Annotated in this window: 56 protein-coding genes and 2 pseudogenes (2 of these 58 only partly in view); 24 read left to right on the plus strand and 34 right to left on the minus strand. The window is 71.5% G+C overall.

All coding sequences use genetic code 11. The features are described 5' to 3' along the window. From ACFFXY_RS14915 to ACFFXY_RS14930, 4 genes are all read left to right on the plus strand, one after another. Window positions 1–153: the final stretch of a sporulation protein gene (locus tag ACFFXY_RS14915; protein WP_382351838.1), read on the plus strand. 618 nt of this gene lie to the left of the window's left edge; the window shows 153 of its 771 coding nt (coding positions 619–771); its start codon lies off the left edge, out of view; the stop codon is at window positions 151–153. Between the two features lie 163 nt (window positions 154–316). Next, window positions 317–835: an EXLDI protein gene (locus ACFFXY_RS14920; protein ID WP_382351841.1), complete on the plus strand. Its 519-nt coding sequence runs from the start codon at window positions 317–319 to the stop codon at window positions 833–835. Window positions 836–1,066: 231 nt separating this feature from the next. Further along, window positions 1,067–2,011, plus strand: coding sequence for an ATP-binding cassette domain-containing protein (locus ACFFXY_RS14925; protein WP_382351844.1), 945 nt, complete (start codon window positions 1,067–1,069; stop codon window positions 2,009–2,011). Between the two features lie 38 nt (window positions 2,012–2,049). Further along, window positions 2,050–2,835 (plus strand): ABC transporter permease, encoded by a 786-nt coding sequence (locus ACFFXY_RS14930; RefSeq protein ID WP_382351847.1) that lies wholly within the window; start codon window positions 2,050–2,052, stop codon window positions 2,833–2,835. A 71-nt stretch (window positions 2,836–2,906) separates the two neighbouring features. On the opposite strand, the gene ACFFXY_RS14935 is transcribed toward ACFFXY_RS14930, so the two are convergent. The 6 genes from ACFFXY_RS14935 to ACFFXY_RS14960 form a co-directional block, all read right to left on the minus strand. After that, on the minus strand, window positions 2,907–4,046 hold the full coding sequence (locus tag ACFFXY_RS14935; protein WP_382351850.1) for a hypothetical protein: 1,140 nt from the start codon (window positions 4,044–4,046) through the stop codon (window positions 2,907–2,909). Window positions 4,047–4,139: 93 nt separating this feature from the next. Then, window positions 4,140–4,760 carry a helix-turn-helix transcriptional regulator gene (locus ACFFXY_RS14940; RefSeq protein ID WP_382351853.1) on the minus strand — a complete coding sequence of 207 codons (621 nt, stop codon included), beginning with the start codon at window positions 4,758–4,760 and terminating at the stop codon, window positions 4,140–4,142. Window positions 4,761–5,088: 328 nt separating this feature from the next. Further along, window positions 5,089–5,667 (minus strand): DUF1707 SHOCT-like domain-containing protein, encoded by a 579-nt coding sequence (locus ACFFXY_RS14945; RefSeq protein WP_382351856.1) that lies wholly within the window; start codon window positions 5,665–5,667, stop codon window positions 5,089–5,091. A 125-nt stretch (window positions 5,668–5,792) separates the two neighbouring features. Further along, the gene (locus ACFFXY_RS14950; RefSeq protein ID WP_382351859.1) at window positions 5,793–6,245 is read right to left on the minus strand and encodes a VOC family protein; all 453 of its coding nucleotides are present in this window, start codon (window positions 6,243–6,245) and stop codon (window positions 5,793–5,795) included. 53 nt (window positions 6,246–6,298) lie between these two features. Beyond that, window positions 6,299–7,420, minus strand: a complete 1,122-nt coding sequence (locus ACFFXY_RS14955) for a hypothetical protein (protein WP_382351862.1) — start codon at window positions 7,418–7,420, stop codon at window positions 6,299–6,301. Between the two features lie 69 nt (window positions 7,421–7,489). After that, the gene (locus tag ACFFXY_RS14960; protein WP_382351865.1) at window positions 7,490–8,356 is read right to left on the minus strand and encodes an NAD-dependent epimerase/dehydratase family protein; all 867 of its coding nucleotides are present in this window, start codon (window positions 8,354–8,356) and stop codon (window positions 7,490–7,492) included. A gap of 54 nt (window positions 8,357–8,410) precedes the next feature. Between ACFFXY_RS14960 and ACFFXY_RS14965 the strand changes: the two genes are divergently transcribed. Then, the gene (locus ACFFXY_RS14965) at window positions 8,411–9,211 is read left to right on the plus strand and encodes an MBL fold metallo-hydrolase (RefSeq protein WP_382351868.1); all 801 of its coding nucleotides are present in this window, start codon (window positions 8,411–8,413) and stop codon (window positions 9,209–9,211) included. A 79-nt stretch (window positions 9,212–9,290) separates the two neighbouring features. Here ACFFXY_RS14965 and ACFFXY_RS14970 read toward each other — a convergent pair whose 3' ends face one another. Next, complete coding sequence (locus ACFFXY_RS14970) at window positions 9,291–9,938, minus strand: nucleoside/nucleotide kinase family protein (protein WP_382351871.1); 648 nt, start codon at window positions 9,936–9,938, stop codon at window positions 9,291–9,293. A gap of 160 nt (window positions 9,939–10,098) precedes the next feature. On the opposite strand from ACFFXY_RS14970, the gene ACFFXY_RS14975 reads away from it, so the two are divergent. The 3 genes from ACFFXY_RS14975 (at window position 10,099) to ACFFXY_RS14985 (ending at window position 12,985) form a co-directional block, all read left to right on the plus strand. Beyond that, window positions 10,099–11,139 carry an NAD(P)-dependent alcohol dehydrogenase gene (locus tag ACFFXY_RS14975; protein WP_382351873.1) on the plus strand — a complete coding sequence of 347 codons (1,041 nt, stop codon included), beginning with the start codon at window positions 10,099–10,101 and terminating at the stop codon, window positions 11,137–11,139. Between the two features lie 120 nt (window positions 11,140–11,259). Further along, window positions 11,260–11,625, plus strand: coding sequence for a PadR family transcriptional regulator (locus ACFFXY_RS14980; protein WP_359944753.1), 366 nt, complete (start codon window positions 11,260–11,262; stop codon window positions 11,623–11,625). A 1-nt stretch (window position 11,626) separates the two neighbouring features. Continuing rightward, window positions 11,627–12,985 carry a permease prefix domain 1-containing protein gene (locus tag ACFFXY_RS14985; protein ID WP_382351876.1) on the plus strand — a complete coding sequence of 453 codons (1,359 nt, stop codon included), beginning with the start codon at window positions 11,627–11,629 and terminating at the stop codon, window positions 12,983–12,985. An 84-nt stretch (window positions 12,986–13,069) separates the two neighbouring features. On the opposite strand, the gene ACFFXY_RS14990 is transcribed toward ACFFXY_RS14985, so the two are convergent. Genes ACFFXY_RS14990 through ACFFXY_RS15020 form a run of 7 tightly spaced genes read right to left on the minus strand, consistent with a single transcriptional unit; the run spans window position 13,070 to window position 20,685 of the window. Next, window positions 13,070–14,071, minus strand: coding sequence for a sugar phosphate isomerase/epimerase family protein (locus ACFFXY_RS14990; protein WP_382351879.1), 1,002 nt, complete (start codon window positions 14,069–14,071; stop codon window positions 13,070–13,072). Next, window positions 14,064–14,903 carry a sugar phosphate isomerase/epimerase family protein gene (locus ACFFXY_RS14995; protein ID WP_382351882.1) on the minus strand — a complete coding sequence of 280 codons (840 nt, stop codon included), beginning with the start codon at window positions 14,901–14,903 and terminating at the stop codon, window positions 14,064–14,066. The genes ACFFXY_RS14990 and ACFFXY_RS14995 overlap by 8 nt, the downstream gene beginning before the upstream one ends. Continuing rightward, window positions 14,900–16,102, minus strand: a complete 1,203-nt coding sequence (locus ACFFXY_RS15000) for a substrate-binding domain-containing protein (protein ID WP_382351885.1) — start codon at window positions 16,100–16,102, stop codon at window positions 14,900–14,902. Before ACFFXY_RS15000 ends, ACFFXY_RS14995 begins: the two co-directional genes overlap by 4 nt. 17 nt (window positions 16,103–16,119) lie before the next feature. Beyond that, window positions 16,120–17,121 carry an ABC transporter permease gene (locus ACFFXY_RS15005; protein WP_382351888.1) on the minus strand — a complete coding sequence of 334 codons (1,002 nt, stop codon included), beginning with the start codon at window positions 17,119–17,121 and terminating at the stop codon, window positions 16,120–16,122. Beyond that, window positions 17,118–18,110 (minus strand): ABC transporter permease, encoded by a 993-nt coding sequence (locus ACFFXY_RS15010; RefSeq protein ID WP_382351891.1) that lies wholly within the window; start codon window positions 18,108–18,110, stop codon window positions 17,118–17,120. Before ACFFXY_RS15010 ends, ACFFXY_RS15005 begins: the two co-directional genes overlap by 4 nt. Further along, complete coding sequence (locus ACFFXY_RS15015) at window positions 18,107–19,570, minus strand: sugar ABC transporter ATP-binding protein (RefSeq protein WP_382352029.1); 1,464 nt, start codon at window positions 19,568–19,570, stop codon at window positions 18,107–18,109. The genes ACFFXY_RS15010 and ACFFXY_RS15015 overlap by 4 nt, the downstream gene beginning before the upstream one ends. 17 nt (window positions 19,571–19,587) lie before the next feature. Further along, window positions 19,588–20,685 carry a Gfo/Idh/MocA family protein gene (locus ACFFXY_RS15020; protein ID WP_382351894.1) on the minus strand — a complete coding sequence of 366 codons (1,098 nt, stop codon included), beginning with the start codon at window positions 20,683–20,685 and terminating at the stop codon, window positions 19,588–19,590. A gap of 106 nt (window positions 20,686–20,791) precedes the next feature. On the opposite strand from ACFFXY_RS15020, the gene ACFFXY_RS15025 reads away from it, so the two are divergent. Further along, a complete protein-coding gene (locus ACFFXY_RS15025) occupies window positions 20,792–22,003 on the plus strand; it encodes an ROK family transcriptional regulator (protein ID WP_382351897.1) in 1,212 nt (403 codons plus the stop codon). 2 nt (window positions 22,004–22,005) lie between these two features. After that, window positions 22,006–22,935, plus strand: a complete 930-nt coding sequence (locus ACFFXY_RS15030; RefSeq protein WP_382351900.1) for an aldo/keto reductase — start codon at window positions 22,006–22,008, stop codon at window positions 22,933–22,935. A 244-nt stretch (window positions 22,936–23,179) separates the two neighbouring features. Here ACFFXY_RS15030 and ACFFXY_RS15035 read toward each other — a convergent pair whose 3' ends face one another. Beyond that, window positions 23,180–26,488, minus strand: coding sequence for a DUF4132 domain-containing protein (locus ACFFXY_RS15035; RefSeq protein ID WP_382351904.1), 3,309 nt, complete (start codon window positions 26,486–26,488; stop codon window positions 23,180–23,182). 55 nt (window positions 26,489–26,543) lie between these two features. Continuing rightward, window positions 26,544–27,116 carry a dihydrofolate reductase family protein gene (locus tag ACFFXY_RS15040; protein ID WP_382351907.1) on the minus strand — a complete coding sequence of 191 codons (573 nt, stop codon included), beginning with the start codon at window positions 27,114–27,116 and terminating at the stop codon, window positions 26,544–26,546. A gap of 86 nt (window positions 27,117–27,202) precedes the next feature. Here ACFFXY_RS15040 and ACFFXY_RS15045 point away from each other — a divergent pair, with 86 nt between their 5' ends. Beyond that, the gene (locus tag ACFFXY_RS15045; protein ID WP_382351910.1) at window positions 27,203–27,775 is read left to right on the plus strand and encodes a TetR/AcrR family transcriptional regulator; all 573 of its coding nucleotides are present in this window, start codon (window positions 27,203–27,205) and stop codon (window positions 27,773–27,775) included. Here ACFFXY_RS15045 and ACFFXY_RS15050 read toward each other — a convergent pair. Next, window positions 27,741–28,334, minus strand: coding sequence for a GNAT family N-acetyltransferase (locus ACFFXY_RS15050; protein ID WP_382351913.1), 594 nt, complete (start codon window positions 28,332–28,334; stop codon window positions 27,741–27,743). The two genes, ACFFXY_RS15045 and ACFFXY_RS15050, sit on opposite strands and share 35 nt — an antisense overlap. Before the next feature lie 73 nt (window positions 28,335–28,407). On the opposite strand from ACFFXY_RS15050, the gene ACFFXY_RS15055 reads away from it, so the two are divergent. Continuing rightward, complete coding sequence (locus ACFFXY_RS15055; protein ID WP_382351916.1) at window positions 28,408–28,827, plus strand: VOC family protein; 420 nt, start codon at window positions 28,408–28,410, stop codon at window positions 28,825–28,827. On the opposite strand, the gene ACFFXY_RS15060 is transcribed toward ACFFXY_RS15055, so the two are convergent. Next, on the minus strand, window positions 28,782–29,138 hold the full coding sequence (locus tag ACFFXY_RS15060; protein WP_382351919.1) for a YciI family protein: 357 nt from the start codon (window positions 29,136–29,138) through the stop codon (window positions 28,782–28,784). The genes ACFFXY_RS15055 and ACFFXY_RS15060 overlap by 46 nt on opposite strands. A 29-nt stretch (window positions 29,139–29,167) precedes the next feature. Further along, on the minus strand, window positions 29,168–30,037 hold the full coding sequence (locus tag ACFFXY_RS15065) for a CPBP family intramembrane glutamic endopeptidase (protein WP_382351922.1): 870 nt from the start codon (window positions 30,035–30,037) through the stop codon (window positions 29,168–29,170). Window positions 30,038–30,208: 171 nt separating this feature from the next. On the opposite strand from ACFFXY_RS15065, the gene ACFFXY_RS15070 reads away from it, so the two are divergent. Then, window positions 30,209–31,225 carry a sensor histidine kinase gene (locus ACFFXY_RS15070; protein ID WP_382351924.1) on the plus strand — a complete coding sequence of 339 codons (1,017 nt, stop codon included), beginning with the start codon at window positions 30,209–30,211 and terminating at the stop codon, window positions 31,223–31,225. Beyond that, on the plus strand, window positions 31,222–31,872 hold the full coding sequence (locus ACFFXY_RS15075) for a response regulator (RefSeq protein ID WP_382351927.1): 651 nt from the start codon (window positions 31,222–31,224) through the stop codon (window positions 31,870–31,872). Before ACFFXY_RS15070 ends, ACFFXY_RS15075 begins: the two co-directional genes overlap by 4 nt. 18 nt (window positions 31,873–31,890) lie before the next feature. Here ACFFXY_RS15075 and ACFFXY_RS15080 read toward each other — a convergent pair whose 3' ends face one another. Genes ACFFXY_RS15080 through ACFFXY_RS15100 form a run of 5 tightly spaced genes read right to left on the minus strand, consistent with a single transcriptional unit; the run spans window position 31,891 to window position 34,347 of the window. Then, window positions 31,891–32,361 (minus strand): hypothetical protein, encoded by a 471-nt coding sequence (locus ACFFXY_RS15080; protein WP_382351929.1) that lies wholly within the window; start codon window positions 32,359–32,361, stop codon window positions 31,891–31,893. Continuing rightward, the gene (locus ACFFXY_RS15085) at window positions 32,358–33,098 is read right to left on the minus strand and encodes a hypothetical protein (RefSeq protein ID WP_382351932.1); all 741 of its coding nucleotides are present in this window, start codon (window positions 33,096–33,098) and stop codon (window positions 32,358–32,360) included. The genes ACFFXY_RS15080 and ACFFXY_RS15085 overlap by 4 nt, the downstream gene beginning before the upstream one ends. Next, on the minus strand, window positions 33,088–33,585 hold the full coding sequence (locus tag ACFFXY_RS15090; protein WP_382351935.1) for a WXG100-like domain-containing protein: 498 nt from the start codon (window positions 33,583–33,585) through the stop codon (window positions 33,088–33,090). Before ACFFXY_RS15090 ends, ACFFXY_RS15085 begins: the two co-directional genes overlap by 11 nt. A 34-nt stretch (window positions 33,586–33,619) precedes the next feature. After that, window positions 33,620–33,952: a WXG100 family type VII secretion target gene (locus ACFFXY_RS15095; protein WP_382351938.1), complete on the minus strand. Its 333-nt coding sequence runs from the start codon at window positions 33,950–33,952 to the stop codon at window positions 33,620–33,622. Then, the gene (locus ACFFXY_RS15100) at window positions 33,949–34,347 is read right to left on the minus strand and encodes a hypothetical protein (RefSeq protein WP_382351941.1); all 399 of its coding nucleotides are present in this window, start codon (window positions 34,345–34,347) and stop codon (window positions 33,949–33,951) included. The genes ACFFXY_RS15095 and ACFFXY_RS15100 overlap by 4 nt, the downstream gene beginning before the upstream one ends. Before the next feature lie 130 nt (window positions 34,348–34,477). Here ACFFXY_RS15100 and nucS point away from each other — a divergent pair, with 130 nt between their 5' ends. After that, window positions 34,478–35,143, plus strand: coding sequence for an endonuclease NucS (gene nucS / locus ACFFXY_RS15105; protein ID WP_382351943.1), 666 nt, complete (start codon window positions 34,478–34,480; stop codon window positions 35,141–35,143). A gap of 55 nt (window positions 35,144–35,198) precedes the next feature. Here the strand turns inward: nucS and ACFFXY_RS15110 are convergent, their stop codons facing one another. Together ACFFXY_RS15110 and ACFFXY_RS15115 are read right to left on the minus strand one after the other, a co-directional pair. After that, the gene (locus tag ACFFXY_RS15110; RefSeq protein WP_382351946.1) at window positions 35,199–35,603 is read right to left on the minus strand and encodes a DUF4190 domain-containing protein; all 405 of its coding nucleotides are present in this window, start codon (window positions 35,601–35,603) and stop codon (window positions 35,199–35,201) included. Between the two features lie 181 nt (window positions 35,604–35,784). Further along, a complete protein-coding gene (locus ACFFXY_RS15115; RefSeq protein ID WP_382351949.1) occupies window positions 35,785–37,860 on the minus strand; it encodes an alpha-galactosidase in 2,076 nt (691 codons plus the stop codon). A 185-nt stretch (window positions 37,861–38,045) separates the two neighbouring features. Between ACFFXY_RS15115 and ACFFXY_RS15120 the strand changes: the two genes are divergently transcribed. The 3 genes and pseudogenes from ACFFXY_RS15120 to ACFFXY_RS15130 form a co-directional block, all read left to right on the plus strand. Then, entirely contained in the window at window positions 38,046–39,134 is a 1,089-nt protein-coding gene (locus tag ACFFXY_RS15120) for a mannose-1-phosphate guanylyltransferase (RefSeq protein ID WP_382351952.1), read from the plus strand. Then, entirely contained in the window at window positions 39,134–39,646 is a 513-nt protein-coding gene (locus tag ACFFXY_RS15125; RefSeq protein ID WP_382351955.1) for a hypothetical protein, read from the plus strand. Before ACFFXY_RS15120 ends, ACFFXY_RS15125 begins: the two co-directional genes overlap by 1 nt. Window positions 39,647–39,979: 333 nt before the next feature. Next, window positions 39,980–40,231, plus strand: a pseudogene (locus tag ACFFXY_RS15130) (WhiB family transcriptional regulator); the annotation flags it as partial. 419 nt (window positions 40,232–40,650) lie between these two features. Here the strand turns inward: ACFFXY_RS15130 and ACFFXY_RS15135 are convergent. After that, entirely contained in the window at window positions 40,651–41,082 is a 432-nt protein-coding gene (locus tag ACFFXY_RS15135) for a metallopeptidase family protein (protein ID WP_359944842.1), read from the minus strand. Window positions 41,083–41,203: 121 nt separating this feature from the next. Here ACFFXY_RS15135 and ACFFXY_RS15140 point away from each other — a divergent pair, with 121 nt between their 5' ends. The 5 genes from ACFFXY_RS15140 (at window position 41,204) to manA (ending at window position 45,912) form a co-directional block, all read left to right on the plus strand. Then, window positions 41,204–41,644, plus strand: a complete 441-nt coding sequence (locus ACFFXY_RS15140) for a DUF3499 domain-containing protein (protein ID WP_359944845.1) — start codon at window positions 41,204–41,206, stop codon at window positions 41,642–41,644. A 102-nt stretch (window positions 41,645–41,746) separates the two neighbouring features. After that, window positions 41,747–43,126: a phosphomannomutase/phosphoglucomutase gene (locus tag ACFFXY_RS15145; RefSeq protein WP_382351958.1), complete on the plus strand. Its 1,380-nt coding sequence runs from the start codon at window positions 41,747–41,749 to the stop codon at window positions 43,124–43,126. Window positions 43,127–43,129: 3 nt separating this feature from the next. Continuing rightward, complete coding sequence (locus tag ACFFXY_RS15150; protein WP_382351961.1) at window positions 43,130–43,306, plus strand: Trm112 family protein; 177 nt, start codon at window positions 43,130–43,132, stop codon at window positions 43,304–43,306. A 110-nt stretch (window positions 43,307–43,416) separates the two neighbouring features. Continuing rightward, complete coding sequence (locus ACFFXY_RS15155; protein ID WP_382351963.1) at window positions 43,417–44,613, plus strand: SIS domain-containing protein; 1,197 nt, start codon at window positions 43,417–43,419, stop codon at window positions 44,611–44,613. Window positions 44,614–44,763: 150 nt separating this feature from the next. After that, window positions 44,764–45,912, plus strand: a complete 1,149-nt coding sequence (gene manA, locus ACFFXY_RS15160; protein WP_382351966.1) for a mannose-6-phosphate isomerase, class I — start codon at window positions 44,764–44,766, stop codon at window positions 45,910–45,912. Between the two features lie 72 nt (window positions 45,913–45,984). Here manA and ACFFXY_RS15165 read toward each other — a convergent pair whose 3' ends face one another. Further along, window positions 45,985–47,019, minus strand: coding sequence for a GNAT family N-acetyltransferase (locus tag ACFFXY_RS15165; RefSeq protein WP_382351969.1), 1,035 nt, complete (start codon window positions 47,017–47,019; stop codon window positions 45,985–45,987). A gap of 365 nt (window positions 47,020–47,384) precedes the next feature. Here ACFFXY_RS15165 and ahcY point away from each other — a divergent pair, with 365 nt between their 5' ends. Then, entirely contained in the window at window positions 47,385–48,830 is a 1,446-nt protein-coding gene (gene ahcY / locus ACFFXY_RS15170) for an adenosylhomocysteinase (RefSeq protein WP_382351972.1), read from the plus strand. A 77-nt stretch (window positions 48,831–48,907) separates the two neighbouring features. Here the strand turns inward: ahcY and ACFFXY_RS15175 are convergent, their stop codons facing one another. The 6 genes and pseudogenes from ACFFXY_RS15175 to ACFFXY_RS15200 form a co-directional block, all read right to left on the minus strand. Continuing rightward, a complete protein-coding gene (locus tag ACFFXY_RS15175; protein ID WP_382351974.1) occupies window positions 48,908–49,804 on the minus strand; it encodes a serine hydrolase in 897 nt (298 codons plus the stop codon). 11 nt (window positions 49,805–49,815) lie between these two features. Next, entirely contained in the window at window positions 49,816–50,706 is an 891-nt protein-coding gene (locus tag ACFFXY_RS15180; RefSeq protein WP_382351977.1) for a serine hydrolase, read from the minus strand. Between the two features lie 155 nt (window positions 50,707–50,861). After that, window positions 50,862–52,040, minus strand: a complete 1,179-nt coding sequence (gene moeZ / locus ACFFXY_RS15185; RefSeq protein WP_382351979.1) for an adenylyltransferase/sulfurtransferase MoeZ — start codon at window positions 52,038–52,040, stop codon at window positions 50,862–50,864. Between the two features lie 119 nt (window positions 52,041–52,159). Beyond that, window positions 52,160–53,002: a DUF3152 domain-containing protein gene (locus tag ACFFXY_RS15190; RefSeq protein ID WP_382351982.1), complete on the minus strand. Its 843-nt coding sequence runs from the start codon at window positions 53,000–53,002 to the stop codon at window positions 52,160–52,162. Between the two features lie 69 nt (window positions 53,003–53,071). Then, complete coding sequence (locus tag ACFFXY_RS15195) at window positions 53,072–54,061, minus strand: alpha/beta fold hydrolase (protein WP_382351985.1); 990 nt, start codon at window positions 54,059–54,061, stop codon at window positions 53,072–53,074. A gap of 5 nt (window positions 54,062–54,066) precedes the next feature. Beyond that, window positions 54,067–54,491: pseudogene (locus ACFFXY_RS15200) on the minus strand (hypothetical protein); its annotated part runs 511 nt beyond the window's last position; the annotation flags it as partial.

The following is a 54,491-nucleotide window of genomic DNA, read 5'->3' on the forward strand; positions in this document are numbered from 1 at the left end:
ACCGACGTGGTGTTCGCGGCGGACAACTCCGCGGAGCTCCTGGCCCCGGACCTGAACTCGACGATCCGCTTCTCGGTGCCCACCGACTCGGCGGACGTGGTCGAGACCGTCAAGGCCCAGCTGACGCAGCTGGCGGCCCAGAAGGGCGTGTAGCACCAGCTCAGGACTATCGGAAGGCGGCCTCGCGAGCACTCGCGGGGCCGCCTTCTCCCGTGCCCGGAGGGAATTTCGGGGGCCGGGCTTGCACATCTCTACGTATACGTATAGTCTATGCGTATACCGAGGGCGACCCCTGGAAGGAGGTTAAGATGCCGCTATGCCCAACAAGACGATCTACGTCTCCGACAGCGACCTGCCGATCTACAACCGGGCGCAGGAGCTCGCCGGAGGCAACCTCTCCAAGGCCATCTCGACCGCGCTGCGGCGCTACGTCGACGCCGAGGAGGGGCGCCAGGAGGGCTACGAGGAGATCACCGTCCGCGTCGGCCCGGGCACCGGGAAGAACCGGCAGCGGCAGCGCTTCACCGGGGTCAAGCTCGGCGAGTGGGTCAACTCGAACAACCGGACCGCCGAGATCCTCCGCGTCTACCGCTCGAAGTCCGGGAAGTTCGTGCTCCACACCGAGAAGACCCCGGACTACACGCACCTGACCGACGAGACCGGGTGGCGCAAGCTCCTGGGCCTCGGCGAGCAGACCTATGCCATGAACACCGGCGAGTCGACCCTCGTCGTGGTCGACACGCTCCAGGAGCTCAAGGCGAAGATCCCGGCCGAGCTGTACGAGATGGTCGCGGCCAGCGCCGAGGCGCCGCCCGTCCAGGACCTCGACATCTAGCCGCCGCAGACGCGGGGCCGAAGCGGCCCCCGAACTGATCCGCACCCGACCAGACCGGGGCGGAGCCCTGCCCGCCGAACATCCACATTGGACTCCTGACACTCCTCCCGGCGCCCCGTCAGGGCCGTGTCAGCCCCGTGTCAGCGGCCGCCGCCACAGTACTCACATGCCCGGCGAGGCACACCGAGCCGGAACCGAAGACCACCACCGAACACCCCGGAAGAAGGAATCATGACCACCACCAAGACCCCGGCGATCGAGGCGGAGCGCCTCACCAAGTCCTACGGCGAGAACGAGGTCCTCAAGGGCATCGACATCCAGGTCCCCGAGGGGACGATCTTCTCGCTCCTGGGCCCCAACGGCGCCGGCAAGACCACCACCGTGAACATCCTCTCCACCCTCATCCCCGGCTCCGGCGGCCAGGCGCGCGTCGGCGGGTTCGACGTGGCCGGCCAGGCCGACTCGGTCCGCGGCATCATCGGCGTCACCGGCCAGTTCGCGGCCGTCGACGGCCTGCTGACCGGGCGCGAGAACCTGCGGCTCATGGGCCGCCTCAACCACCTGCCCAAGCAGGAGATCCACCGCCGCGCCGAGGACCTCCTGGAGCGGTTCGACCTGGTCGAGGCCGCCAAGCGCCCGCCGGCCACCTACTCCGGCGGCATGAAGCGCCGCCTCGACATCGCGATGTGCCTCATGGGCGACCCGAAGATCATCTTCCTCGACGAGCCCACCACCGGCCTGGACCCGCGCAGCCGCCGCACCATGTGGCAGATCATCCGCGACCTCGTCAAGGGCGGCACCACGATCTTCCTGACCACGCAGTACCTCGAAGAGGCCGACGAGCTCGCCGACCGCATCGCGGTCCTCGACGGCGGCAAGATCGTCGCCGAGGGCACGCCCGAGCAGCTCAAGCGGCTCATCCCCGGCGGCCACGTGGGCCTGCGGCTCCACCGCGCCGACCAGGTCGAGCACGCCGCCCGCGTCCTCGACGCCGGCTCGTTCGACGCCGACCAGCTCACCGTGCAGGTCCCCACCGACGCGTCCGTCGACTCGCTGCGCAAGATCCTCGACACCCTGGACCGAGAGGGCATCGAGGTGGACGAGTTCACCGTCCACACCCCCGACCTCGACGACGTCTTCCTGTCCCTCACCGGCCAGGCCAAGGCCGACGCGTAACCCCGCCCCAGACCCTGACTCCGAGAAAGAGAACTCAGATGAGCACGCTCGCGCACACCGTCTCCGACACCTCCACCATGCTGAACCGCCAGCTCAAGCACATGCTCCGCTACCCGTCCCTGACGATCATGCTCGTGGGCATGCCGGTGGTCTTCCTCCTGCTGTTCGTGTACGTCTTCGGCGGCACGATCGGCGACGGCCTCGGCGGCCCCACCGGCGGCCGCGAGGCGTACCTGACCTACCTGACACCCGGCATGCTGCTCATGGCGATCGTCGCCGCGGTGCAGGGCACCGCGATCAGCGTCGCCATGGACATGACCGAAGGCATCGTCGACCGCTTCCGCACCATGAAGATCGCCCGGGTCTCCGTCCTCACCGGACACGTCATCGCCTCGGTGCTCCAGTCCTTCCTGTGCATGGCGGTGCTCCTGGCCGTCGCCGTCGCGATCGGGTTCCGGCCCGAGGCGACCCCGCTCGGCTGGCTCGGCCTGGTCGGCGTCCTGGCCCTGATCTCCTTCGGCCTCACCTGGCTCACGGTCGGCCTGGGCATGAGCGCCAAGTCGGTCGAAGAGGCGTCGAACACCCCGATGGTCCTGATGCTCCTGCCGTTCCTCGGCTCCGCGTTCGTCCCCACCGAGTCGATGCCCACGGTCATCCAGTACTTCGCCGACTACCAGCCCTTCACCCCGTTCATCGAGGTCGTCCGGGCCCTCCTGTTCGACAACCCGGTCGAGGGCTCCGACCTGATCCTCACGGCCGCGTGGTCGATCGGCCTGGCGCTCCTGGGCTACGTCGTCTCGAAGAAGAAGTTCAACAAGCGCTAAGCGCACCGGAAACCACACTCACAACACCCCGAAGGCGGGCCGCACCGGCGGCCCGCCTTCGTCGTGCCCGCTCAGAGGGACCGGGGGCGCGGGAAGCGCGCCACGTCGGGGTCCTTCGAGGACCAGCCCGGGAACTCCCCCAAGTACCGCTCGGCCTTGAACTTCAGGTACGGCCACGCCGCCGGATCGAGGTCCGTCGCCGACGCCGTCCAGCGCAGGAACGGGATGAACAGGTCCCGCACCGCCTCCACGACCGGGTCGTCGGGCGCGTACTTCGCGGGCATCCACCGCTCCAGGAACACATACGCCCGGGTCGGACTCACCTTGGGCCCGTTGACGCCGTGGAACCAGCACAGCTCCCGGATCGCCTCGAAGTGGCGCTCCTCCAGCATCGTCTTCCCGAGCATGTGGCTCAGGAACCCGGAGGCGAACAGCGACAGCTCGTCGTCCGTCGGCTGCCGCACCTCCTCCGGCTCCACCTGCGGGAACTGGCGCAGCCGCGCCCGCCACAGCTCCCGCAGCATGAGGAACCGCGGGGCGAGGCGACGCGCGTCGCCCTCGACGCAGAACAGGTCCCAGTCGTCGAGCGACCGCCGCGTCCCCGCGAACACCTCCGCAGGGTCGGCCTCCACCGGCTGGAACAGCCGGTCGGGGGTCTTCCCGTTCCGGTCCCGGTGCAACGCCAGCAGCCGGTCCACGTCGTCGGTGGCGTCGCAGTCCACGACCATGTCGAAGTGGTACTCCGAGTAGTCCACGGTGAACGACAGCGCCTGGTCGCCGCTCGGGGCGTGGAACGCGCAGAAGAACGTCAACTGGTCGCCGTACACGTCGCCGGCCTTCCAGCACTCCCCGAGCTTCATGTCCTCCCCGTACCACGACGGCGGCGACACGCCCAGCTTCTCCAGGCGCTCAAGCGCTTTCACGGCGGCCCTGCGCCCGCCCGGTGCGTCGGCCAGCTCCGTCATCGCCGCGAGCATCGCGGCCGCGAACGGATCGGGGCGCCCCAGGTAGAATTGGATGAACACGAGCTCCAGCTCCGCCAGCGACACCCCCTGGACCTCGGGCATCGTCGCGCGCGTCCACATGTTGCCGAGGAACCCCGAGCACGACGTCTCGACCGCGAGCCGGTCCTCCGGGTCGGGCTTCTCGTCGTCCGGGTAGCCGCCGAGGATGCGGAACCATTCGTCGCGGTGTTCCTCATTGAGCGCCATGGGCATCGCCTCGTTTCTGCCGGAGGTCCGGGAGCTGCCGAGTATCGCAGTCGGGACGCACGGTAGTCAACCGCCAACGGCGCCTCGTCCGCCTCAAGCGACCAGGCCCGACCGGAACGCCCGCGCCACGGCTTGCGCCCGGTCGCGGGCCCCGAGCTTGCCGTACATGCGCTTCGCGTGGGTCTTGACGGTGTCCTCCGAGACGTGCAGGCGCGCACCGATCTCCGCGTTCGTCAGCCCCTCGCACATCGCCCAGAGCACTTCGAGCTCGCGGTTGCTCAGCAGCGAGCCCCCGCGGCCCGCGCGCTGGCGCGGCATCGCCTCCTTCGCCTCCGCCGCTGCGCGGCAGGCGAACTGGTACGCCTGCGCGAACGCCACGAGCAGCGCGTCGCCGCCGGGCATGGGCGCGCGCAGCACCCCGCGGGCGCCGGCCGCGACGACCATCGCCGCGATCCTCGGGTCGGCGTCGCCGCACATGACCAGGGCGGTCTGCGGGAACCGGGAGCGCACGTTCTGCGCGAAGACGACGGGATTCGGTGCGGCCAGCCGGAAGTCGATGAGCGCGGTCTCGACGAACCGGCGCCGCAGCTCGACCAGCAGCGACGCCGCGCAGTCCACTGTCCTGACGGTGAGCGCCTGCCCCATGCGGGAGGCGCTCGCTGATATCGCCCGGGCCGCTTGCACGGTCGGGACGCACACAACCATGGTGCTCATGGTCTTCTCGCTTTCGATGTTGCCTCGCACCGCCGGTGGGGACGGCGCGACCGGTGGGAATCGGTGTGCACTGATGTGAAGTGGTGTAATCGGCGGGAATCAAGGGCATTGGGCGGATGGTTAAGGGATGTCGGATTAACGAGCCTCCGGCGCGCGAGTTACGCCGTTCGGGGGACATGCCGTGGCGAATAGCGAACAACCTGCTACCGGACCGGGTGACACCAGAAAGCGGCGCCGCCGAGGAGACTCGGCGACGCCGCTGACGCATTGGGTCGGTTGGGATCGGACGGTGACGGCCGGTCCGGCGGCCTTCCTCGGGGGGCGGCCCTTACCCGCGCCACCAGAGGAAGCGGCGCTCGTAGCGGACCTTGAGACGGCTGTAGAGGACGCGTCCGGTGAGGCGGATGCGGGGGCCGCCGCTGGGGGTGAAGGCGCGGTTGAGGACCTGGCCGCCTTCGAGGGTCACGCCGTCGTCGACCGCGTGGGCGCCCTTGGGGAGGATGATCCTGAGGCCGGAGTATTCGAGGTTGACCGCGATCTCGACGTCGCGGGTGGTGAACTCGGCCGTGCGGAAGTCGAGGGTGACCCGGCTGTACTTGGGGTTGACGACGATCCGGCCCGGGACGGTCCAGGCGCCTTGGCGCTTGAGGTGGGTGTAGGCCGGTTCGAGGGCCATGTCCGCGGGCGCGGCGGCGGCGCGCGGGACCGCGAGCGCGCGGTCCTCGGCCGGGAGGTCGGCGAGGAGGCGCTCCACGTCGGCGAAGGTGCGGGCCTCGTAGACCTCGCGGGAGCGGTCGGCGAACTCGTTCAGGTCGAGGCGGCCCTCTTCGGTGGCGGCTTGGAGCCGGGCGATGAGGGCTTCGCGCTCGGCGTTGGAGAGGCGGACGTTCGGGTCGGGTTCGGGCATCGCGGTTCACCTTCTGCTGGTTCCGCGACGAATTTACCGCCCCGCCCCGTCGGTCCGGCAGGCCGCTCAGACTCGACTCGCGAGGCCGCGAGCGGGGTCGGCGGCGGACAGGCCGCCGCCGATGCTCAGGCGTGGCAGCAGAACTCGTTGCCCTCGGGGTCGGCCATGAGGATCCACTTCGCGCCGTCCTCGTCGTAGGCGCCCAGGCGGGTCGCGCCGAGCGACTCCAGGCGGTCGGCTTCGGCCTCGTAGTTGTCGGGCCCGTAGTGGAGGTCCAGGTGGAGGCGGTTCTTCACGGTCTTCGGCTCGGGCACGACCTGGAACAGCAGGCGCATGCCCTTGCCGGTGCCGCGCACGGGGTCGAACGGCGCGTCGGGATCGCGGACCGCGGCGGCGGTCTTCCATCCCTTGCGGCCGTGGACCTCCACGGTCAGGTCCTCGGTGACGACGCCCTGCTCCAGGAGCATCGCGATGAGCGCCGAGTGGTCCTCGACCTCGTATCCCATCGCGGCGGCCCAGAAGTCGGCCAGGCGGTGCGGGTCGGTGCAGTCGATGCAGATCTTGAAGGGAACAGCCATGCCCCCGATCGTAGATCCGGGGTCCGACAGCCGTTCCCCTTTCGCCTCCCCCGCTAGCCCTCGATGTAGTCCTGGGCGTTCGCCAGCTGGTCCTTGATCCGCTGCTCCTGGGCGTAGATCTCGGTCTCGCCGCCGATGAGCTGCTCGACGTACAAGCGCGCCCACAGCTCTTCACTGCCGTCGCGCAGGCCGGACTCCTCGGCGCACTCGGCGAAGTCGAGGGCGATGGCGAACTCGGCGGCCACGGGGTCGCTCGCGTCAATGCCGTCGGGAAGCTCGGCGACCTCTTCGAGCTCGCCGTCGAGGTAGGTCTCGGTGGTGTCGCCGTAGAGGTTCGCGGAGAGGTACTGGGAGGTCGGCAGCCATCCCATCTCGTCGAACTCCCAGTCGCCCTGGCCGCGGTCGGCGAGGCAGTCGAGGAACGCCTGCTCCTCGTCCGCGTACGCCACCGACAGCTCTTCGTAGATCTCACCGTCGCCGACCTGCGTCAGCGGGCTCTCCTCGTCGCCGGGCTTGCGCCAGAAGGAGGAGCCGTCCTCGCGCTCGAACAGCTCGGGCTCGCCGTACACGACCTGGATGGTCTTCAGCTCGCAGCCGCCGAAAGCGGGCTGGTCGGTGTCGAACTCCGCTGCACCGTCGCTCTCCTCCATGGCGTGCTGGAACTCGGCGTCCCATTCGTAGCGCTCGGCGCCGAGCCAGGCCTCCCTCCAGGCGGCCGCGTAGTCCTCGCCCATGGCCTTGAACTCGTCGTGCTCGGTCAGCCAGGAGGGGTCGTCGTAGCCCTGCTCGTCGGCGGTGGCCGCGATGTAATCGGCGTCCTCGCGCATTTCAAGGGCCGCATCGGTGTCGGTCCACCTGACCCACTCGCCGAACGCGAACTTCCCGGCCTGCTCGACCGTGGGGATGCGGCTGTAGGGCGAGGCGAAGCCCGAGAAGCGGTTCGGGATGACGTTGCCGACGAGGGCGAGCGGGTCGTGGACGGTGAAGCCCTCGTCCTGCATGCACATCGAGGCGACCCGGGACTCGGCCTGGACCAGTTCCCAGCGGAGCGCGGAGATGTTGACGATGCTCTGCTCGATCGCCTCGACGTCCTCGTCGGTGACTTCGACGGGTTCCTCCGCGGTGCAGGCGGCCAGGAGCAGGAGCGGCGGGGCCAGGAGTGCGAGTCGGCGCATGGGGTGCGGCCTTTCGGACGGAGCGGCTTGCGGCGCACCAGTATAGGCGCGCCGAGTGCGGCCCCTGGGTCAGACGTGGTCGCGCCAGGAGTGCTTCGGGTCGAAGCCGAGGAGCCTGCGGGCCTTGTCGATCGAGAGGAGCGTCTCGTGGCCGGAGACGGGGCGCTTGAGTTCGAGGTCCGGGTAGTGGGCCGCGACGAGGTCGGCGGTCGGGGTGGTCATGACCGTGTCCGGGGAGGCGATCACGAAGACCTCCTTGCCGGCGCCCTCGCGTTCGAGGCCGAGGCGCACGGCCAGCGCGCCGTCCCGGGCGTCGATGTAGGACCACAGGTTCCAGCGGCGCAGGGCGGGATCGTCGTTGAAGGCCGGGAACTTCGCGTAGTCCTCGGGGTACATGACGTTGGAGAAGCGCAGGCCGGTGGCCTTCAGGGCCGGGTTCCAGCGGCAGAACTGGTCGACCATGGTCTCCTCCATGGTCTTGACCAGGGAGTACGTGGACTCGGGGCGCGGGGCGTACTCCTCGTCCACGGGGAGGTACGGGGGCGGGGTCTCGAAGGGGAGGCCGAGGACGGTCTCGCTGGAGGCCCAGACGATGTTCTCGATCCCGGCGAGGCGGGCGGCGGCGAACACGTTGTAGCTGGTGAGCATGTTGTTGCGGAAGACCGCGGAGTTCGGCTGGAGGCCGGGTGCGGGGATCGCGGCGAGGTGCACGAGGGCGTCGACGCCGTCGTAGCGGTCGTCGATGCGGGTCAGGGCCTCGACGGCCTGGCCGTAGTCGGTGAGGTCGACCTGGGAGTAGGGGAAGGAGAACGGGTCCGGGTGGTCGGGCGAGGGGCGGCGGTCGAGGTTGACGACGTCCCAGCCGTGTTCGACCAGGTCGCGGACGACCGCCCTGCCGAGTTTCCCGCTGCCTCCGGTGACCGCTGCGCGCGCCATCGCGCCTCCCCCTTGATCGTGGCCTGTGCGACACCAGTGTGGCAGGATCGTGCGATGACGCCAACCTTGGACCTCGGGACGCATCAGATCATCGCTTTGACGGACGGGGTGGGGCCGTTCCTGTCCGCACGGGATTTGGCGTTCCCGGACGCGACTCCCGAGCAGTGGGCCGACGCGGACGCGCTCGATCCCGACGCGGTCGACGCGGACGGCGAATGGATCCTCCAGTTCCGGGCCTTCGCGATCCGCTCCGACCGGGGCGTGACGTTGGTGGACACGGGGATCGGGCCGGCGGGTGCTCCCGCGGAGTCGTGGACGCCGGTGCCGGGGCGGCTCCCGGAGGAGCTGGCGGCGGCGGGCGTCGACCCCGCCGAGGTCACCAATGTCGTACTGACGCACCTGCATTCGGACCACATCGGCTGGGCCGTGGTGGGCGACGACAAGCACCCCTACTTCCCGAACGCCGAATACCTGCTGCAGCGCAACGAGTTCGAGGCAGTCGAGGCGATCAACCCGAAGCTGGAGGGCCAGATCATCGCGCCGCTGCTGCGCGCCGACCGCCTCCGCCTCCTCGACGGCGACACGCCGCTTCCCTCCGGCGAGCAGATCGTGGCGACCCCCGGCCACACCCCGGGCCACCAGAGCGTCCTCGTCCGGTCGGGCCGCGACCTCGCCGTCGTCACCGGCGACCTCCTCGTCCACGCCATCCAGCTCGCCCACCCCGGCCTCGAATACGCCCACGAGATGGACCGCCCCGCCGCCAAGCGCTCCCGCGAGGCGATCCTCGCCACCGACGCCGACCTCCACCTCGCCACGCCGCACCTGACGGCGCCGTTCACGCGTTACCGTCCCTAGCCCCCACCCTCCCAGAGGGGACCGTGGCGGCGAGTCTTGCCGAGGGGTGCGACAGAAACGCCCGGCCGCGGGCGGGAGGTCACGGAAATATGGCGAGGGTCTCGAAATCGAGGATGAGGTCCGCGCGGTCGCGGGTGGCGCGGATGCGCGTCGCGTTGGGCTCGTCGACCTCGGCGACCCAGGCGCGGGCGTGCTCGGGGGTCTTGCCGAAGCGCTCGTGGCGGGCGATGAGGCGCTCCAGGCGCAGCGGCTCGGGGGTCTCGCAGTACCAGACCTCGGTGAGCGCGGCGCGCACCGCGGGCCACGGGCCGGTGTCGTCGAGCAGGTAGTTCCCCTCGGTCACGACCACTTGCGCCTCGGGCGGGACGGCGATGGACCCGGCCACCGGCTCGCCGACCGTGCGGTCGAACTCGGGCGCGTAGACGGTGGTGCGCTCGGCGGCGATGCGCTCCAGAAGCGCCCGGTAGCCGTCGCCGTCGAACGTGTCGATCGCGCCCTTGCGCCCGCGCCGGCCCAGGCGCACGAGCTCGGCGTTCGCGAGGTGGAAGCCGTCCATGGGCACCTGCACGGCGCGCGTGCCGCCCGCGTCGAGGGTGCGCGCGAGCCACGCCGCGACGGTCGTCTTGCCCGCGCCGGGGCATCCGGCGATGCCGATGCGCACGCGGCCGCCCGTGCCGAGGGCCTTGACGCGCTCCAGGAGCGCCTGGGGGTCGTTCGCGAAGTCCACGCGCCCGAACCTAGCCCACCCGCTCCGCTCCCTGCCCGGTGATGGTCCCCGGGCTTCCCCGAACACGGCCGCCGCCAGGGTGATCCGGGTTACCGTGACCGGGTCAGGAGGCCCCGTGGACTGCGGATTCGCGGGCCCAGCGAACCGCACGGAGGCGTTCATGAAAGCCCTGCAGTACCGCGAGATCGGCAAGGCCCCCGAGGTCGTCGAGATCCCCACGCCCGAGCCGAAGCCCGGCGAGGTCCTCCTCAAGGTCACCGCCGCGGGCGTGTGCCACTCCGACATCGCCGTCATGGAATGGCCCGCCGAGGGCTTCCCGTACAAGCTGCCGCTCACGCTCGGCCACGAGGGCGCGGGCACCGTCGCGGCGCTCGGGGACGGCGTCACCGGCGTGGAGGTCGGCGAGTCCGTCGCCGTGTACGGCCCGTGGGGCTGCGGGCGGTGCATCAAGTGCGCGGCGGGCGAGGAGAACTACTGCCAGCGCGTGCGCGAGCTCGACATCAACCCGCCCGGCCTGGGCTCGCCGGGCGCGATCGCGGAGTACCTGATCGTGGACGACGCGCGGCACCTGGTGCCGCTGGGGAACCTGGACCCGGTGCAGACCGTGCCGCTCACCGACGCGGGGCTGACCCCGTACCACGCGATCAAGAAGTCGCTCCCGAAGCTCACGCCGGGCTCGACGGCGGTCGTCATCGGCACCGGCGGGCTCGGGCACGTCGCGGTGCAGGTGCTGCGGGCGGTCTCGGCGGCGAAGGTCGTGGCGCTCGACGTGTCGGAGGACAAGCTCGAACTGGCGCGGAAGGTCGGCGCGCACGAGGCGTTCCTGTCGGACGGGGACGCCGCGGAGAAGGTCAAGGACCTGACCGGCGGGATCGGCGCGCAGGCGGTGTTCGACTTCGTGGGCGTGGGCCCGACGGTGGCGACCGCGGGCGCGTGCGCGGCCGTGGAGTCGGACGTGACGATCGTGGGGATCGGCGGCGGGACGCTGCCGGTCGGGTTCGGGGCGCTGCCGTTCGAGGTGTCGGTGAAGGCCCCGTACTGGGGCACGCGCGACGAGCTCATCGAGGTGCTCGACCTGGCGCGGGACGGCCTGATCGACGTGCACGTGGAGACGTACTCGCTGGAGGAGGCGCCGAAGGCGTACGAGCGGCTGCACGCGGGGCGGATCAACGGGCGCGCGGTGATCCTGCCGAACGGCTGACCAGGGGCTCGAACGGCCCGGCCGGGGTTCCGGCCGGGCCGTTTGACAATCCGGGAACCCTAGATCTACGATGCATAGAACCACAAGGCATAGAAGATCTAGGTAAGGAGGCGCCCCCTCATGCACATCGCGAAAGACCTCGTGGCGGCCTCGGCCACCCCGCTCGTGCTCGGCATCCTCGCCGAGGAGGAGAGCTACGGCTACGCGATCCTCAAGCAGATCGCCGAGCGGTCCGGCGGGCGGCTGGAGTGGACCGAGGGCCTGCTCTACCCGCTGCTGCACCGGCTGGAGCGGCTCGGCCACGTCGAGTCCACCTGGCGCACGCCCGAGGGCGGGCGCCGCCGCAAGTACTACGCCATCACCGAGGACGGGCGCCGCGAGCTCGCCGAGCAGCGGCGCCAGTGGGCCGCCGTCACCGACGCGCTCCAGGACATCTGGGAGGCGACCCGCGCCCTCGGACCCGCCGCGCCGCCGCTGGAGGCCTGACATGACCGACACCGACATCGAGGCCCAGGTCGCCGAGTGGCGCGCGTACATGCTGCGCCGCAAGGCCATCAGCGAGGCCGACGTGGACGAGCTGGAGGACCACCTGCGCGAGCGGGTCGGCGACCTCACCGAGGCGGGCCTCAAGCCCGACGAGGCGTTCCTCATCGCCGTCAAGCGCATGGGCCGCATGGACGAGCTGTCGCGGGAGTTCGCCCGCGAGCACTCCGACCGGCTGTGGAAGCAGCTCGTGCTCGACCCCGACCGGGACCGGGCCGCCGACGAGGAGCGGCGGCGCGGCCTGGTCGTCATGATCGTCTGCGCCGCACTGGGAGCGGTCGCGGTCAAGCTCCCGGCCCTGTTCGGGACCGGGTTCGACGACTCGGCGGAGTTCTACGCCCGCAACATGGGCCTGCTCGTGCTCGCGCCGCTCGCGGTCTACTTCGCGTGGCGGCGCCGGCTCAGCGAGGCCGCGATCGCCCTGGTGGCGGCCCTGTTCGCCGTCGGCGCGGTCGCCAACAACGCGTACCCGCTGGAGCCGGACTCGCAGTCGATCGTGCTCAGCGCGATCCACCTGCCGCTGCTGCTGTGGTTCGTCGTGGGCGTCGCCTACACCGGCGGCGAGTGGCGCTCGGGGCGAAAGCGCATGGACTTCATCCGGTTCACCGGCGAGTGGTTCATCTACCTGGTCCTCATCGGACTCGGCGGCGGGGTGCTCACCGGGTTCACCGCGGGCGTGTTCGGCGCGATCGGCGTCGACGCGGAGGTGTTCGTCTCGGAGTGGCTGGTGCCGTGCGGGTTCGCGGCCGCCGTCGTGGTCGCGGCGTGGCTGGTCGAGGCCAAGCAGAGCGTCATCGAGAACATGGCGCCGGTGCTCACCCGCGTGTTCACGCCGCTGTTCGCCGTCACGCTCGTGGCGGTGCTCGTCGCGATCGGCGTGACCACCAACGCGATCGACGTCGAGCGGGACATGCTCATCCTGTTCGACCTCCTGCTGGCCGTCGTGCTCGGCCTGGTCCTGTACTCGATCTCCGCGCGCGACAGCGCCGCGAAGCCCGGGGTGTTCGACTGGATGCAGCTCGCGCTCGTGGTGGCCGCGCTGCTCATCGACGTGCTCGTGCTCGTCGCGATCCTCGGCCGCATCACCGAGTGGGGGTTCACGCCCAACAAGAGCGCCGCGCTCGGCGAGAACCTCGTGCTGTTCGCGAACCTCGCGTGGACGGCCTGGCTGTACGTCTCGATCATCAGGCGCCGCAAGCGCTTCGCGCAGCTGGAGGACTGGCAGACGGGCTACATGCCGGTGTACGCGGCGTGGGCGGCGGTCGTGGTCCTGGTGTTCCCGCCCCTGTTCTCGTTCGCCTGAGAGGAGACCGCCGCGGGCCGCCCTGGGAGGAGGGCGGCCCGCAGTCTCCTGTGCGGACCCGGAGGTGCGGCCGGGCCCGGAGGATCAGTCCGAGCCGAAGGCGCTGTCGAAGGACGCCGCCGGGGGCTCGAAGTTCAGGTTCCGCACGAACTCCACGGCCTCGGCCGCGCCGCGCAGGCGGTCCATCCCGGCGTCCTCCCACTCGACGGAGATCGGGCCGGAGTAGCCGATGCGGCCCAGGACGCGGAAGCAGTCCTCCCACGGCACGTCGCCGTGGCCGGTGGACACGAAGTCCCAGCCGCGCCGCGGGTCGCCCCACGGCAGGTGCGAGCCGAGGCGGCCGTTGCGCCCGTCCAGGCGCCTGCGGGCGTCCTTGCAGTCCACGTGGTAGATCCGGTCGCGGAAGTCCCACAGGAACGCGGCCGGATCGATGTCCTGCCACACCATGTGGCTCGGGTCCCAGTTGAGCCCGAACGCGGTCCGGTGCCCGACCGCTTCGAGCGCGCGGTGCGTCGACCAGTAGTCGTAGGCGATCTCCGAGGGGTGGACCTCGTGCGCGAACCGGACGCCGACCTCGTCGAACACGTCGAGGATCGGGTTCCAGCGGGCCGCGAAGTCGTCGTAGCCCGCCTCGATCACGGCCTCCGGCACGGGCGGGAACATCGCCACGTACTTCCACACGGCCGAGCCGGTGAACCCGATGACGGTGTCCACGCCGAGCTTCGCGGCGGCCCGCGCGGTCGCCTTCATCTCCTCGGCGGCGCGCTGCCGGACCCCTTCGGGGTCGCCGTCGCCCCACACGCGGGAGGGCACGATCGACTTGTGCCGGTCGTCGATCGGGTCGTCGCAGACCGCCTGGCCGACAAGGTGGTTCGAGATCGCCCACAGGCCCAGGCCGTGCGATTCGAGGACGGCCTTGCGGTCGGCGACGTAGTCGTCGTCCTCGGCGGCGCGCACCACGTCGAGGTGGTCGCCCCAGCAGGCGACTTCGAGCCCGTCGTAGCCCCACGAGGCCGCGAGGCGGCACACCTCCTCGAAGGGCAGGTCCGCCCACTGGCCGGTGAACAGCGTGATCGGTCTAGGCATACAGGCTCCTCAGAAAGGTCAGGCCGTCGACGGCGATGGCGTCCTGGGTCGGCGCGAGCGGACGCCAGATCGACGCCGCGGCGGCGATGGTCGCATTGTGCGCCGTGAACGACTCGATGACAAGCGGTCCGCGGTACCCGGCGCCGTCGAGCGCCGCGGTGATCGCGGGCCAGTCGAGGTGGTCGCGGCCCGGCGCGCCCCGGTCGTTGGCCGAGACCTGCACGTGCGCGATCCTCCCTGCGGCCCTTGCAATCGCCGCCGGGATGTCGGTCTCCTCGATGTTCATGTGGTAGACGTCCAGGGCCAGCCCCGTCCCGGGCAGGCCGTCGAGCGCTTCGAGGGCCTGGTCCACGGTGTTCACCACGCTGGTCTCGTAGCGGTTGAGCGGCTCCACCGCCAGGGTGACCCCCCGCGCGGCGGCGTACTCGGCGACGGGCCGGAGGTTGGCCCGCAGCTCCCCGTACGCCGCCGCGCGGTCGCCGATGCGCCAGGTGCGCCCGACCGACGCGTACGCGGGCCCGGCGATCACCGGCGACCCGACCGCGACGGCGGCGTCCACGACGCTGCGCAGGTAGTCCTGCGTCTCGGCGACGGTTTCCGCTGGCGCGGCGACGAGTTCGCGTCCCGGGCCCATGACGAGGACCACCGTGACGGCGAGGCCGAGCTCGTGCAGCAGCTCGGCGGCCCTCGCCGCGTCCCAGTCCCCGGGGGACTCCACGGGCAGCTCGATCGCGTCGAACCCCCACGCGGCGATCCGGGGCGCGAGCCGGGCCAGGGCCTCGTCGTCGAGCGGCGAGGCCCAGACCCAGGTGTTGACGCCTATGCGGCTCAACGGTCCTGCCAGGCGTCGGGGAAGCCCGGCAGGTCCTCGCCGCCGAACTTGGCGTAGTGCAGCGAGGGCATGTCGGCGTTCACTTCGAGGTACTGGTCGCGGTCGGCCTCGGTGATCGGCTCCTGCGGGAGCACCCACTCCGCGGGCACCTGCTCGCCCGCGAGGATCATCGTCGCCGCGATGACCGGCGTGCGCCACTGGAAGTTCGAGTACACGGGCGCGAGCGCGGTCATGCCGGTCTCCTGCCACTTGCGCATGAACGACAGCTCGTCCTCGCCGGTCATGACCGGGTAGGGCTTGCCGGCGTCCTCGAACGCCTCGATGGCCGCGACGGCGCCGTCCCCGGCGTCCATCCAGATGCCGTCCACGTCGCCGCGCTGGAGGTACTGCGTGACGATGTTCTTGATCTCCGCGGCGTCGCCGCCGGTGAACTCGTCGCCGAGGATCTCCAGCTCCGAGTCGGCGAAGATCTCCGTGGCCGCGGCCCAGCGGTTCTCCAGGACGTCCACGCCCGGGAGGATGCGCAGCGCCAGGACCTTGTCGCCCGGCTCCAGGTTGTCCACGAGGAACTCGGCGGCGTCGGCGCCGAACGCGTAGCCGCCGATCGGGTGGATGAAGGTGACGGCGCAGTCGGTGTTGACGCCGCGGTCGAAGACGATGACCGGGACGCCCGACTCGCAGGCCGTCTCCACCGCGGGCGTGAGGGTCGCGGTCGTGGAGGGCGAGATGATGAGCGCGTCGCAGTCGCCGGAGTCGACGAACGCCTGGATGTCGCTGATCTGCTGGTCGTCGTCGTCCCCGGCGTCGGAGTGCCGGAACTCGCCGATCTTCCCCTCCGCCTGGAGGACCTCGACCTGCTGCTGCATGGTGATCCAGCCGGTCACGCGCCACGGGTTGGAGACCGAGGCGTTCGAGAAGCACACGGTGGCGTCGCCGCCCTCCTGCGCGAACGCGGCGGTGTCGACCCACTCGGGCTCGATGGCCTGAAGCCACGGGGCCGCCGGGTCGCCTTCGGGTTCGATGTCGCGCTGGGCGAGCTGCTCGTCGTAGTCGGCCTGCACGAACCACTCGTTCCCGCCGGATTCGGTCTCGGTGGTCGCGTCGTCGGCCTCGTCGGTCGGGGCGTCGGTGGTGCAGGCGGTCGCGAGCAGGATGCCCAGGGACGCCGCGGCTGCCGCGGCTATACGGGTTGTCCGCATGGTGGATGACCTTCTTCTCATGAGGGAGTTGGACTTGCGGTGGTGGCGGTCGGGACGGGCCGGGCGCGCGCCCGCGCCGCGTAGGCGACGGCGGCGATGATGATGGCGCCCTGCACGGCGGGCCGGAGCGTCGCGGGGAGCGCCATCTGGTTGAACAGGGTGAACAGGCCCTCGATGACCAGGGCCCCGGCCATCGCGGCGAGCACGGAGCCGCGGCCGCCGCCGAGCACGACGCCGCCGAGCACGACGGCGGTGATGACGGTGAACTCCAGGCCGTCGCCGACCTGCGCGGAGACGCCCGCGAAGCCGCCGATGAGCACGCCCGCCACCGTCGCCGACAGTCCTGAGAGGACGAACGCGAGCGTGCGGGCGGTGTCCACGCGGGCGCCCGAGAGGGCCGCGGCGCGCTCGTTGTCCCCCGCGGCCATGAGGATGCGGCCGAATCGGGTGCGCATGAGCAGCACCGCGCCCGCGCCGAGCGCGAGCATGATGAGCAGCGCCCAGGGGATCTGGCCGAGGACCGGCACGTCCTGGATGCCCATGCGCCCGGCCTCGCGGAAGGACTCGGAGAGGCTGCCGGTGGGGGCGCCGCCGGTCCAGAGCCGGATGGCCCCGTAGAGGACCAGGAGCATCCCGAGGGTGGTGATGAACGACTGGACCTTCAGGGCCGTGGTGATGAGCCCGTTGACGAGCCCGACCGCGATCCCGAAGAGCGCCATGACGATGAGCACGGGGACCGTGCGGGACTCCTCGCCGTCGATGAGGCGCGCGGCGATGACGACCTGGGCGCCCACGAGCGCGCCCACGGACAGGTCGAAGTTCCCCGAGACGATCACGAAGTACTGGCCCGCGGCCAGGATCACCAGGGGCGCGGCCTGCTTGAGGAACGCCATGAGCGAGGGGCCCGCGAAGAACCCGGGGTTCATCGCGAACACGGCCGCGAAGACGAGGACGAGCAGGATGAAGACGGTCGCGGTCGGGTTCGTCGCCCGCGCGAGCAGCTCCCGGGCGCGGGTCATGACGCCCTCCCTTCGGCGAAGCGGGGCCGCCGGGCGTGGCGGTCGAGCTGGCGGCGGGCGTAGATGGCGACGGCGACGATGATGACGGCGCCGCGCAGCACGTCCTTGGCGAACGGGTCGATCTGGAGGACGTTGAACACGGTGTCGAGGACGGCGAGGATCGCCACGCCCGCGACGGTCCCGGCGACGCCGCCCTTGCCGCCGAGCAGGAGCGTCCCGCCCAGGACCACCGCGGCGATGGCGTCGAGCTCGTAGAGGTTCGTGTACGCCTCGGCCGAGCCGGTCCCGAAGCGCGCGGCGAGCAGGAGCCCGGCGGCCCCGGCCGTCATGCCGCACAGGACGTGCGCGACGAGGAGGGTGCGGCCGGTGCGGATGCCGGACATGCGCGCCACGTCCACGTCGCCGCCCACGGCGTACATGTGGTGGCCGGTGCGCGTGGAGCGCAGGAACCAGATCGCGGCGGCCGCGACGATGAGCATGACGAGCGCCGAGACCGGCACGGGCCCGATGCGCGTGTACCCGAACTGCTGGAACACGGCGGGCACGTCCCCGGCGGGGCCCTTGTACTGGGTGTCCAGGTAGCCCTTGATGATCAGGCCGGTCCCGAGGGTCGTGATGAACGGGTTGACGCCGAGGTAGGCGGTGACCGCGCCGTTGAAGGCGCCTACGAGGCCGGAGACGAGGAGGACCGCCCCGATGGCGAGCGGCACGTTCGCGGGGTCGCCGTCCATGGTCGTCGCGGCGACGAGGCTGGAGAGCGCCGCGGTGTACCCCACGGACAGGTCCAGGGACCGGCACAGGATCACCAGGGTCATGCCGATGGCGAGGAACCCGGTGAGGCTGGTGCGGGTGAGCATGTCGACGAGGTTCGCGGTGGCGAACAGGTTCCCGCCGTCCAGTGCGACCGCGACGCCGCCGACGAGGAGGACGCCCGCGAGCGCGAGGTAGATGAGGGCGGTGGTGCCCAGGCGGGGCAGGCGCGGTGTCATTCCGGGCCCCTTCCGGTCGCGTAGGCCATGACCTGCTGCTCCGTTGCGCCGCCGGGGAGTTCGGCGGCGATGCGGCCGTCGTGGAGGACGGCGATCCGGTCGGCGAGGCCGATGACCTCGATGAGCTCGGAGGCGATGAGGAGGACCGCGAGGCCCTCGGCGGCGAGTTCGCGGATCACCGAGTACAGCTTGTGCTTGGCGCCCACGTCGATCCCGCGGGTGGGCTCGTCGAGGACGATGACCCCGGGCTCGGCGGCGAGCCACTTGGCGACGACGACCTTCTGCTGGTTGCCGCCGGAGAGGAAGCGCACTTCCTGGTCCTCGCCGCGGGCGACGAGGTCGAGGCTGGAGAGCAGGCCCGTGACGCGGGCCAGGCGGGCGCGGGAGTGGACGCGCGCGTTCGCGTCGAGGACCATGCGGGCGTTGGCGCGCACGGACTGGCGCAGGGCCAGGCCCTGGGCCTTGCGGTCCTCGGTGACGAGCGCGATCCCCGCGCTGATGGCTTTGCGGGGCTTGGTGATGCGGATCGGCTTCCCGTCGACTTCGAGGGTGCCGCGGGTGAACGGGGCGATGCCGAAGACCGCTTCGGCGATCTCGGTGCGGCCCGAGCCCTGGAGCCCGGCCAGGCCCACGATCTCCCCGGCGCGGACTTCGAGGTCGATCGCGTCGACGCGGTCGTTCCCGCCGCCGCTGATCCTGAGCCTGACGGCGCCGGTCTCGGTGCCGGGCAGGCGCTCGGGGAACTGGGCCTCGATGCGGCGCCCGACCATCTTGGCGACGAGGTCGTCGGGGGTGATGTCGGCGGTGGCGGTGGTCTCGACCAGGCGGCCGTCCTTGAGGACGGTGATCCGGTCGCACAGGTCGAAGATCTCCTTGAGCCGGTGGGAGACGTAGAGGACGGCGGTGCCGCGCTCGCGCAGGCGGGCGACGAGGCGGTAGAGGAGTTCGACCTCGGCGTCGGCGAGGGCGGCGGTGGGCTCGTCCATGCAGATGAGGTCGGCCCCTTGGGAGAGGGCCTTGGCGATCTCGGTGATCTGCTGGTGCGCGACCGACAGCGTCCCGACTCTCGCTGAGGGCGAGAGGTCCTCGACGCCGAGGTCGGCGAGGACCTCTGCGGTGGACTCGGTCATGGCGCGGCGGTCGATGAGCCCGCGGCGGCGCGGCTCGCGTCCCAGGTGGACGTTCTCTGCCACGGTCAACTGCGGCAGGAGGTTGAACTCCTGGAAGACCGAGGCCACCCCGGCCTGCTGGGCCTGGAGCGGGTGGGTGAAGGAGACGGCGCGGCCGTCCAGCTCGATGGTGCCGGCGTCCGCGGTGTGGACGCCCGCGAGGATCTTCATGAGCGTGGACTTGCCCGCGCCGTTCTCCCCCACCAGGGCGTGGACCTCCCCGGGCGCCATCGTGAGGTCCACGCCGGACAGGACGGGGACGCCGAGGAAGGCCTTGTCGATGCCGCGCATGGCGAGCAGGAGGTCGGTCACTGCGGCACCTCCGCCCAGTCCCGGGTGCGGGCCGACTCGGCGACGGCCTCGGCGATGCGGGCGGCGCGCAGGCCGTCGGCGAACACCGGCAGCCCGTCGGGGGCGCTCCCGGCGATGGCCGCGCCGGTGTCGGCGACGAATGCGTTGAAGCAGTCCTGGTAGCCCTGGGCGTGGCCGCCGGGGACGCGGGCGAGGCGCGCGGCGTCGGGGCTGAGGTTGTCGGGGTCGCGCATGAGCTCGCCGTTGACCTCGCGGCCGCCGATCCAGAGCGTCTCGGGGCGCTCCTGGTCGAACGCGAGCGTGGCCTCCGAGCCCGAGATCTCCAGGAGCAGGCGGTTCTTGCGCCCCGCGGAGACCTGGCTGACCACGGTCGAGCCGATCATGCCGCCCGCGGTGGCGAACTGGAGCGTCACGATGTCCTCGGTGGCGACCTCGCGGCCGCCGCGGCGGCGGTTCGCGGTCGACAGCTGCGCGGACACGGCCGTGATCCGGTCGCCCGAGACGAATTCGAGCAGGTCGCACCAGTGGGAGCCGATGTCGCCGAAGGCCCGCAGGGCCCCGCCCTTGTCGGCGTCCACGCGCCAGTTGTCGTCGTCGGGGCGCAGCAGCCAGTCCTGGAGGTAGGAGCCGTGCGCGAGGGTGAGGCGGCCGATGCCGCCCGCGCTGATGCGGGCGCGGGCCTCGCGGACCATCGGGTGGAAGCGGTAGACGAAGGGGACGGTGGCGACGACGCCCGCCGCGGCCGCGGCCTCGGTCATGTCGCGGGCGGCCTCCACGTCGGTGGCGAGGGGCTTCTCGCACACCACGTGCTTCCCGGACTCGATGGCCGCCATGGCGATCCGGTGGTGCAGGTGGTTGGGGACGCAGACGTGGACCACATCGACGGCGTCGATCAGGTCCTTGACGTCGTCGAAGACCGCTTCGGCCCGCAGCGCGGGCGCGGCGCGGCGGGCCCGCTCGGGGGTCGAGCCGGCGATCCCGGCGACCGTGCCCCCGGCGGCGGCGATGGCGGCGGAGTGGACCCGCCCCATGAAGCCGGTGCCGACGACGGCGGCGCGGTAGGTCGTCTGCCGAGTGATCGTGACGTGAGCCATATGACGACCGTAGGGCAGACTTATGTCGGAGCACAAGCAAAAGTTGTTCGTGTTATGAAACAGTTATGACACCAGTCCGTCTGAACCGGTGTGGTTCACTAGTCCCGTGACTGATGGTTCGACCGAGCGGCACCGGACGGCCCCCGCGGCCGCCGCCGGTGCGGGCACCCTGCTCCAACTGCTGCGGGACGGCGTGCCCCGCACCAGGTCCGAGCTCGCCGCGCTCACCGGCCTCGCCCGCTCCACCGTCACCGGCCGCGTCGACGCCCTCCTCGCCGCGGGCCTCATCGCCCCCTCCGGCGAGACCGCCTCCACCGGCGGCAGGCCCCCCGCCACCTTCGCGTTCAACCCCGCCGCCCGCATCGTCCTCGGCGCCGACCTCGGCGCCACCCACGCCCGCCTCGCCGTCATCGACATGGCCGGGAACGTCCTCGCCGCCGTCAACGCCGACCTGGAGATCGCCTTGGGCCCCAAGGCGGTCCTCGACTGGACCGTCGAGCACGGCCGCAAGCTCCTCGACGAGGTCGCCCGCCCCGTCGGCGACCTCCTCGGCATCGGCATCGGCCTCCCCGGCCCCGTCGAGCACTCCACCGGCCGCGCCGTCAACCCGCCGATCATGCCCGGCTGGGACGGCTTCGACGTGCCCTCCTACGTGCGCGAGCGCATCCCGGTCCCGGTGCTGGTCGACAACGACGTCAACATCATGGCCCTCGGCGAGCACTTCGCCGCCTGGCCCGAGTACGAGCACCTGCTCTTCATCAAGGCCGCCACCGGCATCGGCTGCGGCATCATCGTCGGCGGCCAGGTCTACCGCGGCGCGCAGGGCGCCGCCGGGGACATGGGCCACATCCGCGTCGCGGGCGCCGACGACGCCCACTGCCGCTGCGGCAACACCGGCTGCCTCGAAGCCGTCGCCTCCGGCGCGGCCATCGCCGCCGCCCTGACCGCCGAGGGCATCCCCGCGGGCGGCTCCCTCGACGTGGTCGAACTCGCCCGCTCCGGCTCCATCCCAGCGCTGCAACGGGTCCGCCAGGCCGGGCGCGACATCGGCGAGGTCCTCGCCGGGGCCGTCAACTTCTTCAACCCCTCGATCATCGTCATCGGCGGCTCCCTCGCGCTCGCGGGCGACCACCTCATCGCGGGCGTCCGCGAAGTCATCTACCAGCGCTCGCTCCCCTTGGCCACCAGGCACCTGCGCATCGCCGCCGCCCGCACGGGCGAGTCGAGCGGCGCGATCGGCGCCGGGGTCATGGTCATCGAGCACGCCCTCGACCCCGCGCGGCTCGACGCGGGCACGGATTCTCTGAAGAACGGATGATCATGCAGCGCACCACCCTCGGCAAGACCGGCATCAGCGTCACGCCGCTGTGCTTCGGCACCAGCACCATCGCCGGGTTCACCGAGACCTACGGGTACGACGTGGACGACGAGCGCGCGGTCGAGACGATCCTCGCGGTCTTCGACAGCGAGGTCAACTACCTCGACACCGGCAACAACTACGGCAAGGACGGCCTCGCGGAGCGCCGCATCGGCGAGGCGATCCGCCGCCGCGGCGGGCTCCCCGAGGGCTTCGTCCTCCAGACCAAAGTGGACGCCGACCCGGAGACGGGCGACTACTCCGGCGCGCGGGTCCGCCGCTCCCTGGAGGAGAGCCTGGAGCGCCTGGGCCTGGACCGCGTCCCGATCCTCGCCCTCCACGACCCGGAGTTCATGAGCCAGGACGGCTTCGCGCCGGGCGGCGCCCTGGAGGCGCTGGTCGCGATCCGCGACGAGGGCCTGGTCGACCACCTCGCTGTCGCGGCCGGGGACATCGCGGTGACGCAGAGGTACCTGGACACCGGCGAGTTCGCCCTGGTGCTCAACCACAACCGCTACACCCTCCTCAACCGCGAGGCCCACGACCTCTTCGAGACCGCCCGCGCCGCCGGCCTGGGCGTGCTCAACGCGGCCCCGTACGGCGGCGGCATGCTCTCGAAGGGCCCTGCGGCCCAGCCGAAGTACTGCTACGGCGAACGCGACGAGGCGTTCGCGGCGAGCGCGGCCGCCATGGCCGAGGCCTGCGAAGCGGCGGGCGTCCCCCTCGCGGCGGCGGCCCTCCAGTTCTCGACCCGCTCCCCCCTGGTCGACGCCACGGTCGTGGGCGTCTCCCGCGCCGAACGCATCGCCGAGACCATCGCCCTCTACGAGACCCCGATCCCCGACACCCTCTGGCCCCGACTCGAATCCCTGAGGCCCGACGCCCGCATCTGACGGGCACCCGAACAACCCAGCGGACCCCTGGGGTTGGGCCCCCGGTCTGCAAGGGTGCCCGAGGGGTACGACATCGCGACGCTCCGCGGCCGCCGACCGGCCCGCCGCCGGGCACCCGAACGGCCTTCCGGAGGCCTCGGGGTGGGCCCCCGGTTTTCAAGGGTGCCCGAGGGGTACGACATGTCGCGCAACGCGAGCGGGGCTCGGCCGGTGCAACCGGCCGAGCCCCGCTCGCGTGCTCGCGCTAGCGCGTCGCGCGCGCGATGCGCGCTGCGACCGTGAGCGTCTCGGACATGCGGACCGGGTCGACGTCGCCGTTCTCCGGGAGCGCGACGACGACCTTCTCCAGGACCTGCTCGTTGTCGTCGTACCCGCCGTATCCGGGGTGGACGCCCGGCGAGGGCTCCAGGAGCACGTAGCCGCCCTCCGGGAACTCGAAGTAGATACCGCGCCCGTAGCTGCGCGCCCGCGGGTCGCCGTACCGCCACCCGCGCTTGAGCAGGCCGATCAGCGGCCCGGCGCCGGTCTTCGCGCCCTCGAAGCGGGCGACGCGCCCGGCCTCGCGCTCCTCGTCCGTCAGGGCCAGCACCAGCCGCGTCAACTGCTCGAACGGCTGGAGGATCTCGTAGTCCGCGAACACCTCGGCCCACCCGGCGACCTCCGCGCCCAGCGACACCGGGTGCCCGATCCGCACCGAAGCCCCCTCAGGCAGGTCGAACGGCTCGTCCTCGGCGTCGGCCGCCGTGCGGTCCTCGGCGAGGCGGAACGAGCGCCAGCCGTCCCCGTCCGAGCACTGCCACACCAGGCGGCTGGTGAGCTGCCACGCCACCGGGTGGTCCACCAGGTACCGCCGGAACTCCGGCACCGTCCACTCGCGCTGGGCGACCATCGCGGTCTCCAGGCGCTTGACCTGGGCGGTCGCGGCGGCCTTCAACTCCTTGCGCAGCAGCGCGAACCGCTCGAACCCGGCCTGCGCCAGCTCCGCGTCGTCGGCCGCGGCGGGCTTCGGGGCGCTCGCGCGGCGCTTGCCCTTGTCGTCCAGCACGAACGGCTTCAGGCTCTCGTCGAACTTGACGGTGAACGAGCGCGGCCCGTAGTCCAGGACCAGCGGCTCGTCCGAGGACAGCCCGAAGTCGGGCACGAGGCGGTCGGCGAGCTGGTCGAGGCTCAGGTCCAGGCGCTCGGCGATGACCTCGATCTGCGCGGCCGCGGTCTTCTTGAGCGCCTTGAACTTCGCGTTCGAGGCGATGGCCTGGACCGCGCGCAGCGCGGCCTCGGAGCCGATGTGCCCCAGGATCTCCAGGCCGCGCACGGCCTTGCGGTTCTGGCTCTGGCCCGGCCATTCGCGGATGAGGTCGGTGAGGCGGCGCACGGCAGCGTCGTCGGCGAAGCGCCGCAGCTGGTCCATCGCCCAGCCGTCTTTCGACGGCGACCCGGCCGAGAGCCACAGCTCGAACAGGCCCCACGAGAACGCCGTCAGCGACGCCGGGTCGCATTCGGCCACAAGGAGTTCGGCGCCCGGGTAGAGCAGGTCCGGGTCGTCGAGGGCGAGCGCGGACATGAGGGTGCGCACCCCGTCGGCGGGCAGCGCGGCCTCCCGGCCCGCCAGCAGGACCGGCGGGAGCATCGCGGGGTCGGCCCAGGCCGGGGCCTTGGGGACGCGGCGCTGCGGGTCGAGCGGGTCGGCGTCCACGATCGCGGCGACGGCCTCCAGCGCGGCCGGGCCGTACGCGGCGGCGCGCTCGTCCAGCAGCGCGCGGTCCGCGGCGGCCAGGTGCTTGAGCGCGTCGATGGCGTGCAGGCGCGGTTTGCCGGCCTTGCCGAGCGCGTCGGGGATGAGCAGCGACGCGGCGTCGGCGGCGTGCCGGTCGAGCCACGCCCGCCCGAGCGCGCGGTCCCCGCGGGGGCGCGACACCAGGTCGGCCGCGAGGCGGGCGGCGTCGAGGCTCACGAACGGCATCATGGCGGCGCGCTGCGAGGGCCGCTTCTTGACGAGGTCCATGACCTGCGCGGCGGCGTCGTCGCCGAAGCGGGCGAGGATCGCGCAGAGCGTCTCGGTCGTGGACCACTCGAACTTCCCGGCCCACAGCGGCAGCGCCGCGCGGGCGCGGTCCTCGGGGCCCCAGGCGAGCAGCTCGGGGAAGTAGTAGTGGTCGGGGTCGGGGCCCTCGGGCATCATCCGGTCCCACATGTCGGGGTTCCCGCGGATGTACGAGTACGCGTAGCCCTCCTCGGGCATGGTGCCCCAGGCCTCCCGCTCCTCTGGGGCCCAGCGCAGTTCGTCGGTCTCGGGCGGCACGAGCCCGGCGACGGCGGTCTTCCCGGCCTTGCCGAACGGCGCCCACGGCGGCACCGCGAACACCGCGGGCGGCTCCTCGGCGACGGGGTGCCGGGCCGCGGCGGCGAGCAGGTCCTCCACGGCCGCGCGCCGCGCGTCGTCCAATGCGGACAAATGCTCCTCGATGCCGAACTCGCGCAGCAGGCCCGCGATGCGGGCCCGCGCGGGCAGCGACGCGGTGGGCGCGACCGCGGCGGCGGCCCGGAGCGTCCGCACCGGGAACCGGGCGGCGGCCTGGCGCAGGGCGGCGAGCGCCTGCGGGCGGACCGTCCGCTCCAGGAGGTAGGCGAGGGCGGCGTCGGAGGGGAGGCGGCCGATGGCCTCGAACATGAGGTCGCGGGTCTCGGCGCTGGGCTTGGACTCGTGGTCGAGGGTGGCGGTGAGGACCGGGAGGATGTCGGCGCCGAGGACGTCGAGGGCGCGGGCGATCGCGGAGGCGTCGAACTGCGGGTGGTCGAGGTAGTCGACGCCGCACAGTTCGAGGTGCTCGGCGGTGGAGACGAACGTCCAGATGACGTTGGCGCCGTGGCGGCTGCGGGAGGCGTAGACGGCGCAGGCGTCCCGGACCCACTGCTCCTGGTCGGGCATGAGGATCGCGCCGACGGCCCGGTGCGCGTCGGAGGCGCAGCGGGCGGCGAGGCGGTCGCGGAGGTCCTCGTACTCGCCGTCGGGAAGGGCTGCAAGGAGGGAGCGGAGGTCGGCGAGGGCCGGGTAGGAGCTGACCGCGCTGCGGGCGAAGCTGTAGGTGGAGTGGGGCGCGAAGCCGAGGACGGAGCCGCTGGGGTGGTCGTTGGCGCGGTACCAGGACAGCGAGTTCGCGAACAGCTCCATGAGGGCCTCGGCCGCGAACGCGAGGCCGTGGCGGGCGATCCACGCGTGCAGGGCGGTCCGCCCGATCTCGGCGCCCCGCTTCCAGTGCATGCGCATGAGCAGCGACGCGGCGAGGGCGGCGGCCGCCGGGTCGTCCTCGTGGGCGAGTCCGGCCTTGAGGGCGGCTTCGAGCGGGCCGCCCTGCGCGGCGGCGGTCTCCAGAGGGGCCTTGAGGTGGTGCTCGTTCTTGTCGAAGAGGTCCTGGAGCAGCTGCGGCGCTTGGGCGTCGACGTCTACGTGCCGGGGCGCGCGGCGTCCGCGCCGGTCGAGGGTGTGCTCGGTCCAGGACTCCGGGAGCGCGACGGCGTCTTCACCGGGGACGGATGAGGAGTCGTTGAGGTTCACGCCAGGAAGCATAGGAACCCGGTACGACACCGGGCCCCTTGCTCCCGTGGGCGTCTCATCGGGCGCGGTAGGTCTGGAGGGACATGCCGGACTCGAAGGTGAGGTTCTCGACGAGGTCGAGGCGCAGGGGCGCGTAGGGGCCGTCGAACAGCGGGAGGCCGCCGCCGAGGACCACGGGGTAGCGCTTGAGCACGATCTCGTCGATCTCCTCGACGAGCGCGGCGGCGAGCTTGCCGCCGCCGCAGAGCCAGATGCCTTGGCCCTCTTGCCGCTTCAGTTCGCGGACGGTCTTGAGCGCGTCCTCGGCGACGAAGTTGACGTCGGGGGCGAGCGCGGGGTCGAGCGTCGAGGAGAAGACGTACTGCTCCAGGTGCGCGTAGGGGCTAGGGCTCCCGGACTCCAGGCCGGGCAGGTAGGTGCCCTTGCCCATGAGGACGGTGTCGTACAGCTTGTTGGGCGCGTCGGCGAGGCCGAGCGGTTCGCGGAACGCGGTCGGGATCGTCTCGGGCCGCAGGGCGTTGATGTGGGCGGACAGGTCGGGTTCGATCGGCAGCCGGTCGAACTCGCCGCCGGGGCCGGCGATGTAGCCGTCGATGGTGGCGCCGATGTAGTAGGTCAACTCGCGCATACACACTCCGTTTGAAGTACTATGAATGAAGTGGTTTGAAGTTACCACTACATCCGAAGTGGTGTCAACCGAGGATCGAGGAACCCATGCGCCAGAACCCCGAGCGCCGCACCGCACTGGTCGACGCCGCCATCGAAGTGCTCGCCGACCAGGGCGCCCGCGGGCTCACGTTCCGCGCCGTGGACCAGCGCGCCGCCGTCCCCACCGGCACCGCCTCGAACTACTTCCCGAACCGGGACGCGCTCCTCGTCCAGGCCGGGCGCCGCGTCTTCGAGCGCCTCGACCCGGGCCCGGAGGTCGTCGGCGAGTCCCTCGCGCTCCCCCGCACCCGCGCCTCGGTCGACCGCCTCATGCACGAGATGGTCGGGCGCATCACCGCCTACCCCTCGGGCCAGCTCGCGATGCTCGAACTCCGCCTCGAATCGACCCGCCGCCCGGAGCTGCGCGCGGTCCTCACCGAGCAGATCCGCGCGAACCTCCAGGACAACATCGACTTCCACCTGGACTCGGGCATGCCCGGCGACGCGGACACGGTCGTCCACCTCTACCTGGCCCTGAACTGGCTCATCCTCGAACGCCTCACCCTCCCCGACCTCTTCGACCAGGCCAGGACGGACGCGCTCGTCACGTCGCTGGTGACGCAGCTCGTCCCGGAATAGGGAGCGCGAACCTGCGGCACACGTGGACCCGCGCGAACTCCTCCCGCAGCCGCGCCTCGTCTTCGAGCTTCGCGTGCAGGAACGCCTTCACCGGCCGCAGCCCGGGCCGCCGGGACCCAATGGCCCGGTCGGGCTCCTCGGGGTGCGCGTGCAGGTCGGCGTAGACGTGCAGGTAGTGGTCGCTCTCGGTGAACCCGGTGGCGCGGTACCAGGCGAGCGTGCCGGGGTCCTCCCGCGTCCATGCGTCGAGCACTGTGACGCCCGTGCCGGTCAGCCGCGCGACGGCGGCGTCGAGCAGGGCCCGCGCGATCCCCTCGGAGCGCCGGTCGGGATGCACCGCAACGCTCTCGATCGTCGCATCGTGGTCTTCGACGGCGACGTCCATCAGCCCGACGACCGCGCCGTCGGCGACCGCGACGAGCGAGAAGCCGGGCTCGGCGATGGCGGGCTTGCGCGGCTCCACGGCGTCGAAGTACGACGTGCCCAGGAACGCGAGCACGCGGCACCGGAGCCACCCGTCCTCGTCCGCCGCAACGTAATCGCGGATCTCGATACCCATCCGCCGATGATCCCGGACCCGCGGGGGCCCGTAAAGCCGGTTTCGCCGCACCGCCGCGGTTAGCATTGCCGCCATGGAGAACCCGGCCCACGGCACGCTGCACCACGTCGAGCTGTGGGTCCCCGACCTCGGCCGGGCGAAGGCCTCGTTCGGGTGGCTGCTCGGGCGGCTCGGCTACACCGTCCACCAGGACTGGGACCGCGGGATGAGCTGGCGGCTCGGCGCGACGTACCTGGTGGTCGAGCAGTCGGCGGCCATGACCGGCGACCGGCACGACCGGCGCGCGCCGGGCCTGAACCACCTCGCGTTCCACGTCGGCACCGCGGCCGAGGTCGATCGCCTGGCGGCCGAAGGCCCCGCCCACGGCTGGGCCCTCATGTTCCCCGACCGCCACCCGTACGCGGGCGGCCCGGACCACTACGCGGCCTACCTGGAGGACCGGGACGGCTACGAGGTCGAGCTCGTCGCCCTCACGCCTCCGGATCGTCCATGAGGGCCCTCACCTCCCGCGCAGCGGCACGCCTTCGCGAACCTCCCGGCCCAGTCCAGGGCCTCGGCGTGCGAGCCCAGTTCCAGGACCACGAACCCGCCGACCGTCGTCTTCGCTTCCGGCGCAGGCGATTCGCTCACCGAGCCGTCCACCGCGACGACGCTGGCCCCGGGGATCACCCCGCCGCCGGTGATCCACGCCCCGGCCTCCTTGGCCGCGGCGACCACAGCGTGGGCCTCCGCGCCGACCTCGGCGAGGTCGGCCTCCGGTATCACCATCGTCCCCTCGTCGAACGAGATGAAATACCTGGTCATCTCCACTCCTCTCCTCGACTGCCCCGATCCTACGAACGGGGGCCGACATTCGGGGCCCGTCCCAGGCGCCCCCGCGTCACCGTGACCAGCGACACGGCCACCGCCCCGAACGCGGCGAGCTGCACCGCCTCGTAGCGCAGGTCGTTCGCGACGCCCGGGAACATCACCGGCAGCAGCGTCACGTTGAAGAACGTGTGCGCCAAGACCGCGAGCGGCCCGCTGCCGCCCGTGCGGTTGTACAGCCACGTGAACGGGAACGCAATCGCGACCGTGAACCCCAGGAACACCAGGTACGGCAGCACCGTCGCGCCGAGCCCGCCCCCGGCGTGGTTGTAGCCCTCGATCATGAACAGCGGCAGGTGCCACAGCCCCCACAGCACCCCCAGGACCAGCGTCCCGCGCACCGGCCCGAACCGCTCCTGGAGCCGCGGCGTCGCGAAGTTCCGCCACCCCGGCTCCTCCCCCAGCGGCCCGCCCACGACCAGCACCAGCGCGAACCCCAGCACCCACGCCGGGACCTCCCGCGGCACCGGCCCGAACGCGGCCGCCGCGCCCGGCAGCGGCAGCACGCACAGCATGAGCAGCGCCGGGAGCCCGAGCAGCACCAGCGCGTACCAGCGCCCGCCGACCCGCCAGCGCCACAGGTCCCGCAGCAGCGCCCGCACGCCGTCCCGCCCCTCGCACGCCGCGGTCACGGCGAACGCCGCCGCGAACGGCCCGATGAACGGGGCCGCGAACATCCACGGCACCAGGGGGAGCCGGAGCACGAGGATCACCACGAGCTCGTACGCGAACGACGGGGCGAACGAGAGGACGAAGAAGCTCAGCAGCGGCCTGGCGGCGACCGCGCGTGCGAGGGGGCCGCGCTCGGCGCGGGCCCGGACCGGGGTGTGGACCATGGTGACTCTCCTTGACGGCGTTGGTCTTCGACGGCAGTCCTCGACTGACGTGCGGTCAAGCGTGGCCGCCGCGGGCCCCCGCCGGGCATCCGTCGCAGGAGGGACCGCGCGCCCCGGATATCCGTCTTTCGGCAGAGGGCCGGGAGCGCCGCGGCTGGGTACGGTCGCCGCATGAATCGAGTACGGCGCATCGGGCACGGCCCGGTCGGCATCGCGGCGGCCGCCGCGTCCCTCCTCGGCACGGCCCTCTTCCGGGGGACGCTCACCGGGACGGCCGGGGCGTGGATGCTCCTGGAGGGCGCGGCGCTCGCGGCCCTGACCGCGCTCACGGTGCGGCACGCGTCCCCGGGCCGCGCGGCGGCGGCCACGGTGCTCGGCACCGCCGCCCTTGCGGCGCAACCGCTGCGGATGCTCGACGGCGCGGGAGCGAGCGCCACGGAGTACGTCTTCTTCATCGCCTTCGGCGCGGTCCTCGGCCTCGCCGCGGCGGGCGCCGGGCTCCTCGTGCGGCTCGTGGCGCGCGGCCGGGCCGGGGCCCTGGAGGACGTGAGGCGCCGCGAGCGGCTGGCCCTCGCGGCCGGGCTGCACGACCTGGTGGCGCACGACGTCACCGGCATCGTCCTCGACGCCCAGGCCACCCGCGCCGAAGGCGGCGGGGGCGACGCGGCCCTGGAGCGGATCGAGCGGGCCGGGCTGGAGGCGCTCGCGGCGATGGACCGGACCGTGGGGATGCTCCGCGGCGAGGGCACCGGGTCGCCGGGCGCGCGGACCTACGGGGTCGCGGACCTGCCCGAGCTCGCGGACCGGTTCGCCGAGACCGCGCGCCTCCCCGTCCGGTGCGACCTCGATCCCGGTGCGGCCCAGCGGGTGCCGCGCGAGACGGGCGAGGCGGTGTACCGGCTGGTGGCCGAGGCGCTCACGAACGTCAGGAGGCACGCGCCCGACGCGGCGGGCGTCGCCGTCACCGTGGCGGCCGGGCCCGCGAATGTGGAAGTGCGCGTGGCCGACACCGGCGGGGCGAGGCCGGGCCGGTCGCTGCCGCGTGCGGGGGGCCGCGGCGGGACCGGCCTCATCGGGCTGGCCGCGCGGGTCGAGGCCCTGGGCGGCGAGTTCCGCGCGGGCCCGGACGGCGCGGGCTGGGCCGTGGAGGCCGCGCTGCCGGTCCCCTCGGCGGCGGTGGCCGAGTGAGCGTCCGGGTGCTGGTGGCCGACGACCAGGAGCGCGTGCGCCGCGGCCTCGCCCGGCTCGTTGACGCGCAGCCGGACATGGCGGTCGTCGGCGAGGCCGCCGACGGCGCGCGGGCGGTGTCGCTCGCGCGGTCGCTGCGGCCCGACGTGGCGCTGGTGGACATCCGGATGCCGCGCCTCGACGGCCTCGACGTGACGCGGCTGCTCGCCGCCCCGGACGCCGATCCGCAGGTGCGCGTGGTCATCGTGACGACGTTCGACGACGACGAGTACGTGCATGCGGCGCTGCGCGCGGGCGCGTGCGGCTTCGTCCTCAAACGCTCGGGCCCGGCGCTCCTGGCCGAGGCCGTGCGGGCGGCCGTGGCCGGGGAGTCCCTGATCAGCCCGGCGATCACCGTGAAGCTCCTGCGGCGCCTCGCCCCGGTGGCGCACCGTCCGCCGCCGAACCCGCTGACGCCGCGGGAGACCGAGCTCGCGCGCCTGGTCGCCCGCGGGCTCTCGAACGCTGACATCGCCGCGGAGCTGTTCATCTCCGTGGGCACCGTCAAGACGCACCTCGCGAGCATCCAGGCGAAGCTCAACGCCGCGAACCGCGTCGGCATCGCCGCGTGGTGCTGGCGGACGGGCCGCGCCGACCCGGTCGCGTGAACGGCGCCTGCCGGGGCCTCAGTGCTTGGAGAGGTCCGCGGCGTCCTCGGGTCCGCGCAGCGGACGGTACTCGCGCTTGCTCCCGAGGATGTCGATCAGCTCGCGCTGCCCGTGGACGGGCTCGGGGTACTCGGTCTCCAGGGGGGTGGTGCCGTCGAAATCGAAGCGCACGATCCAGATCGGGTACCCGAACTGGTAGCCGGTGGCCTTCGCCAGGGTGCCGTCGTGGCGGAACTCGCGGGTGATCCCGTACAGGTGGTTCCCCTGGTACCACTCCTCCTCGATGAGGTCGCCGTCGGCCGTGACCTGGCCGCTGGGGCCGTCGAGCCAGCCGTCCTTGAAGCTCTGGAACTCGTAGACGCCGTCGTCGAGCTCCTCCCCGGTGAACCCCGTGAACCGCTCCGAGCCGCGCCAGTAGGACTGGTTCCCGTCGATGCGGATCTCCTCGTCGGGCACGGACAGCGCGACGGGGTCGTAACTCGGTTTCATACGGAGAAATCACCGTTCCAGCTCGTGTCTTCCTCGTACCCGGAGCCGTCGGACTTCGTCTTCCAGCCGGCCTTGGAGCCGTGGGTGCCGTCGCACATCTGCGTGCAGTTGCCGCACGAGCGCATGGAGTCCTTGGTCTTGGGGTTGCCGTTGTGGATCATGAAGTCTTCCATCCACGGCTCGCGGCCGTCCGCGCGGGCGTCCTTGAGGGCCCGGTTGAGCGCCCGGGTCTCCGAGTGCGTGCCGGGCGCGCCGTGCCGGTCCTGGTCGGGCGGCTGGAGCTTCCAAAAGTCGCCGTCCCGGTCCAGGGACTTGTTGTAGCGCTCGCGCAGGATCGGGTCGAGGTCGTCGGGGTCCATGTTCCACTTGTCGCGCTTGTTCACGTTGTGGTCGTAGTAGACCCGTCCCGACTCGCGGTCCCACACGGCGGAGACGCACGGCTGCCGCTTCTTGTTGCTCCAGCCCTCGGGGTTCTCGTCGATGTACTCGTTCCAGCGTTCCTTGAGCTTGTCGTGGTCCTTCTTCTTGTCGCCGGTGGAGTCCATCGAGCCCCAGTCCCGGGGCTTGTCCTCCCGCTTGATGTCGTCGATCTTGTTGTCGAGGTTCCGCACGTCCGGGTCGGGGTGGTTCGAGCGGCCGCGCGGCTCGGGCTTGCGGAACACGCCGTCGACGTTGATGACCTTGTTGATCACGGTGCTCTTGGCCTTCGAGCCCGACTTCGGTCCCTTAGGCGGCATTGAGCACCGCGTTCACGGCCTGGTCGATGAGCTGGTCGATGATCAGCCCGGCGATCTGCTTGAAGATCGGGATCTGCGCCATCGACGCCCCGAACGTCAGGGGCGCGGTCGCGATCGCCCACGCGATCTGCACCGCGAGGACCGCCAACTGGATGATCACGGCGATCTTCAGCGCCAGGATGATCCCGGCGGCGATCGTCAACCCGATGTTGATCTCGTTCGACGGGTCGCCGATGTCGGCGATGTTCTTCATCGCCGACTCCTCGTCCTCCCAATGGGTCTGGAAGGCGTCGATGTCGCCGCCGGAGTTGTTCTCGATCAGCGTGCGCGAGGCCGCGCTGAGCGACTCGACCCGGCCGGTGATCTGGTCGGCCATGCCGGTCCACTCGCCGGCGAGGTTGAAGATCTTCTCCTCGTCCGACTCGGGCCAGTCGTAGCCGAGCATCCCGAGCAGGGTGATCAGCTCGCCGGGGAGTTGCATGCCCATCTGGGGCTCCTTCTCGCCTGGGGTGCGTGGTCGGTCAGGGCTTCATCTCGCCGTGGAGGGTCTTGAACGACTCGGCGACCCTGCCGTCGGCCGCCTCGTGCTCGTCCGCCATCTCGCGGATGTCCTTCGCGTACTCGGTGAGCGCCTCGATGTTCGCGGTGAAGCACTCGGTCGCGGTCGACACGCACTCCTCGTGCGCCGGGCCCGCGAGCGAGCCGATCATGTCGCCGCCGAACCCGTCCGCGAACTGCTCCAGCGCGCTCGTGAACTGGTCCATGAGCGCCTGCACGTCGTCGCGCGCCGCCTCGATCTCGTCCGCGGACTTCCGCATGGTCTCGGGGTCGATGTTCAGACCGGCCACGGTCACCTGCCTCTGCTGATTCGGTCCATGAGATCGCCGATCTCACCGCGCATCTGCGCGAACTGCTGGAGGGAGGCGTCCTGGATGCGCGCCATCCGCTCGTTCATCTCGGCCTGGTCGGGCACGGGACCGGTGTACGTCGTCTCCGCCGTGCGCCGGTCGAGCGCCTCGTTCGCGGCCTTCTTCAACTCCTCGACGAGGGCCTCCGGCCCGTCCTTCAGCGCGCTCAGCGTCATCTTGATCCGCTCGAACCGCCCGTCGGCGCCCAGCGTCACCTTGATGCGCCCCTCAGCCGCCTCGGCCACGATCGGCTCACCTTGCGCCCCAGCACCACCGGGACCGCCGGCCACCGCATCGCGCGCCTGCGACAACTGCTGCGCCACCAGATCTTCTCCGAACATCCGGACCTCCTATTCGGGCACGATACCGGAGAAAACCGAACGATACTCAACGGGTGCTCGCCCCGCCGCGCCCACCACCCCCCACGTCCAGCCCCGAAACCGCCCGCCCCCGAACGGTAGGGTGCTCCCCATGCGTTTGGTTGTGGCCCGCTGCTCGGTCGACTACACGGGGCGGCTCTCCGCCCATCTCCCCATGGCTCCCCGCCTGATCATGCTGAAGGCGGACGGGAGTGTGCTGGTGCATGCCGACGGGGGGTCGTACAAGCCGTTGAACTGGATGACGCCGCCTTGCACGGTGGTGGAGGGGGCGACCGAGTGGACGGTGACGTCGAAGAAGACCGGGGACCAGCTGAAGATCTCGATCGAGGAAGTGCTGCACGATTCGAGCCATGAGCTGGGGGTGGACCCGGGGCTGCAGAAGGACGGGGTCGAGGCGCACCTTCAGGAGCTGCTGGCGGCCGACACGGCGCCGCTGGGGAAGGGGTGGAGCCTGGTGCGGCGGGAGTACCCGACCGCGATCGGGCCCGTGGACCTCATGTGCCGCAACGCGGACGGGAAGCACGTGGCGGTGGAGATCAAGCGGCGCGGGGAGATCGACGGCGTCGAGCAGCTGACCCGGTACCTGGAGCTGCTCAACCGCGACCCGCTGCTCGCCCCCGTCGACGGCGTCTTCGCCGCCCAGGCCATCAAGCCGCAGGCCCGCGTCCTCGCCGAGGATCGCGGCATCCGCTGCGTCGTCCTGGACTACGACGACCTCCGCGGGGCCGTGGACGAGAGCCAGCCGAGACTGTTCTAGAGCAGAAGCAAAGGGCCGCAGCGGATACCGCTGCGGCCCTCGATCGTCTCAGGGACTACGGGGTCTCGTAGGACTCCCAGTCCTCCCAGTCGCCGCACTCTTCCTCGGAGAGGCCGGCATCGTCGCACGCCTTCTGCCACTCGTCGTCGATGTAGTCGCTGGCGGCGTTGACCACGAGGATGTTGATCGCGATGGCGACGCCGACGGCCAGGATGCCGAGCACGAGACCGGTTCCGCCGGTGCCCTTGCCCTTGCCGTTGCGCTTGCCGGCGACCACGAGGGCGATGATCCCGAAGATGACGGCGAGGACGCCGAGGATGATGCCGATGACGTTCACGAAGGGGATGACGCCGAAGACGAGCCCGACGATGCCGAGCACGAGGGCGGTCACGCCGAAGCCGTTGCCCTGCTTCACGGGGGCGGGCTGGGGCACGGGCGCCGGGGCAGGCGGGTAAGCCACGAGGGAACTCCAAATGTTCTCGTTCTTGGGATGGGCGGAACTGCGGTGAGTCTAAGGGGTCGGTGCAAGTCGGGGGCATTCGGTAACCGGGGTATAGCAGAGATACTACGCACTTCGGCCATATACACCAGGGCGATCACTGACAGTGATCGTCCTGTGTGTATTCGGCGACTTGAACGTCTTATTCAACTCTCCGCAGTCTGATGATAGCGGAGTCCCAGTCCGCAGGGGTCCACCGCAGGGGCAGTCCCAGCGCGTTGAGCGCCCCGCCCCAATGGGTCTCGCCCGTGTCCTCGTCGATCCAACGCGAATCGGACGGCACGCCCGCGGGCCGCAGCGGCGCGAGCGGCCGGTTGCAGTGCCACGGGGTCTTGAACGCCAGCACCGCGATCCGGTCGCCGAGCACGTACTGGACGCCCGTCAGCGCGGTGGCCTCCGGGTCCCCGAGCCGGTACTGCGCGCCGTGCTGCACGACCGGCCGCAGCTCCTTGTACAGCGCGATGTGCGCGGCGGCCTCGTCGAGCTCGGCCTCCGACCACGCCGAGAGGTCCCCGCCCACGGCGAGCACCCCTGCGCTGGCGACCTGGAAGCGGAAGCGCAGGGAGGTGGTGCGGTGGTTGAAGCCGCTGGGCTCGTCGGTGATCCACGCGCCCATGGCCCGCGCCGGGTACGCCTGGCCGAAGCCGTACTGGATGTTGACGCGGTCGCCCGCGTCGGTGTTGTCCGAGGTCCACACCTGGTCGACGTAGCGCAGGATGCCCGGGTCGACGCGGGCGGCGCCCCCGGCGCAGCCCTCGATGCGCACGCCGGGGTGGGCGCGGCGCAGGCGGTCCTTGAGGTCGTAGACGGCCTGCACGTGCTCGAAGTGGGCGCGGTCGGGGTCGTCGGCGCCGGGGCGGCCCACTTCGGTGAGGGGTCGGTTGTGGTCCCACTTGACGTAGTCGATCGGGTGCTCGCTCAGGAGCCTGTCGAGCCAGGTGAAGGCCCATTCGGCGACCTCGGGGCGGCCGTAGTCGAGGACCATCTGCCGCCGCAGCTCGGTCCGGTCGCGGCCCGCCTGGTGCAGGACCCAGTCGGGGTGGGCGCGGTAGAGGTCGGAGTCGGCGTTGACCATCTCCGGCTCGACCCAGATGCCGAACCGCATGCCCGCCTTGTGGACGGCGTCGGCGAGCGGGGTCAGGCCCCGGGGGAACCGCTCGGGGTTGTGCCACCAGTCGCCGAGCCCGGCGTTGTCACTGGTGCGCCGCCCGAACCAGCCGTCGTCCACGACGAACTGCTCGCAGCCGATGCGCGCGGCCAGCTCCACGAGCGGGAGCTGCTTCTCCTCGGAGACCTCGAAGAACACGGCCTCCCAGGAGTTGAAGAGGACCGGCGCGTCCTCGTCGGCGGTGGGCATGACGTGGCGGCGCAGGTGCTCGTGCCAGGCGCGCGAGACCCCGCCGAAGCCCTCGGTGCTGAACAGCCCGGAGTACACGGGCGTCGTCCAGGTCTCGCCGTCGCGCAGGGTCCAGTGCAGGCCCTCCTGCCCGGCGCCGCCGGTGACCGAGACGCGGCCCTGCGCGGAGCGGCGCAGCTGGACGCGCCAGGACCCGGACCACGCGAGGTTCGCCGAGTACACGGTCCCGGCGGTCTCGGTGGCGGTGCCGTCGTCGAGGGCGATCCACGGGTTGGCCTGGTGGCTGGTGTTGCCGCGGCGCGAGCCGAGGACGGTCTCGCCGACGGGCAGCTCGGTGCGCCGCAGCTGCCACTCCCCGGCCCATTCGCCGGAGAGGTGGGAGAGCCGGTAGCCGTCCCAGTGCGGGAGGGTCCAGGCCGCGGAGTCAAAGCGCGACACCTCGACCGGCCCGGCCGCCTCGATCGCGGCCCACCGGTCGAGGACCCCGGTGTCCCACAGGCGGTAGTGGAGGGTCAGGGCCAGGTCCCGGTCGGTGAAGGAGATCGCGAGGCGGTCTCCCTCGATCGAGTGATCCCGGTAGTGCCACGCGAAGCCCTTGGCGCCGTCCGGGTGCCGCAGCTGGAGGGACGGGGTCGCGAACTGGGGCCCGAGCTCGCCGAGGAGCTCGGCGCCGGTGTGGAGGCGGTCGTCGAAGGAGTACGCCTCGCGCCACTCCCGCACGAGGGACGGGACGGCCCCGTCGGGGATCGCCGGGCCCCAGTGGAGCTGGCGGGGCAGTCCGTCGCCGAGGCCCACGACGTAGGACACGCCGGCCCCCGTCAGGTGCCAGGTGCGGGCGGCGTCGTCGTAGCGGATGGGCATGCGGGCTCCTCTGCGGTCGGATCGGCACCAGTCTGCACGGCCCCTCGCCCCCTCGGCAAGCGGTATCCCCGCCCGTGGGCCGGGGACGTCGCCCCGTCTTCACCCGCCCGCAACGCCCGCGTCACCGCGGGCGGCCCGCCGCAGGGGTGAACGGGCACGTGGGAGGGGCGTGCAAGACTATTGGCATGCTTCACGCGGTGGTCCCCGCAGGCGGTTCCGGAACCCGGCTCTGGCCCCTGTCTCGCGCGCAACGACCCAAGTTCCTGCTGCCTCTCACGGGCACCGACTCGTCGCTCCTCCAGTCGACGGTCGAGCGGGTGCGGCTGCTGTCGCGGCCCGACCACGTCTACGTGGTCACCGGCGCCGCGCACGCGGTCGACGTGGCCCGCCAGCTCCCCGAGGTGCCCGGCGACAACATCCTCGTCGAGCCCTCCCCCAGGGACTCCGCCGCCGCGATCAGCCTCGCCGCGGCCGTCATCGCCGAGCGCGAGCCGACCGCGGTCATGGGCGCGTTCGCCGCCGACCACCTGGTGCCCGACGGCGAGGCGTTCGCCAAGACCGTCGAGCGCGCGATGGAGCTGGCCGCCACCGGCCTGCTCATGACCATCGGCATCAACCCGACCGGCCCCGACACCGGCATGGGCTACCTGCGCATCGGCGCGCCCGTGGGCCCGGGGTACCAGCTCGAAGCGTTCGTGGAGAAGCCCGACCAGGTCTCCGCGGTCGAGTACGTCTCCTCGGGGAACTACCTGTGGAACGCCGGGATGTTCGTGTGGCGCGTGGACGTGTTCCTCGCCGAGCTCGCCCGCCACCGCCCGGCCCTGCACGACGCGGTGCGGACCCTCGCGAAGGCCTGGGACTCCACGGGCCGCGAGGCCCTGTTCTCGCAGCTGTGGCCGACGCTGGAGAAGATCTCGATCGACTACGCCGTCATGGAGCCCGCGGCCGCGGCCGGGCGCGTCGGCGTCGTCCCCGGCGACTTCGACTGGCACGACGTGGGCGACTACAACACGCTCGGGCAGGTCCTCAAGGCCGCCGACAAGGTCGGGAACGTCGTGGTGGAGCCGCGCGGCTCCGGCGAGGCGCTGCTGACCGAGTCGAAGCGGAACGTCGTCGTCCCCGCGGCCGGGCGCCTCGTCGCCACCGTCGGCGTGGACGACCTCATCATCGTGGACACCCCCGACGCGCTCCTGGTGTGCCCCAGGGACCGCGCGCAGGAAGTGAAGGGACTGGTCGAGGAGTTGAAGCAGTCGCAGAGGAACGACCTGATCTGATGCCGACCCTGCAGCTCGCGACGCGCACCCGCACCGCCGTCGCCGCCGTCCTCCTCGCGTGCGCCGTCCTCGTCATCCTGGTCGCTTTGTCGCAGTGGCTGTTCGGCGCCGGGCTCGACCCGCGCGACGACACCATGAGCCGCGCCGCCGGGATCGGCTTCACCGACGAGGCCCGCGGCACGCTCTTCTCGGTCCTGCCCGTGGCGCTGCCGCTGCTCGCGGTCCTCCTGGCGCCGCCGACGAGACCCGGACGGGTGATCGGACGCCTGACCCGTCTCGTCTACGCCGCCTACATCGTTATCGGAGTGCTGCTGGCTTTGACGGCGGCACGGTACGGATTCGACGAGGCCGGGCAACTGGCGAAGGAAGGACAGGTCTTCATCGACGCGAGGGCGACGGTCGAGAGACTGCTGCTCGACGTCGTGTGGCTCGTGCTGGCCGCCATCGGCCTCGCATTCGCACAGAAGGCCGGAAAAGGCGAGCGAACCTCCACTGCGGAGCCTGTCAAGTAAGGTCCCCCGCAAGCGTGAGTCTGAGGGGTCCTTCCATCGTTCGGATCACTGTGCGCTATCGTCTGATATCGAACCGTTATCGAATAGCGACGAGCACTCATCGTCCATAGAGATGAGTCAGGCGGTGCGGCCCCATCTTCAGGCCGCCCGCGGGGCATCGGAACCTATTGCAGGACTTGACCACCAGCGGGCGACCGGCGCGCCCGCCGCAGGCCCGTACGCGTTTCAGGGGAGGGGACGCGTGCACGCCTCAAGTCCGCATTCCGGTGCCGTGCAAGTGATTGCAAGGGGGGAGCACCGGATTCCGGTGCGCGAACGAGGAGGCGGACGTATATGGACGGCCGTGACTACTTGGCCGACCTGTTGGGTAACGTTCCGGAGTGGCAGGTTCGCGCATTGTGCGCGCAGACCGACCCGGAGGCGTTCTTCCCCGAAAAAGGGGGCTCCACACGCGATGCGAAACGCATCTGCGCGCGGTGCGAGGTCAAAGAGAACTGTCTGAACTACGCACTCGACCACGACGAGCGATTCGGCATCTGGGGCGGGCTCTCGGAGCGGGAGCGCCGCAAGATCAAACGCCAGGCCCGGGAGGCGGCCCGCCGCAGGCACGAACGGCTGCCGGTGGTGGTGTGCATGCCGACCCCGATGATCAACCCCGCGCTCGCGTCGGAGTTCGCCTTCACGGCCGAGGCTCCGCACGCGGAGCCCGTCCTGCTGGGCGGCTGCCGCAGCGAGGCGCTGATGGACGAACTGGTCGGACCTCGCCGAGGCGAGCCGGCCGCACCGCGGGCAACGGAGCCCGCGCCCGAACCCCGCGTGCCGGTGGCGGCGTAAGGGACATCCCGACGAGCGGATGAGGGGGCGCGGCCGCAGGGCTGCGCCCCTTCGCCGTTCCCGGCGAAACGCGAAACCGGATATTCCCGATATGTCCGCCCGGGGGACCCCTTGTTTTCAGTGTATGCCGCAGGTCCGACATTCCCACTCGAACAAGTCATGAGCACCGCTCAGAACTCCAGGTCCTCCGGCGGGAGGTTCAGCAGCGACGCGAGCTGCTCCACCAGGACCGAGCGCACCAGCGACTCCATGTCGGCCTTGCCCTCGCCGCGCAGCTCGATCGGCCTGCGGTACAGGACGATCCGCGGCGAGGCCGCGGCCGTCCCCGGCTGCGCCGGGTACAGCTTCGAGAGGGGCACGCCCCGGTCCTCGACGATGTCCGCGTCGTACGACTGCGGCTCCGGGGGGACCTCGTCCACCGCGAACTCGATGTGGCGCAGGTCGGTGAACTTCGCGCCCAGCGTCTCCGAGAGGCGACGCTCGATCGTCACCACCGATTCCATGACCAGCGCGTCGAACTCCTCCACCGGGGTGCGCCGCAGCGGCAGCGAGCCGGGCGCCAGCGGGCCCCGCATCCCCCGTCCGTGTCGATCTCTGCGCATGGGGCCACCTTAGCGTCCGGGTCGGACGAAACCGGCCCCCGAACGGCCCCGCGCCGCGAATCCCTCCGCGGCCACTGGTCAGCAACACCGACTTCGACACCGCGAGTGGTAGTTTCGTGGGGTGAGGTCGGATCGGCGTTGCTCCCGGAACGGCTGCCGCCAGCCTGCGGTGGCCACTTTGACATATATCTACTCGGATTCGACGGCTGTGGTCGGCCCGCTCTCCACGACGCGGGAGCCCCACAGCTACGACCTGTGTGATGCGCACGCCCGGCGCCTCACCGTGCCCCACGGCTGGGAGCTCGTCAGGCACCAGGGCGACTACGCCGTGCCCATGCCCACCGACGACGACCTGGTCGCACTGGCCAACGCCGTGCGCGAGGCCGCGGTCGGCGAGCGCCACGAGGACCCGGGCGAGCCCGACGACGCCGCGACGCTCGCGAGCCGCCGCCTCGCCGAGGCCGAACCGGCTCCGCGCCAGGGCTTCCGCCCCGCGAACCCGGGATTCGGTGCCCGGCGTCACCTCCGGGTGGTGTCCGGCGATGAGGACATGCAGGGTTAGTCTCGTGTGCGGGGGCGGCCCCTCCGCAGCGGCGCGGCGGGTCCGCGGAGGCTCCCTCCCCCGATCGGCCCCGCATGCACACCCGAAAGGCGGCAGCAGCCCGTGGCTCCCAAGCTCACTGAATTCGTGAAGGCCTACGACGTCCGCGGACTCGTCGGCTCGCAGCTCACGCCCGAGGTCATGGAGGCGATCGGCGCGGCCGCCGTCGCCGTCACCGGCGAGAAGACCTGGGCTGTCGGCCACGACATGCGCGACTCGGGCCCCAGCTTCGCCGAGGCCTTCGCGCGCGGCGCCACCCGCGCCGGCGCCGACGTCCTCGACGCCGGGCTGTGCTCCACCGACATGCTCTACTTCATCGCGGGGCTGCGGAACGTCGCCGGCGCGATGTTCACCGCCAGCCACAACCCCGCCGAGTACAACGGCCTCAAGATGTGCCTGCCCGCCGCGCGGCCCATCGGCCTCGACACCGGCCTCGCCGACATCCGCGACCGGGCCCAGGCGATCCTCGACGGCGAACCCGCCCCCGAAGCCGAGCAGCCCGGCACCGTCGCGCACGAGGAATTCCTCACCGCCTACGCCGAGTACATGCGCGACCTCGTGGACCTCTCCGGCATCCGCCCCCTCAAAGTGGTCGTGGACGCGGGCAACGGCATGGGCGGCCACACCGTCCCCGCGGTCCTCGGCGACCAGCTCCTCGCCGCGCTCCCCCTCGACATCGACCCGCTCTACTTCGAGCTCGACGGGACCTTCCCCAACCACGAGGCCAACCCCCTCGAACCGGCGAACATCGTGGACCTCCAGGCCCGCGTCAAGGAGACCGGCGCCGACCTCGGCCTCGCGTTCGACGGCGACGCCGACCGCTGCTTCGTCGTGGACGCCGACGGCGAGCCCGTCACCCCCTCCGCGATCACCGCGCTCATCGCCACCCGCGAACTCGCCAAGCACCCCGGCTCCGCGGTCTGCCACAACCTGATCACCTCGAAGGCCGTCCCCGAGATCATCGGCGAGCACGGCGGCCGCCCCCTGCGCACCCGCGTCGGCCACTCCTACATCAAGGCCGTCATGGCCGAGGAGGACGCGGTCTTCGGCGGCGAGCACTCCGGGCACTACTACTTCAAGGACTTCTGGTTCGCCGACACCGGCATGCTCGCGGCCATGCACGTCCTCGCCGCCGTCGGCGGCTCGGACCAGACGCTCGCCGAACTGGCCGCGGACTACGTGCGCTACACCGCCTCCGGCGAGATCAACTCCAAGGTGGACGACCCTCACGCGAAGATCGAAGAGGTCGCCGCCCACTTCGACGCCGAAGACGGCGTCGACACCGACCGCCTCGACGGGCTCACCGTCTCCTTCGCAGACGGCTCCTGGGCCAACCTGCGCCCCTCCAACACCGAACCGCTGCTGCGGCTGAACGCCGAAGGCCCCGACACGGCCTCGATGGAACGGCTGCGCGACGACATCCTCCGCATCGTAAGGAAATAGGCCATGCCCGCCACCGCGCCCAAACCAGTGCTCCTCGAACTGCTGCGCTGCCCCGAACCGCACCACGCCCCGCTCGCCTACGACCGCGAGGAGAACGCCCTGACGTGCTCCGAGTGCGCGAAGGTCTTCCGCGTCGAGGACGGCATCCCCGTGATGCTCCTCGACGGGGCCGCCGAGTAGCGCCGCGGCACAGCGGGCCCCGAGCAGCACCGAGGGCGCGGCGGGCACCCCCGAGCGATCCCATCCGGCAACCCGAACGCGACGGCCGCGACAGGCCAAGGAGGAACAGCATGGGTCTTGAGGACGACGGCATCGCCGGCATCACCGGCGACCGGCTCCCGGACGAACGGCGCATCGAAGGCGACCTGAGCGACGCGATCCGCCCCGGCGGGGCCCTGTGGGCGCTCGCCTCGGCCGGGCCGCAGCTGCGCGAGTCGGCGGCGCTGGCCCGCGACGCCGGGCTGGCCGCCCTCGCCGAGGAGGGCCGCCCGCGCGCGGTCGTGGTCGCGGGCGTCGGCACCGCGGCCCGCACCGGCGACATCCTCGCCACGGTCGCCGGGCCCCGCTGCCCGGTCCCGATCCTCGGGCACCGCTCCGCGGGCGTCCCCGGCTGGGTCGGCGCCGCCGACGTCGTCATCGCCGTGTCCGCGTCCGGCCGCAGCCCCGAGGCCCTCGCGGCCGCCGAGGCCGCCGCCCGGCGCGGCGCCCGCCTCGTCGCGATCGGCGCGCCCGACTCCGAGCTCCAGTCGCTCGCCGAGCGCGCCCGCGCCTCGTTCGTCGCGGTCCCGCGCCGCGCCCCCGCGCGCCTCAGCCTGTGGGCGCTCACCGTGCCGGTCCTCATGGCCGCCAGGGAGCTCGGGCTCGTGAACCTCGTGGAGGCGGACATCGCCGAGACCGCGCGCCGCCTCGACGAGGACGCCGAGCGGTGCCGCCCCGACGCGGACGCGTACGTCAACCCGGCGAAGGAGCTGGCGATGAACCTCGCCGGGTCCATCCCCGTGGTGTGGGGCTCCAGCCCCCTCGCGGGCGTCGCGGCCCGCCGCTTCGGCGACATGCTCGCCGCGAACTCCCGCTACCCGGTGGTCTCCGGCGAGCTGGGCGAGGTCGGCCGCGGCCGCGTCGGCCTCCTCGACGGCGTGTTCGGGTCGCTCGCCGAGGGCCAGAAGGACATCTTCGCGGACCCCGACGACAGCGACGAGTTGACCCGGCTGCGGATCGTGCTCATGCGCGACGACGGCCTCGACGGCGACGACGCCAACCCCAAGCCCGACACGCGCCGCGCCGACGCCGTCGCCGACCTGGCCGGGCGCCGCGGCGTCCGCTGCGACGTGCTCCCCGCCGAGGGCGGCTGCGCGCTGGAGCGGCTCGCGTCGCTCATCGCCGTGCCCGACTTCGCGTCGGTGTACCTGGCGCTCGCGCACGGCCTCGACCCGATGCGCGTCCCCGCCGTCTCGGAGATGAAGGACTTCACGCTCGGCAGCGAGTGAACCGGGCGTGAGGGGCCGCGGACGCAGCGCCGTCCGCGGCCCTTCCCGTGCCGGTGCCCCGCGTCATCCGAGAGAGGGCGCGGGCTACGGTACGCAAGGGCCCAACGGATAGAGTTGTGGTCTCGGGACCAATATGAGTGAGGAGCGGCGGTGCAGGGGCTCTACGGCGTCATCCGCAACTACGCGTGGGGATCGCAGATCGACATCGCCAGGCTCCAGGACCGCGAGGTCCCGGCCGACCTGCCCGAGGCCGAGGAGTGGTTCGGCGCCCACCACAGCGCGCCCTCGACCCTCCACGACGGGCGGCCCCTCGACGCGGCGATCGCCTCCGACCCGGCCGGGATGCTCGGCGAGCGCGCCCACGAGAGCTTCGGCCCGAAGCTCCCGTTCCTGCTCAAGCTCCTCGCCGCCGCGAAGCCGCTGTCGCTCCAGGCGCACCCGAACGCCCGCCAGGCCCACTCGGGCCACCAGCGGGAGATGCGCATCGGCATCGACATGGCCTACCGCAACTACGTGGACGACAACCACAAGCCCGAGATGCTCGTGGCGCTCACCGAGTTCCGCGCCATGTGCGGCTTCCGCGACCCCCTTGAGGCCGCCGCCGACATCGAGGCGCTCGGCGTCCCCGAGCTCGAAGGGCTCGCGGCCACCCTCCGCGACAAGAAGGCCGGCCTGCGCAAGGCCGTCCCGGACCTCCTCGGCCTCGCCCGCGACGAGTGCCGCTCGATCATCGACGCCGCCGCGAAGGCCGCCTCGGAGCTCGCGACCGACGACGGCGCCGACCTGGTGTCCCTCGCCCGGTCCTACCCCGACGACCCGGGCGTCCTGGTCAGCCTGCTGCTCAACCACATCACGCTCCAGCCGGGCGAAGCGGTGTACATGCCCGCGGGGAACCTGCACGCGTACCTGCACGGCTTCGGCGTCGAGATCATGGCCGCCAGCGACAACGTGCTGCGCGGGGGCCTCACCAACAAGCGCGTGGACGTCCCCGAGCTGCTGCGCGTCCTCGACTTCCAGGCCATGGCCGACCCGCGCACCGCCCCCGAGGACGACGGCCCGGTCCGCACCTGGCCGGTCCCCATCGACGACTTCCTGCTCCGCCGCGTCGAGCTCACCGGCGAGCCGCTGACCGTCGACGTCGACGGCCCCCGCATCTGCATCTCCACCGGCGGCAAGGTCACCGTCGCCGACGACCAGGGCGCCACCGCGCTGGCCCCCGGCCGCGCCGCGTTCTCCGCGGGCACCGCCGGACCGGTCGTCGCGAGCGGCGAGGGCGAGCTGTTCATCGCCAGCGCCTAGGCCACGGACGACAGAACGGCCCGACCGCTGAGCGGTCGGGCCGTTTCCCATTGCAACGCGGGAATCTGCGTGCTACTTGAGCTTCTTCTGCACGTCGAGGTCGCGGCACAGGGCCCGGTAGCCCATGGCCTCGTTGATCGCGATCATGTGGTCGTTGACCTCGGCGTTCCACGTGTGGATGTAGCGGATCTGCGGCCGGTACTTTCGCATGAGGCGCTGGTTGGCGATCTTGAGGATCGTGCCGAGTCGGTGGCCGCGGTGCTTCTGCTCGACGATGGTGTCCTGCTGCCAGGCGTGCAGCTCCTCGCCGGGGGTGAGGCCGAGGCCGGACATGCCCGCGAGCTCGCCGGACTCGACGTGGCGCACGGCGGTGACGAACTGGGTCTGGCCGCGCTCCTTCATGACCCACTCGGTGTTGCGGATGCGCGCGGCGTCGTAGCTGGCGGGGCGGATGTCGAGCTCCTCGCCCATGGGCGGGTCGGTGTACATGCGCTCGTTCAGGGCCGCGTAGCCGTCGATGACGTCGTCGGGGCAGTCGTCGATCCACTGCACCAGCTCGTATCCGGCGGCCTTGCTCCAGGCGTCGACGTAGAGCTTCGCGAGCTCGTCCTCGCCGACGAGGGTGAGGTCGTTGCGGCGGTGGATCTCCTGGTCCACGACCTTGTAGCCGCGGGCCTTCGCGAACTCCTGGCCGGAGCGGTCGAACTGCGGGCCGTCGGGGAGGGGGTCGACGGCGAACGCCAGGATCGTGTCGCGGCCGAGTTCGGCGGCGCGGCGCTCGGTGAACTCGTTGAGAGCCGTGCCGAGGCCGGCGCGGCGGCGGTCGGGGCGGACTTCGAGTTCGAGTTCGAGGAGGTGCTGGTTGTCCTGGGTCGGCATGGAGTACTGGAGGGCGCCGACGACCTCGCCGTCCTGGACGGCGACGTAGCGCTCGACGTCGAGCGAGTCGGGCCACAGGAGGAGGCGCAGGCGCTGGAAGGAGGGGCTCGGCAGCGATTCCCCCGGCAGGTCGTGCTCGGTCACGGCGCGCTGCGTGCGGATCCAGCCGTTGACCTGGTCGCGGTTCAGCGGGTCGATCGGGACGATGTCGATGTCAGGGTTGCTCACGCCCCGACCCTCTCGCAGATCGGGTGCGTCGCGCAATCGAATTAGATGACAACGCTTGCCAATCGGGGCAAAAATGTGCCCGGCAGCCACCCCAGACTGCCGGGCACTCCCCCCGGTTTGGTTTCCCCGTGGCGCCTGCGGAAATGGTCTGGAACCCTGTGGATTCCCGCATCTCCGTGACGCTGCGTATCTGCAATATTACCCACCGCCTCAGCAGTGTCAAGCAGAAACAGCGGTTGCGGCAAATTTTTTTCCGTGTCGCCTGCCACGGGCGCCCCAGGGGCCCCGCGCCGGGCGTGTCGCCGTGCGCCGCGCCACGGTCCCGTTCGGCTGGGCCGCTTGGGACGGCGCGTAGCATCTGGGGCATGACGAACACGCTGCGTGCCGACGAGTACAAGGTCGCCGACCTCAAACTGGCCGACTTCGGCCGCCACGAGATCCGCCTGGCCGAACACGAGATGCCGGGCCTGATGGCCCTGCGCGAGCGCTACGGCGCCGACCGTCCGCTGGAGGGCGCGCGGATCACCGGGTCGCTGCACATGACGATCCAGACCGCGGTGCTCATCGAGACGCTCACGGCCCTCGGCGCGCGCGTGCGCTGGGCCTCGTGCAACATCTTCTCGACGCAGGACCACGCGGCCGCGGCCATCGCCGTCGGGCAGGGCACGCCGGAGGCCCCGCAGGGCGTCCCGGTGTTCGCCTGGAAGGGCGAGACGCTCGAAGAGTACTGGTGGTGCACCGAGCGCGCCCTCGACTGGGGCGCCGAGGAGCCGAACCTGATCCTCGACGACGGCGGGGACGCGACGATGCTCGTCGTCAACGGCGCGAAGTTCGAGGCCGCCGGGGCCGTCCCCGAGGCGCAGGCCGCCGACAGCGAGGAGGAGGCCGTGGTGCTCGCGCTGCTGGCCCGCTCGCTCAAGGAGGACCCGACCCGCTTCTCCCGCAAGGCGGCCGAAGTCAAGGGCGTCACCGAGGAGACCACCACGGGCGTGCACCGCCTGTACGAGCTGGAGCGCGAGGGGCGCCTGCCGTTCCCGGCGATCAACGTGAACGACTCGGTCACCAAGTCGAAGTTCGACAACAAGTACGGCGTGCGGCACTCGCTGGTCGACGGGATCAACCGGGCCACCGACGTGCTCATCGGCGGCAAGGTCGCCGTGGTGTGCGGGTACGGCGACGTCGGCAAGGGCTCGGCGGAGTCGCTGCGCGGCCAGGGCGCGCGCGTCATCGTCACCGAGGTCGACCCGATCTGCGCGCTCCAGGCCGCGATGGACGGCTACCAGGTGCTCACCCTTGAGGACGCCGTCGACTACGCGGACCTCTTCGTGACGACCACCGGCAACCGCGACATCATCACGATCGAGCACATGCGCCGGATGAAGCACCAGGCGATCGTCGGCAACATCGGCCACTTCGACAACGAGATCGACATGGCCGGCCTCGCCGCCGAGCCGGGCGTCAAGAAGCTCGAAGTGAAGCCGCAGGTCCACGAGTGGCAGTTCGCCGACGGCCACTCGATCATCGTGCTCTCCGAGGGGCGCCTGCTCAACCTGGGCAACGCGACCGGGCACCCGAGCTTCGTGATGAGCAACAGCTTCACGAACCAGGTGCTCGCGCAGATGGAGCTGCACACGAAGCTGGAGGAGTACCCGGTCGGCGTGTACACGCTGCCGAAGCACCTCGACGAGGAAGTGGCGCGCCTGCACCTCGACGCGCTCGGCGTCAAGCTGACGACCCTGACCAAGGGCCAGGCCGACTACATCGGCGTCCCGGTCGAGGGCCCGTACAAGCCCGACCACTACCGCTACTAGCCCTATATCCTATATCCTATTTCCTATAGGATATAGGAAACGGCCCGGTCCACTGCGGACCGGGCCGTTCCGCGTCCCTAGATGACGGCCTTCATGATGACCGAGCGGGCGATCTTCGCGAGCTGCTCGACGATCGTGACGCCGGTCGAGTAGTTCGGGGCCTTGCTGGTGAGGATCGACATCCGCACGTCGTGCTTGTTGGGGATCGAGATGTAGCCGACGGAGTGGACGACCCACAGGCCCCCGAGGGACGAGCGGGAGTCCCAGCCGTTCTTGAGCCACACGGTCTCCCCGGCGCTCGCGGCGGCCTTGACGCCCCAGTCCTGGGAGTCGATCACCTTGCCCATGAGCGAGCGCGCGTAGTCGACCTTCTCCTGGTTGAAGTAGCCCTTGACGGTGAGCATGTTCAGCACGCGGAGCTGGTCGGGCGCGGTCGTCGTGGTCAGGCCCCAGCGGCAGTCCGCGGAGGCCTTGGTGCTCTTGAGGCCGTAGCGCACGTGCGCGGCCGACAGGGCCGCGCAGCCGCCGAGGAAGTTGTAGAGCTTCGTGGCGTTGTCGTTGTGGGACTGGGTGATCATCGTCCGCGCCCACTCCTTCTTCTCGGCGGGGATCGCCGAGACGGTGGAGTACTTCTCCAGGAGCATCGCGAGGATCTCCATCTTCACGAGCGAGGCCGTGTCGTGGACGCGGCTCTTGTTGGTGGTGATGACGCGGTTCTCGCGGCCGACGACCACCGACGCCTGCGTCTGCGTGCCCGTGGTCGCGAGGTACGCCTTGGCGCGGTCGGTGAGCTCGACGGCGAGCTCGGTGTCGGAGGGGCCCGCGGCCCAGGCCGCGGTGCCGATCCAGGCGGTGCCGCCCGCGAGGGCGACGGCGGCGGGGACCGCGACGCGGATGAGGGTCCGCCGCGAGGGGCGCGGCCGGGGGGAGCGGGACCGGGGGGCCGGATCGCGCTGGGGGGCTTCGAGAGTCATGCGGTTCCTGGCTATTCGTATTGGATGACGTCGCGGGAGATCCTGGCGATCTCCTCGACGATCGGGATCCCCTCGACGTCGTCGACCGCGCCGCTGGTGAGGACCGCCAGCTTGACGGGGTCGCCGTCGCCGTCGAGGACGCCGATGGAGTTGACCACCCACAGGCCGCCGAGCTGGGACTCGACGTCCCAGCCGTTCTTGAGCCAGACGGTCTCGCCGTCCTTCGCGGCGGCGGAGACCCCCCAGGCCTGCTCCTCGATCACCGAGCCCATGAGCTCGCGGCCGAGGTCGACCTGCTCGGCGTCGAGGACGCCCTCGAAGAGGTTGAGTCCCACGAGGATGAGCTGATCGGAGGCGGAGGACCATCCGACGCCCCAGCGGCCCTGGGGATCGGGGGTGGTGTCCTGGAGACCGTACCTCGCGTGCGCGGCGACGAGCGCGTCGACGCCGCCCAAGTAGTTGTAGAGCGTGGACGTGGAGTCGTTGTGGGACTCGCGGATCATGCGGTTGAGCAGTTCGAGGTGGTCCTCGGGGATCGCCTCGACCGAGCCCCAGTACTCCTGGACCATCGAGAGGATCTCGACCTTGACGATCGAGGCGGTGATGTGCGTCTGGTCGGGGTTGTAGTCCAGGCGCATGTCCCCGCGCTCGACCGCGACCGACGCCTCGACCTGCGTGCCGGTGGAGGCCAGGTAGTCGTCGATCCGGGCCGCCAGGTCCGCTTCGAGTGCTTCGCGGCTCGGCCCGAATATCGCCTGGAGGCCGTTCTCCGACGCGTTGGCGGCCACCGTCGCCACGGCTCCGGCCCCGACGAGGGCGGCCGCGGCGGGCACGCCGAACCGCAGCAGGCCGCGGCGGGAGGGACGGAGCAGACGGGAGGAAGGTTCGCTTCTGCGGATCATGGCCCCAAGGCTAGGGAACCGGTCGAACCGGCGTCAACCGGCCTTCATGGGAATCCTCCGAGCAAGCACCGCCCGAATCCCGAACGCGGGCATACGACCTCGAAACATGACGAAGGGCGCTCGGCCGGTGACCGGGCGCCCTTCGAAAAAATCCGCTAGTACGTCGGCAGGCTCGGGTCGACCTGGTTGATCCAGCCGAGCACGCCGCCCTGGACGTGGACCGCGTTCTTCAGCCCGGCGGCCTTCGCCGCGGCGAGCGCCTCGGCCGAGCGCACGCCGGCCTTGCAGTAGAACACCGCCTGCCGCTCCGTCGGGAGATCCGCGAGAGCCGCACCGGACACGATGTCGCCCTTGGGGATCAGCCGCGAACCGGGGATGCGCACGATCTCGTACTCGGCGGGCTCGCGCACGTCGATGAGGTCGATGTCGCGCCCCTCCTTGATCCACTCGGCCAGCTCGCGGGCCGTGATCGTGGAGCCGACGACGGCCTCGGCGGCCTCGTCGGTGACCGAGCCGCAGAAGTCCTCGTAGTCGATGAGCTCCTTGACCGTGGCGTTCGGGCCGCACACCGCGCAGTTGGGGTCCTTGCGGACCTTGATCTTGCGGTAGGTCATCTCCAGCGCGTCGTAGACCATGAGCGAGCCCACGAGCGGGTCGCCGATCCCGGTGAGCAGCTTGATGGCCTCGGTGACCTGGATCGAGCCGATCGAGGCGCACAGGACGCCCAGGACGCCGCCCTCGGCGCAGCTGGGGACCATGCCCGGCGGCGGGGGCTCGGGGTAGAGGCAGCGGTAGCACGGGCCCTGGTCGGCCCAGAAGACGCTGGCCTGGCCGTCGAAGCGGTAGATCGAGCCCCACACGTAGGGCTTGCCCGACAGGACCGCGGCGTCGTTGACCATGTAGCGCGTCGCGAAGTTGTCGGTGCCGTCGACGATGAGGTCGTACGGCTCGAAGATCTCGAAGACGTTGTCGTTGTCGAGCACCGTGTTGTGGACGACGACGTTCACGTAGGGGTTGATCTCGCGGATCGACTCGGCCGCGGACTCGGCCTTGGTGCGGCCGATGTCGGACTGGCCGTGGATGATCTGGCGCTGGAGGTTCGACTCGTCGACGGTGTCGAACTCGACGATGCCGATCGTGCCGACCCCGGCCGCGGCCAGGTACATCAGCGCGGGGGACCCGAGGCCGCCCGCGCCCACGCAGAGCACCTTGGCGTTCTTGAGTCGTTTCTGACCGTCCATGGCGACGTCGGGGATGATGAGGTGGCGCGAATAGCGGCGCACCTCGTCGACCGACAGCTCGGAGGCTGGTTCGACCAGCGGCGGCAAACTCATACCACCAATAATGCCCGTCCGCGCTGCGGATATTCCACCGCCCGGGGCGGTGTGCCGCGATTCACCTCGTGAGATTCCTTGTCCCGCATGGCGGGACAGGTCTTGCGGCGGGCCCGCCCCTACTGGTCGATGAAGTCGTCCGGCGGCAGGTCGGGGCCGTTGTAGTCCCCCGCCGGGCCCGACACGTACGTCTCGCCGTCCGGGAACGGCCACGCGTTCCCCGTGCACCCGGCCAGCTGGTACGTCTGCTGCGCCATCACCGGCGACAGCTCCCCGTCCCCCGGGCACACCTCGTGCCCGTGCCCGAGCCGGTGTCCGACCTCGTGGTTCACCGCGTACTCGCGGTAGGTGTCGAGGGTGCCGTCCCAGTGCTCGACCCCGGTGATCCACCGCGCCGAGTTGATGACGACCGCGTCGCCGTTGCGGCACGAGACCGTCGTGTTCTGCGAGCCGCACAGGTACGAGCGCTGCTCGGGGCTCGCCAGGTAGATCGTGAAGTCCGCGTCCCCGCCACCGACCTGCTGGAACCGCCACGCCCCGCCCGCGGTCCACGAGCGCTCGTCGACCAGCGTCGCGTGCACGAAGTCGCTGAACTCCTCGACGTCCAGCCCGATGCCGTTCTCCGCGGCCACGTTGTACGTCATGAGCGTGCCCGCGTCGCCGAACACCGCGGTGTCCGCCGGCTCGGCGTAGGTCCAGGTCCCCGTGCCCGAGAAGTACAGCGGCACGTTCGCGGCCTCCGGGGAGGGGGACGGCGGGGGCGGCACGGCCTCGTCGGCCTCGGCCGCCGCGCTCGTGGGGACCGCCTGCTCGTCCTCGTCGAGGGCCTGCGGCTTCTCCGAGTCGGCGGCGCCGACCGCGAAGTACAGTCCCGCGCCCGCCATGACGACGAGGACCGCGAGCAGCACGAAGCGCCGTCGTCTGCGGAGCCTGCGGTTGCGATCCAGCCGTCCCTCAGTCACACCGGCGAGTCTAGGACAGTTGACGCCCCCCGGGGCCGAGCCCCGATCATTGTGTGAACCTGTTCCGGTTCACAATGCGGACAAAGCGTTCTCGGGGTCGGCGGGGGTGCTGTTGCGGACCTCGTCGAGCATCGCGGTCATCGCGCGCGCGACGGCCTGGGGGCGCTCCATCATCGCGACGTGGCCGGTGCGGTCGAGGATGAGCAGGCGCGAGTCGGGGATCGCCAGCGCCGTGGGCGGGGCCTGGCGGACGTCGATGACGCGGTCCTGCTTGCCCCACACGACGAGGGTGGGGCGCTGGATCTCGCGGGCGAGGCGCCACAGGGAGTGCGTGCCGGGGACGAGGGCCTGCATGAACGAGGCCATGAGGCCCCGGTAGGTCTGGAAGTACGCCTGGTTGTTCCAGGGGACGGCGAGGCGGTGGCGGGCCTCGGCGATGGCCTCGCGGCGGCGCTGGGGGTCGATCGAGGACGGGTCGGCCCAGGTGCCGCTGATGATGTCGTCCACGACCTGCTGCGGGGTGCGCCCGCGCATGGCCCGGTCGGCGAGCCACGCGATGTTGGGGACCGCGAGCATCGGCAGGTACCGGGACTGGTGGGAGCGGCGCGGGTTGCCGAAGGGCATCGCGGGCGAGATGAGGGTGAGCGTGCGGACCAGGTTGGGGCGGGTCGAGGCGAGGTAGACCGCGACCGCGCCGCCGAGGGAGTGGCCGACGAGGTGGACGGGGCCGCGCCCGGACTCGGAGATCCACGCGGCGACGTCCTGCGCCAGGAGCGGGATCGTGGTCCGCGGGGCGGGCGCGGAGTGGCCGAAGCCGGGCAGGTCCACGGCGTCGGTGCGGAGCCGGTCGGAGAGCGCGTCGGCGAGGTCGGTCCAGTTCTGCGCCGAGCCGCCGAGGCCGTGGACGAACACGGCGGGCTCGGCGCCCGGCGCGGTCGCCGGGGTGTGGCGGATGAAGAGCCTGCGGCGGCTCACCTGGTGCTCGATCCCGGGCCACGGCGGGTGCGGTCGCCGAGGAGTGCGGACCTCCTCGGCGCCTGCAAGCCGCGCCCGTTTCATGGAAGCTAGTGTGCCACTTCGGCAGCGAGCGCGCCCAAAGTAGCCGAAACCACCGCCCGGGCGCGTTCGGCGGTCACGACCGAGGCCCCGGAGAGGCGCCGCACGGACCGGCCGTCGAGCCACAGGATGACCACGACGGCGGTCTTCACGGGGCCGGTGGGGACGATCGAGGCGTGCTCGACCTCGACGCGCACGTCGCCCGCGCCGAGGCGGGGGCGCAAGGCCTCCACAGTGGCCGCGGCGGCGGCGTGCTGGATGTGCCAGTCGATCGGCGGGACCGCCACTTTGCCCGTGGACTCGGTGTCGCCGAGGGCGAGCGTGACGCTCACTTCGGCTTCGAGGCCGGCGGACTCGATCTCGACGCGGCGCAGCTCGACCGGGCCGACGGAGGCGACCTCGATGTCGGTGGAGGCGGGCTCGACGTGGCCGC

The organism is Glycomyces mayteni (genome assembly GCF_042428885.1).
GTDB lineage: Bacteria > Actinomycetota > Actinomycetes > Mycobacteriales > Micromonosporaceae > Glycomyces > Glycomyces mayteni.

Excerpts from the sequence above, each read along its gene's own strand:
- ACFFXY_RS15180 (WP_382351977.1), bottom strand. The coding sequence starts at position 50,706 with ATGATCCGCAGAAGCGAACCTTCCTCCCGTCTGCTCCGTCCCTCCCGC.
- ACFFXY_RS14955 (WP_382351862.1), bottom strand. The coding sequence starts at position 7,420 with ATGCGCCGACTCGCACTCCTGGCCCCGCCGCTCCTGCTCCTGGCCGCC.
- ACFFXY_RS14960 (WP_382351865.1), bottom strand. The coding sequence starts at position 8,356 with ATGGCGCGCGCAGCGGTCACCGGAGGCAGCGGGAAACTCGGCAGGGCG.
- ACFFXY_RS14985 (WP_382351876.1), top strand. The coding sequence starts at position 11,627 with ATGACCGACACCGACATCGAGGCCCAGGTCGCCGAGTGGCGCGCGTAC.
- ACFFXY_RS14920 (WP_382351841.1), top strand. The coding sequence starts at position 317 with ATGCCCAACAAGACGATCTACGTCTCCGACAGCGACCTGCCGATCTAC.
- ACFFXY_RS15195 (WP_382351985.1), bottom strand. The coding sequence starts at position 54,061 with ATGAAACGGGCGCGGCTTGCAGGCGCCGAGGAGGTCCGCACTCCTCGG.
- ACFFXY_RS15065 (WP_382351922.1), bottom strand. The coding sequence starts at position 30,037 with ATGGTCCACACCCCGGTCCGGGCCCGCGCCGAGCGCGGCCCCCTCGCA.
- ACFFXY_RS15005 (WP_382351888.1), bottom strand. The coding sequence starts at position 17,121 with ATGACCCGCGCCCGGGAGCTGCTCGCGCGGGCGACGAACCCGACCGCG.
- ACFFXY_RS15100 (WP_382351941.1), bottom strand. The coding sequence starts at position 34,347 with ATGTTCGGAGAAGATCTGGTGGCGCAGCAGTTGTCGCAGGCGCGCGAT.
- ACFFXY_RS15120 (WP_382351952.1), top strand. The coding sequence starts at position 38,046 with ATGCTTCACGCGGTGGTCCCCGCAGGCGGTTCCGGAACCCGGCTCTGG.
- ACFFXY_RS15080 (WP_382351929.1), bottom strand. The coding sequence starts at position 32,361 with ATGAAACCGAGTTACGACCCCGTCGCGCTGTCCGTGCCCGACGAGGAG.
- ACFFXY_RS15155 (WP_382351963.1), top strand. The coding sequence starts at position 43,417 with ATGGGTCTTGAGGACGACGGCATCGCCGGCATCACCGGCGACCGGCTC.
- ACFFXY_RS15010 (WP_382351891.1), bottom strand. The coding sequence starts at position 18,110 with ATGACACCGCGCCTGCCCCGCCTGGGCACCACCGCCCTCATCTACCTC.
- ACFFXY_RS15030 (WP_382351900.1), top strand. The coding sequence starts at position 22,006 with ATGCAGCGCACCACCCTCGGCAAGACCGGCATCAGCGTCACGCCGCTG.
- ACFFXY_RS15070 (WP_382351924.1), top strand. The coding sequence starts at position 30,209 with ATGAATCGAGTACGGCGCATCGGGCACGGCCCGGTCGGCATCGCGGCG.
- ACFFXY_RS15045 (WP_382351910.1), top strand. The coding sequence starts at position 27,203 with ATGCGCCAGAACCCCGAGCGCCGCACCGCACTGGTCGACGCCGCCATC.
- ACFFXY_RS15020 (WP_382351894.1), bottom strand. The coding sequence starts at position 20,685 with ATGGCTCACGTCACGATCACTCGGCAGACGACCTACCGCGCCGCCGTC.
- ACFFXY_RS14925 (WP_382351844.1), top strand. The coding sequence starts at position 1,067 with ATGACCACCACCAAGACCCCGGCGATCGAGGCGGAGCGCCTCACCAAG.
- ACFFXY_RS15135 (WP_359944842.1), bottom strand. The coding sequence starts at position 41,082 with ATGCGCAGAGATCGACACGGACGGGGGATGCGGGGCCCGCTGGCGCCC.
- ACFFXY_RS15040 (WP_382351907.1), bottom strand. The coding sequence starts at position 27,116 with ATGCGCGAGTTGACCTACTACATCGGCGCCACCATCGACGGCTACATC.
- ACFFXY_RS14930 (WP_382351847.1), top strand. The coding sequence starts at position 2,050 with ATGAGCACGCTCGCGCACACCGTCTCCGACACCTCCACCATGCTGAAC.
- ACFFXY_RS15050 (WP_382351913.1), bottom strand. The coding sequence starts at position 28,334 with ATGGGTATCGAGATCCGCGATTACGTTGCGGCGGACGAGGACGGGTGG.
- ACFFXY_RS15175 (WP_382351974.1), bottom strand. The coding sequence starts at position 49,804 with ATGACTCTCGAAGCCCCCCAGCGCGATCCGGCCCCCCGGTCCCGCTCC.
- ACFFXY_RS15055 (WP_382351916.1), top strand. The coding sequence starts at position 28,408 with ATGGAGAACCCGGCCCACGGCACGCTGCACCACGTCGAGCTGTGGGTC.
- ACFFXY_RS14945 (WP_382351856.1), bottom strand. The coding sequence starts at position 5,667 with ATGCCCGAACCCGACCCGAACGTCCGCCTCTCCAACGCCGAGCGCGAA.
- ACFFXY_RS15085 (WP_382351932.1), bottom strand. The coding sequence starts at position 33,098 with ATGCCGCCTAAGGGACCGAAGTCGGGCTCGAAGGCCAAGAGCACCGTG.
- ACFFXY_RS15090 (WP_382351935.1), bottom strand. The coding sequence starts at position 33,585 with ATGGGCATGCAACTCCCCGGCGAGCTGATCACCCTGCTCGGGATGCTC.
- ACFFXY_RS15015 (WP_382352029.1), bottom strand. The coding sequence starts at position 19,570 with ATGCGCGGCATCGACAAGGCCTTCCTCGGCGTCCCCGTCCTGTCCGGC.
- ACFFXY_RS14935 (WP_382351850.1), bottom strand. The coding sequence starts at position 4,046 with ATGGCGCTCAATGAGGAACACCGCGACGAATGGTTCCGCATCCTCGGC.
- nucS (WP_382351943.1), top strand. The coding sequence starts at position 34,478 with ATGCGTTTGGTTGTGGCCCGCTGCTCGGTCGACTACACGGGGCGGCTC.
- ACFFXY_RS15150 (WP_382351961.1), top strand. The coding sequence starts at position 43,130 with ATGCCCGCCACCGCGCCCAAACCAGTGCTCCTCGAACTGCTGCGCTGC.
- ACFFXY_RS14950 (WP_382351859.1), bottom strand. The coding sequence starts at position 6,245 with ATGGCTGTTCCCTTCAAGATCTGCATCGACTGCACCGACCCGCACCGC.
- ACFFXY_RS15000 (WP_382351885.1), bottom strand. The coding sequence starts at position 16,102 with ATGCGGACAACCCGTATAGCCGCGGCAGCCGCGGCGTCCCTGGGCATC.
- ACFFXY_RS14940 (WP_382351853.1), bottom strand. The coding sequence starts at position 4,760 with ATGAGCACCATGGTTGTGTGCGTCCCGACCGTGCAAGCGGCCCGGGCG.
- ACFFXY_RS15115 (WP_382351949.1), bottom strand. The coding sequence starts at position 37,860 with ATGCCCATCCGCTACGACGACGCCGCCCGCACCTGGCACCTGACGGGG.
- ACFFXY_RS14975 (WP_382351873.1), top strand. The coding sequence starts at position 10,099 with ATGAAAGCCCTGCAGTACCGCGAGATCGGCAAGGCCCCCGAGGTCGTC.
- ACFFXY_RS14980 (WP_359944753.1), top strand. The coding sequence starts at position 11,260 with ATGCACATCGCGAAAGACCTCGTGGCGGCCTCGGCCACCCCGCTCGTG.
- ahcY (WP_382351972.1), top strand. The coding sequence starts at position 47,385 with ATGACGAACACGCTGCGTGCCGACGAGTACAAGGTCGCCGACCTCAAA.
- ACFFXY_RS15060 (WP_382351919.1), bottom strand. The coding sequence starts at position 29,138 with ATGACCAGGTATTTCATCTCGTTCGACGAGGGGACGATGGTGATACCG.
- ACFFXY_RS14965 (WP_382351868.1), top strand. The coding sequence starts at position 8,411 with ATGACGCCAACCTTGGACCTCGGGACGCATCAGATCATCGCTTTGACG.
- moeZ (WP_382351979.1), bottom strand. The coding sequence starts at position 52,040 with ATGAGTTTGCCGCCGCTGGTCGAACCAGCCTCCGAGCTGTCGGTCGAC.
- ACFFXY_RS14990 (WP_382351879.1), bottom strand. The coding sequence starts at position 14,071 with ATGCCTAGACCGATCACGCTGTTCACCGGCCAGTGGGCGGACCTGCCC.
- ACFFXY_RS15125 (WP_382351955.1), top strand. The coding sequence starts at position 39,134 with ATGCCGACCCTGCAGCTCGCGACGCGCACCCGCACCGCCGTCGCCGCC.